Origin of the sequence: Pseudomonas sp. AL03 (assembly GCF_029960815.1) — a bacterium.
Classification (GTDB): Bacteria; Pseudomonadota; Gammaproteobacteria; order Pseudomonadales; family Pseudomonadaceae; genus Aquipseudomonas.
Map to the genome: position 1 here is coordinate 1 of NZ_JASBRE010000039.1, position 44,373 is coordinate 44,373.

At 58.8% G+C, this 44,373-nt stretch carries 35 protein-coding genes; 25 read left to right on the top strand and 10 right to left on the bottom strand.

The annotated features are described in order from the left end of the window. The 5 genes from QK293_RS25000 to rlmJ form a co-directional block, all read left to right on the top strand. The coding region (locus QK293_RS25000) for an RHS repeat-associated core domain-containing protein (RefSeq protein ID WP_282382374.1) at positions 1–1,089 on the top strand (1,089 nt) is incomplete at its 5' end. Continuing rightward, a complete protein-coding gene (locus QK293_RS25005; RefSeq protein WP_282382376.1) occupies positions 1,082–1,456 on the top strand; it encodes a hypothetical protein in 375 nt (124 codons plus the stop codon). The genes QK293_RS25000 and QK293_RS25005, both read left to right, overlap by 8 nt. Before the next feature lie 209 nt (positions 1,457–1,665). After that, positions 1,666–2,082 carry a hypothetical protein gene (locus QK293_RS25010; RefSeq protein WP_282382378.1) on the top strand — a complete coding sequence of 139 codons (417 nt, stop codon included), beginning with the start codon at positions 1,666–1,668 and terminating at the stop codon, positions 2,080–2,082. 1,335 nt (positions 2,083–3,417) lie between these two features. Further along, complete coding sequence (locus QK293_RS25015) at positions 3,418–3,741, top strand: hypothetical protein (protein WP_282382380.1); 324 nt, start codon at positions 3,418–3,420, stop codon at positions 3,739–3,741. A 294-nt stretch (positions 3,742–4,035) separates the two neighbouring features. Beyond that, positions 4,036–4,875, top strand: a complete 840-nt coding sequence (gene rlmJ, locus QK293_RS25020; protein ID WP_282382382.1) for a 23S rRNA (adenine(2030)-N(6))-methyltransferase RlmJ — start codon at positions 4,036–4,038, stop codon at positions 4,873–4,875. 44 nt (positions 4,876–4,919) lie between these two features. On the opposite strand, the gene msrA is transcribed toward rlmJ, so the two are convergent. From msrA to aceE, 5 genes are all read right to left on the bottom strand, one after another. Continuing rightward, the gene (gene msrA / locus QK293_RS25025; protein WP_282382383.1) at positions 4,920–5,567 is read right to left on the bottom strand and encodes a peptide-methionine (S)-S-oxide reductase MsrA; all 648 of its coding nucleotides are present in this window, start codon (positions 5,565–5,567) and stop codon (positions 4,920–4,922) included. A 70-nt stretch (positions 5,568–5,637) separates the two neighbouring features. Continuing rightward, a complete protein-coding gene (locus QK293_RS25030) occupies positions 5,638–8,331 on the bottom strand; it encodes a GGDEF and EAL domain-containing protein (RefSeq protein ID WP_282382385.1) in 2,694 nt (897 codons plus the stop codon). Between the two features lie 193 nt (positions 8,332–8,524). Beyond that, positions 8,525–9,919 carry an alkaline phosphatase D family protein gene (locus tag QK293_RS25035; RefSeq protein WP_282382388.1) on the bottom strand — a complete coding sequence of 465 codons (1,395 nt, stop codon included), beginning with the start codon at positions 9,917–9,919 and terminating at the stop codon, positions 8,525–8,527. Between the two features lie 270 nt (positions 9,920–10,189). Beyond that, positions 10,190–12,163 carry a dihydrolipoyllysine-residue acetyltransferase gene (gene aceF, locus QK293_RS25040; protein WP_282382390.1) on the bottom strand — a complete coding sequence of 658 codons (1,974 nt, stop codon included), beginning with the start codon at positions 12,161–12,163 and terminating at the stop codon, positions 10,190–10,192. Between the two features lie 11 nt (positions 12,164–12,174). Beyond that, entirely contained in the window at positions 12,175–14,820 is a 2,646-nt protein-coding gene (aceE, locus tag QK293_RS25045) for a pyruvate dehydrogenase (acetyl-transferring), homodimeric type (RefSeq protein WP_282382392.1), read from the bottom strand. Positions 14,821–15,203: 383 nt separating this feature from the next. On the opposite strand from aceE, the gene glnE reads away from it, so the two are divergent. The 16 genes from glnE (at position 15,204) to QK293_RS25125 (ending at position 33,980) form a co-directional block, all read left to right on the top strand. Then, a complete protein-coding gene (gene glnE, locus QK293_RS25050) occupies positions 15,204–18,143 on the top strand; it encodes a bifunctional [glutamate--ammonia ligase]-adenylyl-L-tyrosine phosphorylase/[glutamate--ammonia-ligase] adenylyltransferase (protein ID WP_282382394.1) in 2,940 nt (979 codons plus the stop codon). Positions 18,144–18,194: 51 nt separating this feature from the next. Then, on the top strand, positions 18,195–19,229 hold the full coding sequence (waaF, locus tag QK293_RS25055; RefSeq protein ID WP_282382396.1) for a lipopolysaccharide heptosyltransferase II: 1,035 nt from the start codon (positions 18,195–18,197) through the stop codon (positions 19,227–19,229). Between the two features lies 1 nt (position 19,230). Then, complete coding sequence (gene waaC, locus QK293_RS25060; RefSeq protein ID WP_282382398.1) at positions 19,231–20,292, top strand: lipopolysaccharide heptosyltransferase I; 1,062 nt, start codon at positions 19,231–19,233, stop codon at positions 20,290–20,292. Then, on the top strand, positions 20,292–21,413 hold the full coding sequence (locus QK293_RS25065; protein WP_282382401.1) for a glycosyltransferase family 4 protein: 1,122 nt from the start codon (positions 20,292–20,294) through the stop codon (positions 21,411–21,413). The genes waaC and QK293_RS25065 overlap by 1 nt, the downstream gene beginning before the upstream one ends. Next, a complete protein-coding gene (gene rfaP, locus QK293_RS25070) occupies positions 21,413–22,219 on the top strand; it encodes a lipopolysaccharide core heptose(I) kinase RfaP (protein ID WP_282382404.1) in 807 nt (268 codons plus the stop codon). The genes QK293_RS25065 and rfaP overlap by 1 nt, the downstream gene beginning before the upstream one ends. Then, entirely contained in the window at positions 22,219–22,953 is a 735-nt protein-coding gene (locus QK293_RS25075) for a lipopolysaccharide kinase InaA family protein (RefSeq protein ID WP_282382406.1), read from the top strand. The genes rfaP and QK293_RS25075 overlap by 1 nt, the downstream gene beginning before the upstream one ends. Next, the gene (locus QK293_RS25080; protein WP_282382408.1) at positions 22,950–23,702 is read left to right on the top strand and encodes a lipopolysaccharide kinase InaA family protein; all 753 of its coding nucleotides are present in this window, start codon (positions 22,950–22,952) and stop codon (positions 23,700–23,702) included. The genes QK293_RS25075 and QK293_RS25080 overlap by 4 nt, the downstream gene beginning before the upstream one ends. Next, a complete protein-coding gene (locus QK293_RS25085; protein ID WP_282382410.1) occupies positions 23,702–25,153 on the top strand; it encodes a lipopolysaccharide kinase InaA family protein in 1,452 nt (483 codons plus the stop codon). Before QK293_RS25080 ends, QK293_RS25085 begins: the two co-directional genes overlap by 1 nt. Before the next feature lie 195 nt (positions 25,154–25,348). Next, positions 25,349–25,684, top strand: a complete 336-nt coding sequence (locus tag QK293_RS25090) for a YceK/YidQ family lipoprotein (protein WP_282382428.1) — start codon at positions 25,349–25,351, stop codon at positions 25,682–25,684. Positions 25,685–25,857: 173 nt separating this feature from the next. After that, a complete protein-coding gene (locus QK293_RS25095) occupies positions 25,858–27,615 on the top strand; it encodes a carbamoyltransferase (RefSeq protein ID WP_008146248.1) in 1,758 nt (585 codons plus the stop codon). Beyond that, a complete protein-coding gene (locus QK293_RS25100) occupies positions 27,599–28,729 on the top strand; it encodes a glycosyltransferase (protein ID WP_282382415.1) in 1,131 nt (376 codons plus the stop codon). Before QK293_RS25095 ends, QK293_RS25100 begins: the two co-directional genes overlap by 17 nt. Further along, the gene (locus QK293_RS25105; protein WP_282382416.1) at positions 28,729–29,625 is read left to right on the top strand and encodes an antimicrobial resistance protein Mig-14; all 897 of its coding nucleotides are present in this window, start codon (positions 28,729–28,731) and stop codon (positions 29,623–29,625) included. The genes QK293_RS25100 and QK293_RS25105 overlap by 1 nt, the downstream gene beginning before the upstream one ends. 8 nt (positions 29,626–29,633) lie before the next feature. Then, positions 29,634–31,064 carry a PIG-L family deacetylase gene (locus tag QK293_RS25110; protein ID WP_282382429.1) on the top strand — a complete coding sequence of 477 codons (1,431 nt, stop codon included), beginning with the start codon at positions 29,634–29,636 and terminating at the stop codon, positions 31,062–31,064. Next, a complete protein-coding gene (locus tag QK293_RS25115) occupies positions 31,061–32,017 on the top strand; it encodes a glycosyltransferase (protein ID WP_282382417.1) in 957 nt (318 codons plus the stop codon). Before QK293_RS25110 ends, QK293_RS25115 begins: the two co-directional genes overlap by 4 nt. A 39-nt stretch (positions 32,018–32,056) precedes the next feature. After that, a complete protein-coding gene (locus QK293_RS25120) occupies positions 32,057–32,824 on the top strand; it encodes a glycosyltransferase family 2 protein (RefSeq protein ID WP_282382418.1) in 768 nt (255 codons plus the stop codon). A gap of 4 nt (positions 32,825–32,828) precedes the next feature. Continuing rightward, positions 32,829–33,980: an O-antigen ligase domain-containing protein gene (locus tag QK293_RS25125; protein ID WP_282382419.1), complete on the top strand. Its 1,152-nt coding sequence runs from the start codon at positions 32,829–32,831 to the stop codon at positions 33,978–33,980. 41 nt (positions 33,981–34,021) lie between these two features. Here QK293_RS25125 and QK293_RS25130 read toward each other — a convergent pair whose 3' ends face one another. Continuing rightward, the gene (locus QK293_RS25130; protein ID WP_282382420.1) at positions 34,022–34,663 is read right to left on the bottom strand and encodes a toluene tolerance protein; all 642 of its coding nucleotides are present in this window, start codon (positions 34,661–34,663) and stop codon (positions 34,022–34,024) included. A 115-nt stretch (positions 34,664–34,778) separates the two neighbouring features. On the opposite strand from QK293_RS25130, the gene msbA reads away from it, so the two are divergent. Together msbA and hldE are read left to right on the top strand one after the other, a co-directional pair. Next, entirely contained in the window at positions 34,779–36,581 is a 1,803-nt protein-coding gene (gene msbA, locus QK293_RS25135; protein WP_282382421.1) for a lipid A export permease/ATP-binding protein MsbA, read from the top strand. A 232-nt stretch (positions 36,582–36,813) separates the two neighbouring features. Continuing rightward, the gene (hldE, locus tag QK293_RS25140; RefSeq protein WP_282382422.1) at positions 36,814–38,238 is read left to right on the top strand and encodes a bifunctional D-glycero-beta-D-manno-heptose-7-phosphate kinase/D-glycero-beta-D-manno-heptose 1-phosphate adenylyltransferase HldE; all 1,425 of its coding nucleotides are present in this window, start codon (positions 36,814–36,816) and stop codon (positions 38,236–38,238) included. Positions 38,239–38,282: 44 nt separating this feature from the next. On the opposite strand, the gene QK293_RS25145 is transcribed toward hldE, so the two are convergent. The 4 genes from QK293_RS25145 to QK293_RS25160 form a co-directional block, all read right to left on the bottom strand. Further along, on the bottom strand, positions 38,283–39,251 hold the full coding sequence (locus tag QK293_RS25145; RefSeq protein WP_282382423.1) for a metal ABC transporter ATPase: 969 nt from the start codon (positions 39,249–39,251) through the stop codon (positions 38,283–38,285). 32 nt (positions 39,252–39,283) lie between these two features. Then, complete coding sequence (locus QK293_RS25150) at positions 39,284–40,096, bottom strand: aldo/keto reductase (RefSeq protein WP_282382424.1); 813 nt, start codon at positions 40,094–40,096, stop codon at positions 39,284–39,286. Continuing rightward, entirely contained in the window at positions 40,093–41,268 is a 1,176-nt protein-coding gene (locus tag QK293_RS25155) for an FAD-dependent oxidoreductase (protein ID WP_282382425.1), read from the bottom strand. Before QK293_RS25155 ends, QK293_RS25150 begins: the two co-directional genes overlap by 4 nt. A 190-nt stretch (positions 41,269–41,458) precedes the next feature. Next, positions 41,459–41,791 (bottom strand): multidrug efflux SMR transporter, encoded by a 333-nt coding sequence (locus QK293_RS25160; RefSeq protein WP_008004867.1) that lies wholly within the window; start codon positions 41,789–41,791, stop codon positions 41,459–41,461. A gap of 103 nt (positions 41,792–41,894) precedes the next feature. Here QK293_RS25160 and QK293_RS25165 point away from each other — a divergent pair, with 103 nt between their 5' ends. Both QK293_RS25165 and waaA read left to right on the top strand, forming a co-directional pair. Continuing rightward, the gene (locus QK293_RS25165) at positions 41,895–42,815 is read left to right on the top strand and encodes a LysR family transcriptional regulator (RefSeq protein WP_282382426.1); all 921 of its coding nucleotides are present in this window, start codon (positions 41,895–41,897) and stop codon (positions 42,813–42,815) included. Then, the gene (waaA, locus tag QK293_RS25170; protein ID WP_282382427.1) at positions 42,808–44,085 is read left to right on the top strand and encodes a lipid IV(A) 3-deoxy-D-manno-octulosonic acid transferase; all 1,278 of its coding nucleotides are present in this window, start codon (positions 42,808–42,810) and stop codon (positions 44,083–44,085) included. The genes QK293_RS25165 and waaA overlap by 8 nt, the downstream gene beginning before the upstream one ends. Positions 44,086–44,373: the final 288 nt, after the last annotated feature.

A 44,373-nucleotide genomic window follows, 5' to 3' on the forward strand; every position in this document is an offset into this window, starting at 1 on the left:
CGCCACTACGACTACGACGCCTTCGGCAACCTGATCCGCGAACGCCGCGGCACCGGGCAAAAACTCGTCACCGAATACCGCTACGACTGCCAGCACCGCTTGGTCGGCGTCACGACCCCGGACGGCCGTTGCTCAAATTATCGCTACGACGCCTTCGGCCGCCGCATCAGCAAAACCGTCGACGGCCACACCACCGAGTTCTTCTGGCAAGGCGACAACCTCATCGCCGAAAGCAGCCGCGAACACTACCGCAGCTACCTCTACGAACCGGGAAGCTTCCGCCCACTGGCCATGCTCGACGGCAAAGGCCCGCGCAAGGCCTGCCCGTTTTACTACCAACTCGATCACCTGGGTACGCCGCAGGAACTGACCGATTTTGGCGGCGAGATTGTTTGGTCGGTGAAGTACAACGCCTACGGCAAGATCACTCGCCTTGCGTTCGGCGGGGGCGAGCAGCTCGAGCAGCCCTTGCGTTTCCAGGGGCAGTACTTTGATGCCGAGAGCGGTCTGCATTACAACCGGCATCGGTACTATGATCCAGAGGTGGGTCGTTACCTGACGCCGGATCCGATCAAGTTGGCGGGCGGGCTGAACCCGTATCAGTACACGCCGAATCCGACGGGGTGGGTTGATCCGTTGGGGTTGAGCGGGAATTGTCCGCCACCGAATAAGCCTGGGTGTGGGGCGCCGGATGATGTTAGTGAGACGGTTGTTGATGGCGGTGCGGTAAAAACTCCAATCGCGAAGTCGCGTCCTAAAAATTTTAGGAATGACGAAAAGCTTGACCTTCATTATAAAAAACACGGGAGAAAAGAGTTCGACGCTCAGAGCAAAGAGGAATACCTACAAATTTCTCGTGATGTAGTGAACCAAGGCATAAAGGTGGAATATCCGTATGAAGGAGAAGTTAGAATTGCCTATTTACAACTTCTGGGTAATTCCCAGAGGAATGGTGATACAAAATTTGCATTTGTCGGTACAAATAATAGCGGCGATATCACGACCCTGCATGTAAAAAGTGGAAAGGATTTCTGGAAAATGTTAAACGGTGATGCAAAGGATAACGAGCTGAGGCCAGTAAATGACTAAGAAGTATAGTGCGCTTGTCATGGAGATTGATGAGGTCGTCGAAGAGGCGGTTGTTTTACTTGTCAATGGAGTAATAATTCAATGCTTTATTAACTACTGCCCATTTAAGATTGAAATCGGTAAAACGTACGAGGTTGAGTTTGAAATGGTTTTACCTGATAGCGTCGGCATGGAAGTAAGTCAGGATGAATATGTCGGAGTTGAAATGGAGGATGACAGTTTTTCATGTGTGTTAGCGGGCTATTTAGATGGTGCCGTATTAAGATCTTTTATTGATTTCGATGCTCAAGATATTCATTATGACTACCCGTTTTTTAACCAAAAATTTATTAAAATAAATGTGATTCGTATTGATGTGGCTTTCTGATTTTAGTGCAGGTTTTTTGAGCGGTGGGGGGCGGATGTATTCTCAATTCGCGGGCAAACCAACAAAGGGGGTGGATTTGTTTTTGCTGCCAGCTTCGAAAGTATTGGCAGTATTGATAAGAGCAAAAAATAAGCTCGCCCAAATTTTGTCCGCATTTTGCTGTATCTTTTTAGTGTTTTATTGTGTTTGTTATGGTCGGTTTTTGAAAAATGACGTTATTAATACCTTTTAAAAAGTTGATTTTTATATTGCGAGCTATGTATATGAATTTGGCGGGTAGTTCGGTTTCTGCTGTTCAGCAACAAACCACTAGCTGCGAACTTAATGGTGAAAGCAAGAGGTGGAGAGCCGTTCCAAGCTCTAGGTTTATAAGCCATAGAGCGCAGTTGAATGCTTATAATGAAGCGATGACAAGGGAGACTAGAAAAATGTCTCGTTTTACTGGGGAGGACAGTAAAGGAAATTTGTTAGTAAGAGTGGAGGCGGAAAATGTAGGTGAGGGATATGAGCCTAATCCTTTAGATCCAGCCAATCCGCGTTTCATTCCTCAGATGAATGCCTTTGAAATGAAATTCGACTTTGAGACATTGCAGCCTATAGCGTTTTATCCGATAGAGAAAATTTAATGCTGATGCATCCGTATCTGAACGTTCCATATAATCCAAGTGTAGAGCACTTTCTCGGTGGGTTCGATATATATGATCGCGAGGAGAGTCTTGGGGTTGAGTTGTCGGCGTACGATCCTGAGTGTCCTTCAGATAGAGAATGTTTAATATCCCGGTTTATTGTCAAACGCTTCGCAGCGTTGAGTTATCGGCATAAGTTTGTTTTGTTCTTTGTGTTGAGAGAGGCTTGATGGTGACTCGAGTGTGTTTGCTGAAATTTTGGAACATGATTCGAGGTCTCATTCCTCGCTTCCTCTTGGGTGGAATGAAATGAAAAATCCAAAGGCGTTTTTTGAGGATGTGTACGTCAAATTGTCCGAAGCGTGGGTTGATGATCTGTATAAAGCGAGTCAGGAGAACTTTTCAACTTGGTGAGGGCTAGTACTTCAGCTAAGGCTCAGGGTGCAGAATAATGAGCACTAGATTTTCCGCGTTATTCCAACTCCTTGCTCAACAAATAAATCCGTACCATTTATGTTGATGAGTGATATTTGACGGACTGCTGCTTTGAAGATAGTGAGATCTAGTCGCTTTGATGATGTCGACCACGATATTGGATATGAGTACCGTGGTTGCAACTACGAAATACAGAACGAAGAGGATGTGTTTCTGATCAGAATTTACGATGATGAGCCCGGACAGGCAACGGTAGTGCGTCCGACTGCGATGTCTAAAAACGGTAACCTTAGAAAGCTTATTGAGTTCTTACAATCCGAGCTAGGAGTATCCAAGATCTGTCTCTACAAGGGCGATTTGGGGAGCTACGCCGAGATCGATCTTGATAGCTTGGCATTCTGCTCCGTCTGAAGTCGGCGGCAAGAGTCGGGCAGGCGTTTTTACACACTCTGGGCCGAATTCTGTCGTTTGTTGAGCGGCAGCTATAGGTTGTGGATTCAACAGGTGGCTAAATCAAGCCAAGCTTCAGTGAAGCCTTTCGTCACGTTTGCTTTTTTGAGCGAAATTTCTGGGCAAAGTCGTCGGAAGTTTCCTTCAACTCGTATCGGTTTCCATGAACTGGTTCGAAATGCATTCCCTCGATAGTCTCTGGTGGTCACTGAAAATTCAGTGGCGGGGTGTAGGAACCCTTCAAAGTCGTTGGAAATGTATTAGCGTCGAAGCTTGGTTTGCGGCCGTTAACGTGCGTCCGTAATATCAGTTGCGGCGGCTGTGTGCGGGCACGCTTCGGCGTGGTCGAGTTTTCCAAAGGCCTCGATATTCCTACCCCGCGCATAGCTGCCACCCCAGCCTGTAGGAAGGCTGATGGCAGTTCCTGTTTACTGCCTCTGGAATTTGAAAATGAAAAGTCTTCACCCCGATCCACCCTACGAAAAACCAACCCCCCATCCCCAAAGCCGCTTCATGGCGCTCACCAGCAATTGCGACGACATGCCAACCCTGTTCGTCGACACCCAAGCGCCGCTTGATGTTTTGTATGACGCTGCCAGCTACCGAATTCGCGCCGTCACTCAAGTGATGGAGAACCTGTCCATGCGTGGTTCGATTGAGTGTCAGTCCTTCATTCTCAGTGACTTTGCCTTGCTCTGCGCCATTCCGTTGCGGGATGGGTGTGATGTGCTGGATGTTCTTGGGCGGCGGTTACGGGCGCGGTCTTTGGAGTAGGTGTAAGGCTTTAGATCCATCCCCCTCACCCTAGCCCTCTCCCCGAGGGGCGAGGGGATTGACCGAGGTGTTTGGGGAGTTTGCTGCGACCTGCGACTGCAGGGTGAACTTGGCTTGGCCAAGCTTGAGTTCACTTTGATCGTTCAGGTCGATGGAGGCCGAGAGATTGCCAAAATCAGTCCCCTCGCCCCCTAGGGAGAGGGTTAGGGTGAGGGGGGCTTTGCCCGCTCGGCTGCGAGGTCCTGACGTTCGCCTCGGTACAAGGTAAACTCCCCGCCCTTCGCAGGAGCAATCATGAATTATCGTCACGCCTTCCATGCCGGCAATCACGCCGATGTGTTCAAACACCTGACTTTGACCCGCCTCATCGCTTTGATGTCGCGCAAGGAGCAGCCGTTTGCCTATCTCGACACTCACGCCGGCATTGGTCTGTATGACCTGCAGGGTGATCAGGCGAGCCGTACCGGTGAGTACCTGGAAGGCATTGCGCGTTTGTGGGATCAGCCGGATCTGCCGGCGTTGACCGCGGATTACATGAAGGTGCTGCACGACATGAACCCGGATGGCCAGTTGCGCTATTACCCGGGTTCGCCGGAGTTGGCGCGCCGTCTGACGCGGCCGCAGGATCGGGTGATGCTCAACGAGAAGCACCCGGAAGACGGTGTGTTGCTCAGAGATAATATGGCGGGCGACCGTCGGGTGAAGGTGCATTTGGGCGAAGGCTGGCATGTGCCGCGTGCGATGTTGCCGGTGCAGGAGAAGCGGGCGGTGATGTTGATTGATCCGCCGTTCGAGCAGCTTGATGAGATGCAGCGCTGTGCGGCGTCGTTGAAAGAGGCGATTGGCCGGATGCGGCAAACCGTGGTGGCGATCTGGTACCCGGTGAAGGACCCGCGCATGTTGCGTCGGTTTTATCAGGATTTGGCGGGTAGTGGCGCGCCGAAGTTGTTGCGGGTGGAGTTGCTGGTGCATCCGCTGGATACGCCGAACAGTTTGAACGGGTCCGGGTTGGCAATTGCGAATCCACCGTGGGGGCTGGAAGAGGAATTACGTGAACTGCTGCCGTGGTTGTCCAAGAAGTTGGGACAGACACAGGGTGGGTGGCAGATGGATTGGTTGATTGCCGAGAGTTGACCGGTGATCGTTCCCACGCGCGTGGGAACGATCAGATCAAAAGATTAGATCGGGCAGGTAACGCCAGTACCACCAATTCCGCAATACCCTTCAGGGTTTTTGGCCAGGTATTGCTGGTGATACGCCTCGGCGAAGTAGACCGTCGGCGCTTCTTCGATTTCGGTGGTGATGGTGCCTTTGCCTGCCTTGGTCAGTTCGGCCTGGAACACCTGCTCGCTGTGCTTGGCGGCTTCCAGCTGCGTCGGGTTGGTGGCGTAGATCACCGAGCGGTACTGCGTGCCGATGTCGTTGCCCTGACGCATGCCCTGAGTTGGGTTGTGCAATTCCCAGAACATCTTCAGCAGCTCTTCGTAGCTGACTTTTGCCGGCTCGTAGACCACCAGTACCACTTCGCTGTGGCCGGTCAGGCCCGAGCAGACTTCTTCATACGTCGGGTTCGGCGTAAAACCCCCGGCGTAACCCACCACCGTACTGACCACACCTTCGCGCTGCCAGAACTTGCGTTCCGCGCCCCAGAAGCAGCCGAGGCCGAAGATGGCGAAATCCACATCAGTGACGAACGGGCCCAGCAGCGGCGCGTCGTGGACGAAGTGTTTTTCTGGCAGGGTCATTGGGGTTTCGCGGCCAGGCAGAGCTTGTTCTTGAGTCGGGAGCACGTTTTTGTTCACCAGAATTTCCGAGCGCAGAACCATGATCAGTCCTCTCAGTCAGGTTGGGATGTAAAAAGTCAGACACGCAGTTTGCCCGAGTGTTACGCCGCTGTCAGGCGATCGGGCCACGCGGATAGCGCTTGAGCTTTTCGATCAGCTCGGAGCCCGGTATCGGTCGGTCGAACAGGTAGCCCTGGCCAACGTCGCAGCGGTGACGGCGCAGGAAGGCCAACTGCTCGGCAGTCTCGATGCCTTCAGCCACGACCTTGAGTTTCAGGTTGTGGGCCATGGCGATCACCGCGGAGGTGATTTCCATGTCGTCCTGGTTGTCCGGGATTTCGTGGATAAAGCTTCGATCAATCTTAATGATGTCGATCGGGAATTTTTTCAAGTAACTGAGCGACGAGTAACCGGTGCCGAAGTCATCCATGGCCAGGGTCAGGCCCAGACGCTTGAGTTGCTCGAGCTGCAAGTGGGTGTCTTCGGTGGCTTCCAGCAGCAGGCCTTCGGTGAGTTCGAGTTCCAGCAGGTTTGCCGGCAGCGCTTCTTCTTTGAGGATATTGGCGATGGACGACACCAGGTCCGGGTCGGAGAACTGCTTGGGCGAGAGGTTGATTGCCACCTGAAGATTGCCCAGGCCAGCGGCCGTCAGGTCTTTGCTCATGCGGCAGGCCTGGCGGGCGATCCATTTACCGATGGGAATGATCAGCCCGGTTTCTTCGGCGACGCTGATGAACTGGTCCGGGCGGATCATGCCTTTTTCCGGATGGTTCCAGCGCAGCAAGGCTTCCATCCCGAGCAGGCGACCGCTGCGCAGGCAGAGCTTGGGCTGATAGAAAACGTCCAGCTCGTTCTGGGTCAGGGCGCGGCGCAGGTTGTTCTCGACGAACAGCTTGTAACTGGCCTCGGCGTTCAGCGCTTCGGTGAACACTTGAACCTGGTGTTTGCCGTTGGCCTTGGCCTTGTGCAGCGCCAGGCCGGCGTTGCGCATCAGGGTTTGCGGGTCGCGGCCATGCAACGGCGCGCAGGCCAGGCCCACTGAACCGGTGACGCTGATCAGCTGATTGTCGACGAACATCGGTTTGTCGAGGGTCATCAGCAATTCGCTGGCGATCTGTTGGCCCGCACGCAGGTCGGTGTTGTCCAGCAGCACGGCGAATTCGTTACTGGCAAACCGCGCCAGGCTGCCACTCGGGCTCAGGCTATTGCGCAGGCGTCTGGCCAGGCTGATCAACAGTTTGTCGCCGGTCTGGTGGCCGAGGCTGTCGTTGATCCGCTTGAAGTTGTCGATGTCGACCAGCAGCAGGCTGATAGGGGTATCGCTGTCTCGGGCGAAGCGTTCATCGAGGTTGCGGATAAACGACGGACGGTTGCCGAGGTTGGTCAGGTTATCGGTGTAAGCCAGACGTTCGATGCGCTGCTGAGCGAGTTTGGTCTGGGTGATGTCTTCGTAGATGCCGATGTAATGGGTCAGTTCACGGTTGTCGCCGTAGACCTTGGAAATCGACAACTGGCCCCAGTAGGGTTCGAGGTTTTTGCGGCGACTTTTGAACTCGCCTTGCCAGCTGTTGCTCTTGGCCAGCGCCGAGGGCGCGTCGAACAACAGTTCGCTGAGATTTTCCAGTGCCGGCAGTTCCGACAGCCGCTGGCCGTGGACTTCTTCGGTGCTGTACTGGGTGATCGCCGTGAAGCTCGGGTTGACGTATTCCACCACGCCATCGCAATTGACCAGCAAAAAGGCGTTGGCGCTTTGCTCTACCGCACGCTGGAACAGGTGCAGGGCGCTGGTGGCGGTGCGGCGGTTATGGTTGTTGATGACCTGAGCGAATTGATCCGCCAGTTCGCCGGCGAAAGCGATTTCGTCCGATTGCCAGGCGCGGGTCGTACCGATCTGCTCCAGGCAGAGTACGCCGACCACTTGGCCGTCGACGCGGATGCTGGCGTCGAGCATCGCATTCACATCGCGCGGGCGCAGGCTTTCGGCCATTTCCCGGGTGCGTGGGTCGCGCATGGCGTTATGAGCATCGATGGCGCGGCCGGTGTGCAAGGCTTCCAGGTAATCAGGGAAGTGACTGACATCGATCGGCTCCGGCAGTTGGTATTTCTGGCTGGCGCGGTGATAGGCCGAGATCGGCACGAGCAGCGAACCTTCGAGGTTCCACAGGCTGGCGCAGTCGATTTCGTAAATGTCACAGGCACTGCGAGTGATCAGCTCGGCGGCTTCTTGCAGGGAGTTGTTGCTGCGGTAGCGCTGGCGGGTGAGCAGCAGGATCAAGTCTTGCTGGGCGCGCACCCGGTCCAGGTGCAGGAGCTGTTCCTGCTGAGCGAGTTGATTGAGCGCCAGGGCGATTTGCAGGCGAGAGTTCTGGGTTTCCAGGTCCAGGGCCGGCAGCAGTTGCTTGCCCTCGAAAAGGCTGTCGACCACCAGCAGGTAGCCGCGCAGTAGGTGTCGGTTGTGTTGCTTGTAGGCTTCGCCCAATTCCAGCAGGTTCAAGGCTCCTGCGGCGGTGTGCAAGGTGTAGCGGATCTGGTAATTCGTACTTTCGGTGAGCTGCTGCTGGACCTCGTCATGCAGCTGATAGCGCGCTTCAGGTTCCATCAGGCTGGCGTACGGTGAGTCGACTAGAGCACAGAGGTCCACCGCCGGCAGGCCGAACTGTCGTTCGCAATTGGGATCGAGAAACAGCAGTGCCCAGCTTGGTTCATTCAGCCGTTCGAAACGCAGCATGCCGAGCCGCGAGGGCACAGGCAACTGCGTCACTACCTCGGCCACCATACGGCTGGCGGCATCGGGTTGGCTTTTCATTGAGGGAAACTCGCTTCGAATATGCTGATCGCGCCGGGCTCTCGCCCTCTTTACTGTTGTCTGCGGCAAGGTTGCATCATTGCGGCACTGACTGACAAGAGACATGAAGGCCAAGTGCTATAAGAATACATCGGCAGGGACGAAGATTTCTTCAGCAAGAGGTCGAAAACTAATGAATCTGGCCTTCATGGGCTTAGCGCAACGTGATACTGGCCGATTCTAAAAGCTTGCCGTCCCGGTCGTGATAGTTGACCTGAACCTTCTCCTGATCAACGACCAGATGGGCAAAGTTGTCCTCGCTGACCACCTTGCTAGTCAGTTCATGCCGATAGTCGCCCGCGACCGTTTGCACCAGTGGCTGATCGAGAATGAATGTGGATGCCTTGGCATACGGCAGCAGTTTGCTGTTGCACAGCGGTGACGACACGATGGTGTGCATTTCGAAGTCCGGGTCCTCGCTGTGGGTCAGGCGACTGGTCAGGGAGCCGTGGACATCGCCCGAAATGAAGAAGACGTTCTTGATGCGGTGTGTACGAATCGTCTCCAGCAGCCGTAGTCGTTGTTCCGGGAAGGCTTTCCAGGCGTCATCGCCATGGGCTTTGCGGTCGGGATAGAACATCACGCTGGTGACCACGAATTTGACCCTGGCCGGGCTGTGGATCAGCCATTTGCACAAAGCCTGTTCCTGCTCTTTGTCGAGAATGCGTCGATCATCGGCCGACAGGTTGCGGCGGGTTCGGCTGTCGGTGACAAACCATTCGATATCGCCTTCGGCGAACTGATACCCATACTGTTCCAGTTTTTTACTTGGTTGTCCGTTGGCTAGAAGTTCATGGGCCGGACTATGGCTGGTTTGATATAACTCGTACGCCGCCATAGCGTTCTTATATAAGTAGTCATCGGCTTTACTCTTGTTGGCAGGCCAGTTGTCTTCTATTTCATGGTCGTCGAGGATCATGTAAGTCGGCACACTGGACATTAATTTTGCAATATTGGGTTGGGAAAAAGCCGCACGGTACTTACTGAGTATGGCCTTGTATTCCCGGTCGGGCGCAATGACGTTCAGGTCATCGACATAAATTTGATCACCGGTCATCAGCAGGGCGCTGATGGGCGGTTCGGCCTGCTGCGCCAGATTCGTGACAGAGGCGAAGATTCGATCCCCCAGATGCGCTGCAGACGGGATGCCAGCAGTCATGCGCAGGTAACGACATGAGCCGACGATATAGGCCCGTGGAATCGTGCCTTTGCTGGACTGCGTGCGAAACCGGTAGATCTCCCGCGGCCATTGCAGCGGCAACTCCTGAACCGTTTCCACGGTATGCACCGGGCTCATGGGACTGAACCAGCCCGCCTGGTATTCGTAGTCGGTATCGGCGGCCAGATCGTTGAGTGCAATGACATCGGACATGTCGCGCACGATCGTCAATTTTGCAAATGCACCTTGGGACCAGCGTTCTTCGCCAGGTTGGCGATAACGAATGCCTGCAAATACCGGTGCGTTGTTTTGAAATTCGCCGCGCAAGAAGATGCGTGTGTGATTAGTTGTAGTGTGGCCAATAATAGGGCCGACAGTCGGTTTGAACATGTTCGAATCCGTTCGAAGTAATGCTAACTAAGCAAGAGAGACTGATGATGTTTAAATCAATAATCAGTTGGGCTAAGCCTAGTTAATGGTGCGCAAAAAATATCGGGTGAAAGTGGACTTGAGTTGTGGGCGACGTCAGCCACGAATGTAGGAAGAAACTTTCTTCCAGGCAAAAAAAGCCCCGCCAAACTGGCGGGGTTGAGGTACGAGCGTGGCGCTCGGAAAACGTGGAACGCAACAGGCCCTCCGGTGAAGGAGGACCGATCGGTGTTACAGCAGGATGGTGCGGATGTCCGCCAGCAGATCGCTCAGACGCTTGGTGAAGCGTGCAGCAGCGGCGCCGTTGATCACACGGTGATCGTAGGACAACGACAGTGGCAGCATCAGTTTCGGCTGGAAGGCTTTGCCGTCCCAGACTGGCTGGATGGTTGCCTTGGAAACACCGAGGATCGCCACTTCCGGCGCGTTGACGATCGGCGTGAAGCCGGTGCCGCCAATGTGGCCGAGGCTGGAAATGGTGAAGCAGGCGCCTTGCATGTCGTCTGCGGTGAGCTTTTTGTCGCGGGCTTTGGCGGCCAGTACGGCGGCTTCGGCTGCCAGTTGCAACAGGCTCTTCTGGTCGACGTTCTTGATGACCGGTACCAGCAGACCTTCAGGTGTGTCGACCGCGAAGCCGATGTTCACGTACTTCTTGCGGATGATCGCTTTACCGCTGGGTGCCAGCGAACTGTTGAAGTCCGGCAGTTCCTTGAGCAGGTGCGCGCACGACTTGAGTAGCAGTGGCAGGATGGTCAGCTTGACGCCAGCCTTCTCTGCAACGGCTTTCTGAGCGATACGGAACGCTTCCAGGTCGGTGATATCAGCCGAATCGAACTGAGTCACGTGCGGAATGTTCAGCCAGCTGCGGTGCAGGCTCGACGCGCCGATTTGCATCAGGCGGGTCATCGGCACTTCTTCGGTTTCACCGAAGCGGCTGAAGTCCACGACCGGAATCGGCGGGATGCCCGCGCCGCCGGTTGCGCCGCCAGCAGCGGCCGGTGCTTCCTTGGCCTTCTGCATCATGGCTTTGACGTAAACCTGCACGTCTTCTTTCAGCACACGACCGTGCGGGCCGCTTGAGCTGACCGCGCTCAGCTCGACGCCGAACTCACGAGCCAGTTGGCGCACCGCAGGACCTGCGTGAACCTTGGCGCCTGGTTTGGCCGGTGCAGCAGCCGGTGCGGCCGGTGCCGGAGCGGCGGCTGCAGGAGCAGCTTCAGCCTTGGCAGCCGCAGGTGCTGGTGCAGCAGCGGCCGGAGCCGGGGCAGCAGGCGCAACGCCTTTGACTTTCAACTTCAGGATCAGGTCGCCAGTACCGACTTCGTCATCCAGCTTGATGGAAACGCTTTCCACTACGCCAGCGGCAGGCGATGGAATTTCCATGCTCGCCTTGTCGGATTCCAGGGTAATCAGCGACTGGTCGGCTTCAACGGTGTCGCCGGCCTTGACCAGCACTTCGATGATCTTGGCCTTGCCGGCCGAGCCGATGTCCGGGACGTGAATGTCCTGAACGCTGTCAGCGACCGGTGCAGCCTGTGCCGCAGCGGCTGGCGCTGGAGCAGCGGCAGCAGGTGCCGCCGCCTGAGCGGGTGCGGCCGCAGCCGGTGCCGCAGCACCTGCCACTTTCAGCGCCAGAATCAGGTCGCCGGTACCGACTTCGTCGTTGAGCTTGACGCTGATGCTTTCGACCACGCCAGCGGCGGGCGAAGGGATTTCCATGCTGGCTTTGTCGGATTCCAGGGTGATCAGCGATTGATCAGCCTCGACGGTGTCGCCGACCTTGACCTGGATCTCGATGATCTGGGCCTTGCCCGACGAACCGATGTCCGGCACGTGCACTTGTTGAGTGGTTGCAGCAGCCGGCGCGGCAGCAGGAGCAGCCGGCGCCGGGGCCGCAGCCGGTTTTGCTTCAGCTTTGGCAGCCGGCGCAGCGGCAGCGGCAGCGGCAGCCGCAGGGGCCGCAGCAGCGGCACCTTCGACTTCCAGCTCGAGCAATTCGTCGCCTTCTTTCAGGCGATCACCCAGCTTCACTTTCAGGCTTTTAACGATGCCGGCCTTGGGAGCAGGGATTTCCATGCTCGCCTTGTCCGACTCAAGCGTCAGAATGCTCTGGTCGGCTTCGATACGGTCGCCGACCTTCACAAATAGTTCGATTACTTCACCTTCACCGCTGCCGATGTCAGGTACGCGAATGAGTTCGATCACAGAGTGTCTCCTCAGCAGTCCAGTGGGTTGCGTTTTTCCGGGTTGATCCCGAACTTGGCGATGGCTTCAGACACCACCTTAGGTTCGATATCACCACGGTCAGCCAAGGCTTCCAGGGCTGCCAACACCACGAAATGACGGTCGACTTCGAAGAAGTGACGCAGCTTCTTGCGGCTGTCACTGCGGCCGAAACCGTCGGTGCCCAGGACTTTGAATTCCTTGGACGGGACCCACTGACGAATTTGCTCAGCGAACAGCTTCATGTAGTCGGTAGAGGCGATGACCGGACCCTGACGGCCGTTCAGGCACTCTTCGACATAACTCAATTTAGGCTTCTGGCCCGGGTGCAGACGGTTGCTGCGCTCTACGGCCAGGCCGTCGCGACGCAGTTCGTTGAAGCTGGTAACGCTCCAGACATCAGCGCCGACGTTGAACTGTTCACGCAGGATCTTCGCCGCTTCGCGCACTTCACGCAGGATGGTGCCGGAGCCCATCAGCTGAACGTGGTGCGCCGCTTCGCGGGTGTCTTCCTCGAGCAGGTACATGCCCTTGATGATGCCTTCCTCGACACCGGCCGGCATGGCTGGCTGCTGGTAGGACTCGTTCATCACGGTGATGTAGTAGAAAACGTCCTGCTGCTCTTCGGTCATCTTCTTCATGCCGTCCTGAATGATCACCGCCAGCTCATAGCCGTAGGTAGGATCAAAGGTGCGGCAGTTCGGGATGGTGCCAGCCAGGATGTGGCTGTGACCGTCTTCGTGTTGCAGGCCTTCGCCGTTCAGCGTGGTCCGGCCGGCGGTGCCGCCGATCAGGAAGCCACGGGTGCGGCTGTCGCCAGCGGCCCAGGCGAGGTCGCCGATACGCTGGAAGCCGAACATCGAGTAGAAGATGTAGAACGGCAGCATTGGCTGGTTGTGGCTGGAGTACGAAGTACCGGCAGCGATGAAGGAGCTCATGGCGCCCGCTTCGTTGATGCCTTCTTCGAGAATCTGGCCCTTCTTGTCTTCGCGGTAGAACATCACCTGGTCTTTATCGACTGGCTCGTAGAGCTGGCCGACGGACGAGTAGATGCCCAGCTGACGGAACATGCCTTCCATACCGAAGGTACGGGCTTCGTCCGGGATGATCGGGACGATGCGTTGGCCGACTTCCTTGTCCTTGACCAACTGCGCCAGGATGCGCACGAATGCCATGGTGGTGGAGATTTCACGGTCGCCCGAACCATCCAGGATCGCCTTGAGGGTATCCAGTGGCGGGGTTGGAATGTCGAAGCTTTTGGCGCGACGCTGTGGCACGAAACCGCCCAGTGCAGTGCGACGTTCGCTCAGATAACGGGCTTCGGCGCTGCCTACTTCGGGTTTGAAGAACGGCAGGTTTTCCAGCTCGGAGTCTTTAACCGGAATGTCGAAACGATCGCGGAACAGCTTCAGGCTTTCAACATCAACTTTCTTGGTGTTGTGCGCCGTGTTCTTCGCTTCGCCGGCACCGGTGCCATAACCTTTGATGGTCTTGGCCAGGATGACGGTGGGTTGTTCTTTGTGGTTGACCGCTTCGTGGTACGCCGCGTAGACCTTGTACGGGTCGTGGCCGCCACGGTTGAGTTTCCAGATCTCGTCGTCGGACAGATCAGCAACCATCGCCTTGAGTTCTGGCGTGTTGAAGAAGTGTTCACGCACGAACGCGCCGTCTTTGGCTTTGTAGTTCTGGTACTCGCCGTCGATGACTTCGTCCATGCGGCGTTGCAGGATACCGTCGACGTCTTTGGCCAACAGTGGGTCCCAGAAACGGCCCCAGATGACTTTGGTCACGTTCCACTGAGCACCGCGGAACACGCCTTCGAGTTCCTGGATAATCTTGCCGTTGCCGCGAACCGGGCCATCAAGGCGCTGCAGGTTGCAGTTAATGACGAAGATCAGGTTGTCGAGCTTCTCGCGGCCAGCCAGCGAGATCGCGCCCAGGGATTCCGGCTCGTCACACTCGCCGTCGCCCAGGAAACACCAGACTTTTTGCTTGCCTTCGGGGATAAAACCACGGGCTTCCAGGTACTTCATGAAGCGTGCCTGGTAGATCGCCTGGATCGGACCCAGACCCATGGATACGGTCGGGAACTGCCAGAAATCAGGCATCAGCCAAGGGTGCGGATAGGACGACAAGCCCTGGCCGTCGACTTCCTGGCGGAAGTTGTTCATCTGGTCTTCGGTGATGCGGCCTTCCATGAACGCACGGGCGTAAACGCCTGGCGAGGTGTGACCCTGGAAGTAGATCAGGTCGCCGCCGTGTTCGTCGGTCGGGGCCTGGAAGAAATAGTTGAAGCCGATGTCGTACAGCGTGGCGCTGGAGGCGAAGCTGGAGATGTGACCGCCCAGGTCAGAATCTTTCAGGTTCGTACGCATTACCATGGCCATCGCGTTCCAGCGAACCAACGAGCGAATGCGGCGTTCCATGAACAGGTCGCCAGGCATGCGTGCTTCGTGGGTAACGGGGATCGTGTTGCGGTATGGCGTGGTGATGGCGTAAGGCAATTGCGAACCGCTACGGGTTGCGAGTTCACCCATACGGGTCATCAGATAGTGAGCGCGGTCTTCGCCTTCTTTGTCGAGAACCGATTCCAGGGCGTCCAGCCATTCCTGGGTTTCGACGGGATCGAGGTCTTGCATGGCTTGCTCCAGGGCGGAAAGGCTTCCAGAATCGGTTGCCTGAGTTTGCGACTGGCCTTGTGGGCAGACGATATAAATTCTTGGATTGCCGAGAGGTTGTTCCGGCGGCGTGTAGTTTTACTACAAATCATCGGGCATTTCAGCCTTTCGAATGTATATACGAGTAGTAAAACTACAGATGAGCGGCTTGTGGCCTCCAGCTGCGTTGTGAGAATAATCGTTAAGGTTGGTCTTTAGCCAACCAGAAAAGGTGAAAGCTTGATGCTGTCTGCCAAAAATAAAGAAATTTCAGCTATTTCTAACCTTTGTTCGACAGTCGATCACGTAGTGCATTCTGGCGAATCACTACATGCAGCCCTCTACACGCCGATCAAGGATAGACCATGAGCCTCCCTTCGCTTGCCGTACTGCCCGGCATTCTCCTGCCGTTTGTCACCCGCGCCGAGCAGTCGTTCCGTACGGCCGTCGCCGGGCTGGACGACGACCATGGTCTGTCTGGCTGGACGCCTGATCGCTGGGCGCAATGGGCCCGTGTCACCGCTGCCAGCGATTTCGTGATCGAGCAGAGCGTGCGTGATCCGTTGATGTTGCTGGAACTGGTGCAGTCCGGTGAGCTGGATCGAAGTTTTGTTCCCGGCGAGCTCTGCGCACAGATTGCGACGGCGGTAAATGAAGCGGAAACCGAAGATGGACTGGGTCGCGCCCTGCGTCGTCAACGTACCCGCCATCAAGTGCGGATCATTTGGCGCGACCTGACTCGTCAGTGCGATTTGATCCAGACCTGTCGCGACCTCTCGGACATGGCCGATGCCAGCATCGATCAGGCCTATCAGTGGTTGTACTCGCGGCATTGTCAGCAGTTCGGCGTGCCGACCGGTCGGCGCAGCGGCGAGCCACAGCAAATGGTCATCCTCGGCATGGGCAAGCTTGGCGCGGTGGAGCTCAACCTGTCGTCGGACATTGACCTGATCTTCGCCTATCCCGAGGGCGGCGAAACCGTCGGCGTGAAGCGCTCGCTGGATAATCAGGAATTTTTTATTCGTCTCGGTCAGCGGCTGATCAAGGCGTTGGACCCGATGACCGTCGACGGTTTTGTATTTCGCGTCGACATGCGCCTGCGGCCTTACGGTTCGGCCGGCGCATTGGTGTTGAGCTTCAACGCGCTGGAGCAGTATTACCAGGATCAGGGTCGCGACTGGGAACGCTACGCGATGATCAAGTCGCGGGTGGTGGCCGGCGATCAAGTGGCCGGCGCGCAATTGCAAGACATGCTGCGGCCGTTCGTCTACCGGCGCTACCTCGACTTCTCGGCGATCGAAGCGCTGCGCACCATGAAGCAGCTGATTCAGCAGGAAGTCCGGCGCAAGGGCATGGCCGACAACATCAAACTCGGCTCCGGTGGCATTCGTGAAGTCGAATTTATCGCCCAGGCGTTCCAGCTGATCCACGGCGGCCGCGACCTGAGCCTGCAGCAACGTCCTCTATTAAAAGTACTGAGCACGCTGGAAGGTCAGGGTTATCTGCCGCCGGCGGTGGTCAGCGAATTGCGCGAAGGCTACGAATTCCTGCGTTACACCGAACATGCGATCCAGGCGATTGCCGACCGCCAGACCCAGATGCTGCCGGACGGTGCGCAGGATCAGGCGCGCATCGCCTTTATGATGGGTTTCGCCGATTGGACCGCTTTCCACGAACAGCTCATGTATTGGCGCGGCCGTGTGGCGTGGCACTTCGGCCAAGTGATCGCCGATCCCGATGAAGAGCAAGGCACCGAAAGCGAAGTGGTGGTCGGCGGTGAATGGCTGCCGCTTTGGGAAGAGGCTCAGGATGAAGAGGCCGCTTGCCGCCAGTTGGAACAGGGCGGTTTTGCCGATGCCGGCAAGGCGCTGAGAGCCTTGGCGGGCTTGCGCGGCAGTCCACAATTGCGGGCCATGCAGCGTCTGGGGCGTGAACGCCTCGATGCCTTTATTCCACGATTACTGGCTCAGGCCGTGGAGCACGCCAATCCGGATCTGGTGTTGGAGCGGGTACTGCCACTGGTGGAAGCCGTGGCCCGTCGTTCCGCGTATCTGGTGTTGCTGACCGAGAACCCCGGCGCGCTGCGACGCTTGTTGACTCTGTGCGCCGCGAGCCCGTGGATCGCCGAACAGATCACCCGCTTCCCGTTGCTGCTCGACGAATTACTCAATGAAGGTCGGCTGTTCAAGCCGCCGCTGGCGCCGGAACTGGCCGCCGAGTTGCGCGAGCGTTTGACGCGGATTCCCGAAGACGACCTCGAACAACAGATGGAAGCCCTGCGGCATTTCAAGCTGGCGCACCGTTTGCGGGTTGCCGCTTCGGAAATCGCCGGCAGCCTGCCGTTGATGAAGGTCAGTGATTACCTGACCTGGCTCGCCGAAGCGATTCTCGAACAAGTGCTGGCCCTGGCCTGGCGCCAGACCGTGGCCAAATACGGCACGCCGCTGCGTACCGACGGCACTTTGTGCGATCCCGGCTTCATCATTGTCGGTTACGGGAAAGTGGGCGGTCTGGAACTGGGGCATGGTTCGGACCTGGACCTGGTGTTCATCCACGATGGTGATCCGCAGGCAGAAACCGACGGGCCGAAGCCTATCGACGGCGCGCAATTCTTCACTCGGCTGGGGCAGCGGATCATTCACTTACTGACGGCCCAGACCAACTCCGGTCAGCTGTATGAGGTGGACATGCGCCTGCGGCCGTCCGGCGCGTCGGGGTTGCTGGTGAGTTCGCTCGGGGCGTTTGCCCGGTATCAGGAAAACGAAGCCTGGACCTGGGAGCATCAGGCGCTGGTGCGGGCGCGGGTGCTGGTGGGCAGTCCGGACGTCGGCCAGGCGTTCGAGAAAGTCCGTGCGGCGGTATTGGGCAAGCTGCGGGACCTTGCGACCTTGCGCCAGGAGGTCAGTGAGATGCGCGCCAAAATGCGCGATAACCTTGGCAGCAAGAGCACCGCGGCCGGCACCGCGGCAAATGCCTTCGAGGCCACGGCGCCGTTCGATCTCAAGCAGGACGCCGGAGGTATCGTCGATATTGAATTTATGGTGCAATACGCGGCCTTGGCGTGGTCTGAGACACACCCGCCGTTGCTGCGCTGGACCGACAACATCCGCATCCTGGAAGAGCTGGAACACGAAGGGCTGATGCCCGCCGAAGACGCCAGCCTGTTGCGTGAGGCCTACAAAGCCTACCGCTCCGCCGCCCACCGGCAGGCCTTGCAGAAGGACGCCGGGGTGATACCGGGCGACCAGTTCGTGGACGAACGGCGGCAGGTAGTGCGGATCTGGCGCGAGCTGGGGCTAAGCTGATTCTCGAGACGGGGAGGCATAAAGCCTCCCCGGCTCGTTTTTGGAAACCACATGAAAATTCTGATCGTTGGGCCCAGTTGGGTCGGTGACATGGTGATGGCGCAGACACTGTTTCAGTGTCTCAAGCAGCGCCACCCGCAATGCGAAATCGACGTGCTGGCCCCCGAGTGGAGCCGGCCGATTCTTGAGCGCATGCCCGAAGTCCGCCAGGCCTTGAGCTTTCCGCTCGGTCACGGTGTTTTGGAGCTGGCGACGCGTCGGCGTATCGGCAAATCCCTGGCCGGCCAGTACGACCAGGCGATCCTGCTGCCCAATTCCCTGAAGTCGGCCTTGGTGCCGTTCTTCGCCGGCATCCCGAAACGCACCGGCTGGCGTGGCGAATTTCGCTACGGCCTGCTCAATGACGTGCGCACGCTGGATAAAGAACGTTATCCGCTAATGATCGAGCGCTTCATGGCCCTGGCCTATGAGTCCGGTGCGGAGCTGCCGAAACCTTATCCACGCCCGAGCCTGCAGATCGACCCGGTCACTCGCGAAGCGGCAATGGCCACGTTCGGCCTGGCCCTCGACCGCCCGGTGTTGGCGCTGTGCCCCGGCGCCGAGTTCGGCGAGTCCAAGCGCTGGCCGTCCGAGCACTACGCCAAAGTGGCCGAAGCGAAGATCCGCGAAGGCTGGCAAGTCTGGCTGTTCGGTTCGAAAAACGATCACGCGGTCGGCGAAGACATCCGTTCGCGGCTGATTCCCGGTCTGCGTGAAGAGTCGGTGAACCTCAGCGGCGGCACCTCCCTGGCCGAAGCCATCGACCTGATGTCCTGCGCCGACGCGGTGGTGTCCAACGACTCCGGCCTGATGCACGTCGCCGCCGCGCTGAATCGCCCGCTGGTGGCAGTCTACGGCTCGACGTCGCCGGGTTTCACACCGCCACTGGCCGAGCACGTCGAGATCGTGCGCCTGGGCATCGAATGCAGTCCGTGCTTCGATCGCACGTGCCGCTTCGGTCATTACAACTGCCTGCGCCAGCTCATGCCGCAAGCGGTGAACGAAGCCTTGCAGCGTTTGCAGGGCACTGTGGTCGAGGTCAAATAGTTTGCGGGTACTGCTGATCAAGACTTCTTCGCTGGGCGACGTGATTCACGCGTTGCCGGCGCTGACCGACGCGGCGCGGGCGATCCCCGGCATCACGTTCGACTGGGTGGTGGAAGAAGGCTTCGCCGAAATCCCGACCTGGCACCCGGCCGTGGGCAAGGTGATTCCCGTGGCGATCCGTCGCTGGCGCAAAAACATCTGGCAGACCCTCAAGAGTGGTGAGTGGAAGCGCTTCAAGCAAAGCGTTCGCGCCAACCAATACGATCTGGTGATCGATGCCCAGGGCCTGCTGAAAAGTGCGTTGCTGACCCGATATGCCAAAGCCCCGGTGGCCGGGCTGGATAAAAACTCGGCCCGTGAGCCGATTGCCGCACGTTTTTATTCCCGGCGTCTGGCCGTGGCCCGTGGGCAACACGCGGTGGAGCGGGTGCGTCAGCTGTTCGCCGTGGCGTTGGGGTACGACCTGCCCAAAGGCTTGGGCGATTACGGCCTGAACGTCGAACGACTGGTGGAATTGCCGCGCAAGAATGCTTACGTGGTGTTCCTGCACGGCACCACGTGGGACACCAAACACTGGCCTGAAGCCTATTGGCGCGAGTTGGCCGAGCGCGTCGGCTATCTCGGCGTCGGGGTGAAGCTTGCGTGGGGCAACCCGATCGAAAAAGCCCGAGCCGAACGCATCGCCAAAGACATGAAACACGTCGAAGTGCTGCCCAGGCTGAACCTGGCCGGTGTCGGCAAGGTGCTGGCCGGCGCGCAAGCCTGCGTGGCGGTGGACACCGGTCTCGGTCATCTCGCCGCCGCACTGGACGTGCCGACGCTGTCGCTGTTTGGCCCGACCAACCCGGGCCTGACTGGCGCCTACGGCAAGTCGCAGATTCACATGGCCAGCGACTTCCCTTGCGCGCCATGCCTGCAAAAGAAATGCACCTATCAACCGACGGCCCAAGATGCCCGTCAGTTTGACCTTAAACGCGAGTGGCCCCTGTGCTTCACGCGTCTGAATCCCGAGCGTGTCGCGACCCGACTGAGCACGTTGTTACTGGCTGAGGAGCTGCGCTGATGCAACTGGCATTCGTCTTGTACAAGTACTTTCCCTTTGGCGGCTTGCAGCGCGATTTCATGCGCATCGCCCTGGAATGTCAGCAGCGCGGCCATCAGATTCGGGTCTACACGCTGATCTGGGAAGGCGACATTCCACCCGGCTTCGAAGTGTTGGTGGCGCCGGTCAAAGCGTTCTTCAATCATCGACGCAACGAGAAGCTCAGCGAATGGATGGAGGCTGATCTGGCCAAGCGTCCGGTGGACCGTTTGATCGGCTTCAACAAGATGCCGGGTCTGGACGTCTACTACGCCGCCGACGGTTGCTTCGAAGACAAGGCGCAAAACCTGCGCAACTCGCTGTACCGTCGCTGGGGTCGCTACCGGCACTTCGCGGAATACGAGCGCGCCGTGTTCGCCAAGGATGCCAAGACCGAAGTGCTGATGATTTCCGAAGTCCAGCAGCCGCTGTTCATCAAGCATTACGACACGCCGCTTGCGCGCTTCCATTTGCTACCGCCCGGTATTTCTCAAGATCGGCGCGCGCCGGCCAATGCCGCCGAGATCCGCGCCGAGTTTCGTCGCGAATTCAACCTGAAAGACGATGAACTGCTGCTGGTGCAAATTGGCTCCGGGTTCAAGACCAAAGGCGTGGATCGCAGCCTCAAGGCGCTGGCCGCATTGCCCGCCGATCTGAAGAAACGCACCCGGCTGTTTGTAATTGGCCAGGACGACCCCAAATTATTCCAGATGCAGAGCGCTACATTGGGGCTCGGCGATAACGTGACGTTCCTCAAGGGGCGCAGTGACATCCCGCGTTTTCTGCTCGGCGCCGATCTGTTGATCCACCCGGCGTACAACGAAAACACCGGGACCGTGTTGCTCGAAGCCCTGGTGGCCGGCCTGCCGGTGCTGGTGAGCGCGGTCTGTGGTTACGCCCATTACATCGCCGAGGCCGACGTTGGTCTGGTGCTGGACGAACCTTTCGATCAGGCGCAGCTGACTCAGTACCTGACCGGCATGTTGAACGACGCTCAAGCACGGGCGGCCTGGAGCCGCAACGGTCTGGCCTTCGCCGAGACGGCCGACCTCTATAGCATGCCGCAGCACGCGGCCGATGTGATTCTGGCGGAGCACGCTTAATGAAGTTGATGCTGGCTGAACCGTTCAAGAGCCTCTGGGCCGGACGCGACCCGTTCGCCGAAGTCGAGGGTCTCCAGGGCGAGGTGTACCGCGAACTTGAAGCGCGCCGGACCCTGCGTACCGAAGTCAATGGCAACGGCTTTTTCGTGAAGATCCACCGTGGCATTGGCTGGGGTGAAATCTTCAAGAACCTGCTCACTGCCAAGCTGCCGGTGCTCGGTGCCGGCCAGGAATGGAAGGCCATTGCGCGCCTGCAAGAAGTCGGTGTGCCGACCATGACCGCCGTGGCTTACGGCGAGAAGGGCAGTAACCCGGCAGACCAGCATTCGTTCATCGTCACCGAAGAGCTGGCGCCCACGGTCAGCCTCGAAGACTTCAGCATCGACTGGGTCAAGCAGCCGCCCGAGCCGAAACTCAAGCGTGCGCTGATTGCCGAGGTCGCGCGCATGACCGGCATGATGCACCGCGCCGGAGTCAACCATCGCGACTGCTACATCTGCCACTTTCTGCTGCACACCGACAAACCGGTGACGGCCGACGATTTCAAGCTTTCGGTGATCGACCTGCACCGCGCCCAGACCCGCCCTTCGGTCACTCAGCGCTGGCGCAACAAGGACCTGGCGGCGCTGTACTTTTCGGCCCTGGACATTGGCTTGACCCGGCGTGACAAATTGCGTTTCCTCAAAGGTTATTTCCAGCAGCCCCTGCGCCAGATACTGGGCGAAGAAGCCGGGTTGCTCGCCTGGCTGGAAGGCAAGGCCAACAAGCTCTACGACCGTAAACAGCGATATGGGGATGCGCTCTGATGGCGGGTTGGAAACTGGAACCTGCGTACAGCGATCTGGCAGAAGATTTCGGCAGTCTTGAGGCTGTGTTCGCGCTTCAGGGCGAGCGCCTGACCCGCGACCTGTTATCCGAGGTCATTCGCGTCCAGCGCAATGGCGTCAACTATTACGTCAAACGCTACGTGGGTGCCGGCAAAGGTCTGCGCCGTTACTTGGGCAAACCCCGGGTGAAAGCCGAGTGGCAGAATCTCAAGCGCTTCGCCAAGTGGGGGATTCCCACTGCCGAAGTGGTGGCCTGGGGCCTGGAACGTCGTGGTGCGGCGTACGATCGTGGGGCGATGATTACCCGTGAGCTGCCGCATACCGAAGACTTGTCGGCCCTGGCCGAGCGGCATGATCCAAAGCTGGCGGACCGCGCCTGGGTCGACAACGTCAGCCGGCAGCTGGCGGGTTATACCCGGACCATGCACGACCATCGTTTCACCCATAACGATTTGAAGTGGCGCAACCTGCTGATCGACGATGAGCCCCGGCTGTTTTTGATCGATTGCCCCAATGGTGATTTCTGGCGTGGCTTTTGGCTCAAGTACCGGATCACCAAGGACTTGGCGTGTCTGGACAAGGTCGCCAAGTATCACTTGTCGGCCACCCAGCGCCTGCGCTTTTACCTGCAATACCGCCAGCGTGATCGGCTGAATGCCGCCGACAAAAAAAGGATCCGGCACGTGGTGAGATTTTTCGAGGGGCGCGAATGACTGATTTTCTGGCCGCTGAAGACCGTGCGCTGCTTGAGCGTCACGGCCTCGGCACCTTCGACGCACTCTGGGCCAAGCAGCTCGACGCTGTGGACGAGCCCAACACCGCACGCGGTGGCTGGAGCAGCGTGTTTCGGCTGGATCTGGAGGGTCATGGCTACTACCTCAAACGGCAGAGCAACTACCAGATGCGCACCTTGCATGCGCCCTTTGGCGAGCCGAGCTTTGCCCGTGAGTTTCGCAATATCAGTCGATATGAAAAGTTCGGTATTCCAGCGCTGAAGGCGGCATTCTTCGGTGAGCGCAAGGTCAACGGCGAAGTCCGGGCGATTCTGCTGACCCGTGCCCTGGACGGTTGGGATGACCTGGATTCGCTGTTGCAGCGCTGGTCGGACCTGAGTTCGGCGCAGCATTCGGCGATTATGAAGGCCTGTGGTCAACTGGCTCGGCGCCTGCACGGCGCGCGTCAGGTTCACGGTTGCTTCTACCCCAAACACATTTTTCTCCAGGCCACCGGCGACGGTTACCTGGCCCAGCTGATCGACCTGGAAAAGACCCGGCCGTTGCTGTTTGGTCTGCGTGACCGGGCGAAAGATCTGGAGCCGTTGCTGCGCCGGGCACCTCAGTGGAACGAAACGCAGTTGCGCGAGCTGCTGGCTGCCTATCTGGATCAATCCCAGGACAGCTCGTTGATCGACAGCTGGCTGGCGCGACTGACCGCGCGGCGCACTCACAAGGAGGCGTGCTGATGCGTTTGTCCGAGCTGAAAAACGCTGGCCGCAGCCCCGGCCTGCCGCTGAACATTTCACTGGCCGATGCCGCCGGCCCTGCCGAGTTGCAATTGCTGAGTCTGTTGCGGGTGTTGCCGGGGCAGCGTTATGTCGGTGCCGGCGTCTGGCGTGGCCGGCCGGTGCTGGCCAAGTTGTTGGTCGGCAGCAAAGCGGCGCGGCATTTCCAGCGTGAACTGGACGGCGTGCGGTTGCTGGCGGCTCAGGGGTTGACCACGCCGTTGCTGCTGGCTGATGGCCTGAAGGACGGCGAGGGCGGTTGGCTGCTGTTCGATTTCCTTGAAGGCGCCGAAAGCCTTGGGGATGCCTGGAAGCAGGTCGAACACTTGCCGATGCTGGCGGATGAGCAATCGGCGGTATTGGCCGATGCGCTGGGTGCGATTGGTCAATTGCACCGCAAGGGCCTGTGGCAGGAAGACTTGCACCTGGACAACCTGCTGCGCCAGGGCGGCCGGCTGTATTTGATCGATGGTGCCGGGATTTGTGCGGAAACGCCTGGCCAGCCGCTGTCTCGACAGAAAGTCCTGGAGAATCTCGGGGTGTTTTTCGCCCAGTTGCCCAAGACGCTGGAACCCTACACCGAAGAGCTGCTGGTGTATTACCTGCTGAGCAACGGCGAGCATGCACTGCCCATGGAAGCGCTGCAGAAGCAGATCAGCAAGGTCCGCAGCTGGCGCCTCAAAGACTTCCTGATCAAGGTCGGCCGCGAATGCACGCTGTTCAGTGTCCAGCGCGGAGCGTTCGGGTTACGGGCGATTCGCCGCGAAGAAGAAGCGGCGATGCTGCCGGTGCTGGAGCAGGCCGATGCGTTGCTCGATCAGGGCCATCTGTACAAGACCGGCGGCGCGGCGAGCGTCGGCAAGGTCGAGGTGGCCGGTCGTACGCTGGTGATCAAACGCTACAACATCAAAGGTTTTGCCCATTGGCTCAAACGCTTCTGGCGCCCGAGTCGTGCCTGGCATTCCTGGCGCGAAGGCAATCGCCTGGCGTTTCTCGGCATCGCCACGCCCAAGCCGTTGGCGTTGCTGGAGAAGCGTTTCCTCTGGTTGCGCAGTCGAGCTTATCTGGTGACCGAGTATTTACCGGGGCCGGATATCATCGAGCGCTTTGCACCTTATGTTGAAGGCGGTGAGGCGCCGGAAGCCGAGTTGCTGGCGCTGGATCATTTGTTTGCCGAGCTGATTCTTGAGCGGATCAGTCATGGGGATTTCAAAGGGCATAACCTGTTCTGGCAGCAAGATCGCTGGGCGCTGATTGATTTGGATTCGATGTGTCAACACGGCTCGCTCAGTAGCTTTGCCCCGGCGTATGCGCGGGATCGGGCGCGGTTCATGCGTAACTGGCCGGAGAGTAGCGCGCTTTATCAGGTCATTGATCAGCGTCTTCCCAAGGATATCTCCAGCGTTGCTTGAATCCCTTCGCGAGCAGGCACGCTCCCACAGAACCACCGTGTTGACGGAAAGGCTCAGGGCGTGAAGGGGCCAGACCAGCCACTCGAGATTAAGGGACAGGTTTTTATGAATCGTCCTACATGATCTACAGAGCCCATGAACTGTGCCCTGAATAGCCGCGATGCTAGTTTGCCTGACGTTCACGGAGGGCAGATTTTGACGATAAAAATGGCGGTGTTGCTGGGCACTTTCTCATTGGCGTTATCGGGCTGTGGGACCGCTGTTACGGTGCTGCAGGATGATGCCGAGGCTACCCGCGGCCTCAGGAAGCAAAAGACTTATTGTCAATCCATTCCCCGTATTTACAGCGGTCTGGCTTACGATTTTTGTGTGCTGAATGCGCCGCCGGACCCCACGGGTTTTCTTGTGCCGTTCGTTCTGCTGGATCTGACGTTGTCTGGTGTTCTGGACACCGTTGCATTGCCCTACACGATTTACCGGCAGACAACCGACGGCAATATCAGTATTTACTGGAGGTCAGGCCGCGGATGAGCAATCCCGCCTGCTTTCGTCCGGATCATCTTTACAGGGGCAATATGCGCTGGGTCATTCCCGCCATGTTTACGCTATAATCCCGCCCTTTAGCTGCCACTCGCCCTTTGCGAGGGCACATTAATCTTTGAGGCGCCTTGCGCCTGCATGCAGACTGAAGAGGCTAGACCCCTGTGGCATTGACGATTCTTGGCCTGTCCGGCGCCCTTAGCCATGATCCTTCCGCAGCGTTGTACATCGACGGCAAGCTGGTCGCGGCGGCTGAGGAAGAGCGCTTTGTGCGCGATAAACATGCAAAGAACCGCATGCCTTACGAGTCGGCGAAGTTCTGCCTCGAGCAGGCTGGCATCAAGCCGTCCGACGTTGATGTGGTAGCGATTCCATTCGCACCAATCAGCCTGTTCGGCAAGGCTCGCTGGCATTACGCCAAGCGTTACTGGTACGCCCCGGACCGCGCGCTTGACGCGATCCTGATGGGTAACCGTCGCTACAAGCGCTATCGCAACAAGATTGTCTGGTGCCTCGAGCAATTGGGTTTCGATCCGAAGAAAATCAAGATCGAACCGGTCGAGCATCACCTGGCTCACGCCTCCAGCGCTTATCACTGCTCCGGTTTCAAAGAGAAAACCGCGATCCTCGGGATCGACGGCAAGGGTGAGTACGCCACGACCTTTTTCGGTTACGGCGAAAACGGCAAGATCCACAAGATCAAGGAGTTTTTCGATCCGGATTCCCTCGGCGGCCTGTACGGCGCGATCACCGAGTTCCTCGGTTTTGAGATGCTCGACGGTGAGTTCAAGGTCATGGGCATGGCGCCGTATGGTGATGCCAGCAAATACGATTTCTCGCGTCTGGCTTCGTTCGAGAACGGCGAGCTGGTGATCAACACCGACTACGCCAACGTCATCGGCTTGCGTCGTTATAAAGAGAAAGGCAAAGGCTTCTATTTCTCGCCGAAGCTGATCGAGTGGCTGGGTCCGAAGCGCGAAGGCGACATCGCCGACGAGCCGTACATCCACTACGCCGCGAGCATGCAAGCGTTGTTCGAAAAGATCTCGCTGCAGATGATCGACCACTATCTGGGCGACGTACTCAAGGAAACCGGCAAACTGGCCTTCGCCGGTGGCTGTGCGTTGAACGTCAAACTGAACCAGAAAATCATCGCCCGCGACGACGTCAAAGAGTTGTTCGTGCAGCCGGCGTCCGGCGATGCCGGTACTGCGGTCGGTGCTGCGGCTTACGTGTCCCACGCCCGTGGTGTACCCGTCGAGAAGATGGAACACGTCTACCTCGGCCCGTCCTACACCAACGAAGACGTGCTCGCTGCGTGTGCCCGTCACCCGAGCAAGCCTGTATGGCGCAAGCTCGAGAACATGCCGGAAAACATTGCCAAAATCATGGTCGACGGCAACCCGGTGGCCTGGTTCCAGGGTCGCATGGAGTTCGGTCCGCGCGCCTTGGGTGGTCGTTCGATCATCGGTTGCCCGAGCGCCACCGGCGTGGCTGACCGGATCAACCATCAGATCAAGTTCCGCGAGCGCTGGAGGCCTTTCTGCCCGTCGATGCTCGACACCGTTGCACCGCAGATGATCAAGATTGATCATCCGGCGCCGTTCATGACCTTCACCTTTGAAGTGGCTGAAGAGTGGAAGACCCGCGTGCCGGAAGTCGTCCACGAAGACGGCACGTCGCGGGCCCAGGTGCTCAAGCGCGAATACAACCCGCGCTACTACGACATGATGAAGGCGCTGGAAGTGCTGACCGGTAACGGCGTGTCGCTGAACACCTCGCTCAACCGTCGTGGCGAACCGATGATCTGCTCGCCGACGGATGCCCTGAACATGTTCTTCGGTTCCGATCTACAGTATCTGATCATGGAAGACATCCTGGTGGTCAAAGAGGGCGCGGACGCATATGACACGCTCGGCTGAACGCCATGTGCTGCAGTTCTGTCACGGCTATGACGGGCCGTTTCTGGACTGCGCCCGGCAGTACGCCAGCCTGTTCGCGGGGACCGGTTATCGTGTGACCACGGTGTTTCTGACCGGGGCCGCAGACAGTGAGGTCGCCGCGGGCTGTGCTTCCGATGAAGTGTTGTTCATGGAATACAGCTCCAAGGCCATTCGTGGCCTGAAGCTGGGCGCCATCGGCGATCTGCGCAAGATCGCCGCCTCGCGCAATTTCAGTCTTTGCATCGCTCACCGATTCAAACCTATCTATATCGCCTTGCTCGGTACCTCGTTGCCGGTGATTGGCGTGCATCACGCGTTTGGCGATTACCAGCGCGGCACCCGCAAACTGTTCGCGAATATTTTCCGCAAACGCCTGAGCCTGCTCGGGGTTTCCGATGCGGTGCGCGACGACATGCGTCATTGCCTGCCGAAGTGGCCGGCGGCGCGGATTCAAACACTCTATAACCGGATTGATGTGCAAACCTTGCAGGACAGCCAGGTGTCAGTTCGCGAAGCTCGGGAAACCCTGGGCCTGGCGATGGATGCCTGGGTTGTTGGCAACGTCGGAAGGCTGCATCCGGACAAGGATCAGGCCACGCTGCTGCACGGTTTTGCTGCGGCGTTGCCGGGTTTGCCTGCCAACAGTCAACTGGTGATTCTCGGTGCCGGTCGACTGGAGCAGGACCTCAAGGCCCTGGCCCGTGAGCTGGGTATCGGCGACCGCGTGCTGTTCCTCGGTCAGGTACCTGAGGCTCGGCGTTATTTCCGTGCCTTCGATGTGTTTGCGTTGAGCTCCGATCATGAACCGTTCGGCATGGTGCTGCTGGAAGCCATGGCTGCCGGCGTGCCGTTGCTCGCCACGGCGTGCGGTGGGGCGAAGGAAGTGGTTGAGGGCGTCGGTATTCTGTTCCCGCTGGGCGATGCCGAGCACTTGGCTCAAGGGCTGCAACATCTGGCCGCGATGGACGAGCAGCAACGTCACCAGTGTGTCGAGCTGATGCTTGATCGCTTGCGTGAGCGCTTCTCCGACCGCACGGTGCGCGATGCTTTCTGGCGTTTGCCGCACGTTACCGAACTGGCACCGAGGGGCTGATGCTCAACCGATTTCAAGGCTGGCGCGAACGTGGCTGGGCGGTAGTCGACGCCTCGGCATATGCCGAGGCCTGGCAACGTTATGGCGGCAGCGTCGCCACTCATCCCATGGTGGTCGACCGGCTGGCGCAGTTGGCCGACATCCCTGTGCGCTACCTGGCCTGGGAGCAAAACGGTGAAGTCAAAGCTGCAATCCCGACCTGGGGGCGCGACCTTGCCTTGTCCAAGGATGTACTCAAGCGCTGTGGTAAAAAAGGCCTGTTCGACCTCGGTAATGCCGAGTTCATCCTGCCGGCCGCTGCCGATGCACAAGCGCCGCTGCGTCATCGCGCACGCTACTTGTCGGTGCTGAATGAAGGCCGCTTCACCGGCATCAAATTGCAGGCCGAGCAACTGGCGATGGCCCGCACTCCCGAAGAACTGTCGAAGAAGTTTCGCTACAACCAGCGCCGTGAATTGCGATTGCTGGAAGAGGCGGGCGGAGTGGTTCGGCCGGTCGCCGAATTTTCCAGCAGTGAACTGGCAGCGATCTATTGCGACCTGTTCCAGCGCCGCTGGGGCTTCTCGGCGACGGGGGCCGAGCGCATGGCTGAGGTCATCGAATTGCTGCGTGACTTGCTGATCGGCTCGGTGATTTTTCTCAACGATGCGCCGATAGCGATTCAACTGGTCTACCGTGTCGAGACGCCACAGTGGATCAGCGTCGAGTACATCAATGGCGGCGTCGATCCCGAAACCCGCGAATTCAGTCCTGGCAGCGTGCTGAGTTTTCTCAATACGCAAAGCGCTTGGGAGCATGCCCGGGCGTTGGGCAAACCCTTGCGCTTTTCTTTCGGTCGCGCTGACCGTGAATACAAGGATCGTTGGTGCAATCCTGTGCCGGTGTTCACCGTATGAGCCAGCCCATGAACCGCAAACAGCAATTGCTCAAGCGTCATCGGCGCATCAAGCGCATCGGTCTGCTCATCGCGTTGGCGCTATTGATTGCCATCGGCGTACTGGTGACCTGGTGGCTGCCGTTGGTGCTCGCGGTTCTGGGCTGGATTGCCCACGAGGCATGGTTCGCCGACCATTTGTTTTATTCGCCCAAAGACGATTACCAGTACAGCTTTCCACCGTACACCCAACAACCCAAGGTCCACCTTGATGGTGAGCGTTTGCGCCTGGACGACGGCGTCATGCTGGTCGACGACGCCACTCTGGTTTTGGCGCTGCGGATAAAAAGCACCTGGCTGGGACGCTTTATCGATCCAGTGGTCGAGTTGTCGGGGGGGGATAACCCGGACCGACAAACCTTTGAGCGTGGTGTGAACGGCTTGCGTTACCTCAACCTCAGTGGTCAGGCGCACGTTCTGTCGCAAGGTGAGTTACGTCTGCGCGGGCGTTTCTGCCGATTGCTCGGTGAACCGGTGCTCTGGGCGTTCGAGCATGCGGATTACAGCCGTCAGCGGGTGATGGTGATCGCGCCCCATGCCGACGATGCCGAGCTGGCCGCATTCGGGTTGTACAGCAGCGCCAATCAAAGCTGGATCGTGACCATGACCGCCGGTGAAATCGAGGCCGAGCACTATCAGCAGATGGGGCTCAACGGCGTCGAAGCGTCACGGCTGAAAGGCTCGCTTCGAGCCTGGGACAGTCTCAGCGTGCCGTTGTGGGGCGGCGTACCTCAGGAACGCTGCATTCAGTTGGGGTATTTCTGCCTGCAATTGCCCGCCATGCAAAGCGCGCCGACCGAGGCCGTGGTGTCCCGTGAGGCACAACTTGGCGATACTCGGTATTTTCGACGGTTCAATCCGTTTGCCCTGGGCAGTGACGTCGATGGCATACCGTCCTGGAACAATCTTCTGGCCGACCTGAGCGAGTTGATCGAGCGTGTCCAGCCCCAGGTCATTGTCTTGCCACATCCGCGTTTCGACCCGCACCCAGACCATCTATGCTCACAGCAGGCGGTGATGCAGGCACTGAGCGGGACAGCCTGGCAGCCCGAAACCTTGTTGCATTACGCCAATCATTTGCATGACAACGATCGCTGGCCAATGGGTGATGCCAGTACTGGCGTGACACTGCCGCCACAGATCAATAGTCATGAACCGTTGCGGCCTTGGGCACTCTGCCTGTCGTCCGAAAAACAGTGGCACAAGGCTATGTCGTTGGGCATGATGCACGACCTTCAGCCCCGACTTCCCCTCAAGCGTCTACTTCGCCGGGCGATACAACGTTGTCTGGCGGCCCGACACTGGCCGGCTTTCGGCGAAAACGAGTTCTTCCGTAAAGCGGTGCGACGCCACGAATTATTCTGGGTCCAAGAGCTGTCTGGAAAGAGAGAGACCAATTGAAAGTTCTGTTTCTGGTGCAGAAAGAGCAGCGAGCGATCCTCGATCGACTGTATGACGGTATCGCCGAGCACTGCGACTGCGACAAGCGCGAGCTGACCAGCGCGGAGCAGGACGACTTGCAGGGCTACTTTCGCAAGCATGTCGATGTGAGCCGCTATGACAGGATTGTTTTCTTCCTGCGCTTCAAAAAAGAAATCAGACAGGTGAGGTTCATACAAACCCTGCCCAATCTGGTTATTCTGGAGCACGATGCGTACCAGAATTACATCCCGTGCAAGTACACGGGCAAGTTCAGCGACCATTACCGCAAGCTGCCTTGGGTGCGGGTAATCAGCTCGGGTTTCATGGTCAGCCAGCGCTTGCGTGATGAAGGGTTTGACGCGCATTTCGTGCCCAAGGGCTACGATCAGGCGCTGTTGCAAAACTGCCAGCGTGAACGTGATATCGAGCTGGGTTTCGTCGGCAGTCTCAACAGCGTGGCGTATGCCGGACGCAAGGCCATGCTCGAGTCCGTGGCCGAAGTGGAGAACCTGCTGATCACGCGCACCAAGTCGGGTGAAGAATACTGCGAGACGTTGAGCCGGATCCGTTACTTCGTGAGTGCCGACGTTGGCATGGGCGAATACATGATCAAGAATTTCGAAGCCATGGCCTGTGGTTGTGTGCTGTTTGCTTACGATCAAGGGGAAGCAGAGAATCGCGCGCTGGGGTTTGTCGATCTGCACAACATCGTGCTCTATCGAACCCGCGACGAACTCAGGGAAAAACTGGCGGTGTTACGCGAGTCCCCACAGCTGACCGAGGCCATTTCATTGGCCGGACAGGCTCTGGTAGAGCAGCGTTACACGTTCCGGGCTGTAGGGCATTCGATTGTCGACGCCCTGCGTGCGCCGCTGCGCGAGCATGTCCCGCTGGGCTGGAAAGAAAAATTACGCTTGTCGCTGGGGCTGTAAAGCCGGGCGATTAAACAACCAATGGTGCGGTGTAAACAAATGCTGTTCAGCGAGACTAGCGACATTTCGGTAGTAATTACTAGTTGCGGTCGCTTCGATCTGTTGAAGCGAACCCTCGAGACGTTTGACCGGTTCAACACGGCTCCCATCCGTAAAGTGTTCATCACCGAGGACTCCGGCGACAGCGCCGTAGAGGCCTGTATTCCGGAGCACTGGAGGGCACATACCCAGTTCTTCATCAACAACCCACGCCTGGGTCAGTTGCGGTCCATCGATGCCGCCTATGCCCAGGTGCAGACGTCGTGGATTTTCCACTGCGAAGACGACTGGGACTTCTACCGTGAAGGGTTTATCGAAGAATCCCAATGCCTGCTGGAGGAAGATCCACAGGCGCTGCAAGTGTGGTTGCGCAGCTTCAATCATGACCTGATGGTTCACAGCCCTTACGTGTTCCTGAACGAGCGCAAAGTCAGCCGTGGCATTCCTTTCTACGTACTGGGCTCGCAAAAGGCCGAGTGGCAAGGTTTTTCCTTTAATCCAGGGCTGCGCCGTCGTGCGGATTACCTGACGCATGCGCCGTATTCCGCATTTTCCGGGGAGAAAGACCTGTCGCGTCTGTATGCTGGCGAAAACCGCTATGCGTTGATTCTGGAAAACGACGCGGTATTGCACACCGGCTTCGGAGAGCATGTGGTGGTTCCGAAGGAGCGAGTGAGCAAATTACGGCGTAAACGTATCGATCGGCTGAAGCTGATCGCAGCTCTTATTTTGGGTCTTGCAATAGGTTGGGTGCTGCATGGAATTTAGCGGCATGAAGCCAGGAAAGATCACCATGGCCTCTTATTTCGGAGCGGCGCTCTGCCTGTTTCTTTTGAGCTTTGTGGTGGGCTGGTCGTCGAAGTGGACCAACAACCTGTTCTACGTCCTTATGGTATTGCCGGGCCTGGTGTTCCTGATCAAGGAGCGCGGTGCTGGCTTGCTCAAGGAGCCGCTGGCGTGGGGTTGGCTGGCGTTCATTCTGTGGTTTCTGGTGCCTGCGACGATTGCAGGGCAGATGCAGTTCTACAAACACGTCTTCTATGTACTGATGTTCGTCATGGTGGTCGGCGCCCTCACCGATCCGAAATTTTTCCGCAGCTCAGCGTTTATTCGCGCTCAGTTCTGGATCCTGACGTTGTACATATTCAGCAGCGCGCTCTACGGTTGGGCAACCGGTGAATTCGCCGTTGGCGGCCGGGTGGCGCTGCTTCCGGCACGCTTGGAGAACGTCATCTACGCCAGCATTTGGCTGTTCTGTGCGTTGGCGCTGGCGCTGCCTATCTGGTTCAAGGAACGAAAGTATATCGAAGGTGGCCTGGCCATCGTCTTGTCGGTGTTTGCGGTAGCCTTCGTCATGCAGACGCGCACTGCGTTTGTGGGGGCTGTGTTCCTGTTCGGCGTCTGGTTGCTTTACGGCATTTACCACAAGCCGCGGCTGGTTGGCAGTGCGGTGGCAATCGGCGCGGTTGTTTTAGGCCTGCTGTTCTTGGTGGTGCACAACGAAGCCTGGTACCAGTCCCTCTGGAATCGAGGCGATTCGTACCGCATCGAAATCTTTCAGATCATGGTCGGCGAGTGGCGCAACTGCGGCTGGGTACTGGGCTGCGGCATCGGCTTCCACACCCCCCAGGTACTCGATGGCTGGATGCCGATTCAGCATCCGCACAACATTTTCGTAGCGCTGGGGCTGTACAGCGGCGGGGTTTCGCTGATGTTGTTCGTTGCGCTGATGGCAGTATCCCTTTGGCAGGCTTGGCGTCTGCGCGACGTGTGGGGTATGTACCTGGCGTGTGCACTGGTGATGCTGAACTTCGATGGCAGTTTGCTGATCGGTAACCCTGACGAGTTGTGGCCTCTGGTGCTGCTGCCCGCTGCGATGATCCTCTCTCGTGTGCTGAAGGCGCGGCAACCCGCGCTGGCGTAATGCCTGGCCTTCGTCTCCTCCTGGAGGCTAAGGCGCTCAGATCATTTTTGCAGGGCGACGCTCAGCTCCTCCGGGGAGCAGATGCTCTGGGTCTGGCCATAATGGTGCATGAAGACTTCGCCGCGACCGTCAAGCAACCATTGCCGGTCTTGCGGGTAACGCACCATATGCTTGAAATTGCGCAGCCGCAGGGTCTTGCGCAACGGACGGCGATACACCCGCATGTCGGCAATGTCGATCAGGCCCAACTGATGCTCGGGTGTGAGCACGATGTTGCCCAGGTGCGCCGAGCGGAAGTAAATCCCCCGCTCATGCAAAGTGGCCATGAAGACCCCCAATTGACCGCGCAACGGATCGGCATCGCCCTGGGTATCCAGTAGCTGGCGCAGGGTCTGGCCCGGTAGTGGATCGTAGTGCACGGCATCACGCTCGATACTCGGGATGCGGTAAACCTGACGAATCGACGGGCAGGGGATGTGCCGTTCACGCAACGCATCGCAGTTGTCGGCAAAGCGTTTGGCGTACGGATACCATGCGGCCGATGTCAGCAGGCGCTTGCGGCGAAACAGTTTGAGTATTGAACCGTCCGTCAACCGCAGAACCTTGTCCCCCGAACCATCCGCTTCAAGGACTTGTGCTCCCTCGCGCAGGGCGAGATATCGGGTGTGATCAAGCGCTTGCATCAATACTCCGGGTTGGGCGCCGTGAGGCATGGATAGCCGGCCATGTTACCGCAGGTCAGCGACTAAAATGGCCTGTGTTACACTCGCGGGCTCTTTTCTCATACAACGGGTTCTCATGACCAGCCCTGATTCGCCTGCGCCGTCGAGCTTGAAGATTTACCTGCGCCTGCTGTCGTATGTGCGTCCGTACTGGGGCATGTTTGCCATCAGTATTGTCGGCTTTGTGATTTTTGCCTCGACGCAGCCCATGCTCGCCGGGATTCTCAAATATTTCGTTGATGGCCTGAGCAACCCTGAAGCGGTGCTCTTCCCTACAGTTCCGTATCTGCAAGACCTGCAGTTGCTGATGGCTGTGCCGCTGCTGATCATCCTGATCGCCGCCTGGCAAGGCCTGGGGTCTTTCCTGGGTAACTACTACCTGGCGAAGGTTTCGTTGGGGCTGGTCCACGACTTGCGTGTCGAACTGTTCAACAAGTTGCTGGTATTGCCCAACCGTTATTTTGACACCCATAACTCCGGGCACCTGATTTCGCGCATCACCTTCAACGTGACCATGGTCACCGGTGCGGCCACGGACGCCATCAAAGTGGTCATTCGTGAAGGCCTGACCGTGGTGTTCCTGTTCGCTTATCTGTTGTGGATGAACTGGAAGCTGACCCTGGTGATGCTGGCGATCCTGCCAATCATCGCGATCATGGTGAGCAGCACCAGCAAAAAATTCCGCAAGCAGAGCAAGAAAATCCAGGTGGCGATGGGCGATGTGACTCACGTGGCCTCCGAGACCATCCAGGGTTATCGCGTGGTGCGCAGCTTCGGCGGCGAGAGCTATGAAGAGCGTCGTTTCACCGAAGCCAGTCAGGGCAACACCGACAAGCAATTGCGCATGACCAAGACCGGTGCGGTCTACACGCCCATGTTGCAATTGGTGATCTACACCGCCATGGCGGTGTTGATGTTCCTGGTGCTGCTCCTGCGCGGTGATGCCACCGCCGGTGACCTGGTGGCCTACATCACCGCGGCGGGCCTGTTGCCCAAGCCGATTCGACAGTTGTCGGAAGTCAGCTCCACGATCCAGAAGGGCGTCGCCGGTGCCGAGAGCATTTTCGAGCAACTGGACGTCGAGCCAGAGATTGACAAGGGTACCGTCGAGCGCGATCGCGTCACCGGCCACCTGGACGTGCGCAACCTGAGCTTCACCTATCCGGGGACCGAGCGTGAGGTGCTGAAGAACATCAGCTTCACGGCGGCACCGGGGCAAATGATCGCCCTGGTCGGTCGTTCGGGTAGCGGCAAGTCGACCCTGGCCAGTCTGATTCCGCGTTTCTATCACCACGAAACCGGCGAAATCATGCTCGATGACGTGGAAATCGAAGATTATCGTCTGCGCAATCTGCGTCGGCACGTGGCGCAGGTGACACAGCATGTGACGCTGTTCAACGACACCATCGCCAACAACATCGCTTACGGTGACCTCGCCGGCGCACCACGTGCCGACATCGAAAAGGCCGCCACGGATGCTTACGCGATGGACTTCATCTCGGAGATGCCGCAGGGCCTGGACACCCAGGTCGGGGAAAATGGCGTGTTGCTGTCCGGCGGCCAGCGTCAGCGCCTGGCGATTGCCCGGGCCTTGTTGAAGAACGCACCGTTGCTGATTCTCGACGAGGCAACGTCGGCGCTCGATACCGAGTCCGAGCGGCATATTCAGGCTGCACTGGATCAAGTCATGAAAGGTCGCACCACGCTGGTGATTGCTCACCGGTTGTCGACCATCGAGAAGGCCGACCTGATCCTGGTCATGGACCATGGTGAAATCGTCGAGCGCGGCACCCATGCTCAATTGCTCGCGCAAAATGGCTACTACTCGCGTCTGCATGCGATGGGCCTGGACGAACCGGTCACCGCCGGAATCGCCTGACCCGACGAGAGGGTGAGCTTAACTCATCCTCTCTCGCTGACTGCTTACTGCTGAATGTGAAATTGACACCTAGGCGCTGGAATTGACGGACGCTTGTCGTCGATTGTCGGATTTTCTGATCAATAAATGAGCAGAAAACCCTGCTGAATCATCCCATTGCAGCCGTCGCACGAGCCCGCGCCAACCCTGTGTTAATATCGCGCCCCTGTTCATTCTGTATGTGGGTTGCTCCATGAAGTTGTCCATGCCGCGATTCGATCAAGCCCCTGTCTTGGTGGTCGGCGATGTCATGCTCGACCGTTACTGGCATGGTGGTACCTCACGGATTTCCCCTGAGGCGCCGGTACCGGTAGTCAAGGTCGAGCAAATCGAGGACCGCCCCGGCGGTGCCGCCAACGTTGCGTTGAACATTGCCGCCCTCGGCGCACCGGCCTCGCTGGTCGGCGTGACCGGCGACGATGAAGCTGCCGACAGCTTGGCCAATAGCCTCAAAGGCGCTGGCGTACGGGCGTTGTTCCAGCGCATCGCGCACCAGCCGACCATCGTCAAGCTGCGGGTCATGAGCCGTCACCAGCAACTGCTGCGTATTGACTTCGAAGAACCCTTCGCCACCGACGCCCTGGCGCTGGGTGAGCAAGTCGACGAATTGCTCGAAGGCATCAAGGTGCTGGTGCTGTCCGACTACGGCAAAGGCGCGCTGAAAAACCATCAGGCGCTGATCCAGGCGGCCCGTGCCCGTGGCATTCCGGTGCTGGCCGACCCTAAGGGCAAGGATTTCTCGATCTACCGTGGGGCGAGCGTGATCACGCCGAATCTCAGTGAGTTCGAAACCATCGTCGGCGGCTGCGCCGATGAGCATGAGCTGGTGAGCAAGGGCGCGCAGCTGATGCACGACCTCGACCTCGGCGCATTGCTGGTGACCCGCGGCGAACACGGCATGACTCTGCTGCGTCCGGACCATCCGGCACTGCACCTGCCGGCCCGTGCCCGTGAAGTGTTCGATGTGACCGGTGCCGGCGACACGGTCATTTCCACCCTGGCGGCCGCTATTGCCGCTGGCGAAGAACTGCCCCACGCGGTGGCCCTGGCCAACCTGGCGGCGGGCATTGTGGTCGGCAAGCTCGGTACCGCGGCCATCAGCGCGCCGGAACTGCGTCGCGCTATCCAGCGTGAGGAAGGTTCGGAGCGCGGTGTGCTTGGCCTTGAGCAGCTGTTGCTGGCGGTCGATGATGCGCGTGCGCATAAAGAGAAGATCGTCTTCACCAACGGCTGCTTCGACATTTTGCACGCCGGCCACGTGACCTACCTCGAGCAGGCACGAGCTCAGGGCGATCGCTTGATCGTTGCGGTCAACGACGATGCGTCGGTCAGCCGACTGAAAGGCCCGGGTCGTCCGATCAACAGCGTCGACCGTCGCATGGCCGTACTGGCCGGTCTGGGTGCCGTGGATTGGGTGATCAGTTTCGCTGAAGCCACCCCGGAAAACCTGCTGCGCGAGGTCAAGCCGGATGTGCTGGTCAAGGGGGGGGACTACGGGATCGAGCAAGTGGTCGGCGCGGACATTGTGACCGCTTACGGCGGAACGGTGAAAGTGCTGGGGCTGGTGGAAAACAGCTCGACCACAGCGATTGTCGAGAAGATCCGCAAATCCGAGTGACGTTTAAAAAATCGCAGCCTGCCGAAGGCTGCGATTTTTTGCTTTCAAGAGCTGACTTTTTTACGCGGCACGATCTTCTTCAGCAGTTGCTTCGCCTTCCCACGCAACCGGGCTAATCCGGAATCCTTTCCCGGTGGGCTCAAGCCCTGTTGCCGCACCCAATCCTTCCAGCGAATCCGCTCGTCCCGCACCAGCCAGCCTTCCTGCTGGGCAAAACTCTCTGCCAGGTACAACCCGCGAGTACTCGCCGGGTACAGCTGATCCTTTTTCAAGGTATAGAGTTCAGCCATCGGTTGGCCGTCCTGCAGTGGCATTAAATACAGATCGGGGCGTTTGCGATCGAGGCGGGCCACCAGTTGATCGCCTTCCAATCGCTCGTCGACATGAAACAAACTCAAGGATTTGGCTTCCTTGGGCACGTCCAGGCGCAAGTCATAGATCAATTGCAGCGAGGCCGTCGGCAAATGCACGTAAGCCCGCGGGCGTTCGATCAACTGCATCTTGGCGCAACGCACTGGCCGCGCCGAACCAGACAGCGGCGTCAGGCGAAACGGCAAAGCCTCGCGATAATGCAGCGCGGACGAGTAGGGCGCCGGCAGCCAAGTGTCGTTGAAGCGCCCGCCGAGCCAGCCTTCCGGCGTTTCCAACAAGCACTCTTCGGCAATCTCCTGGATCGCCGTGTGCAGCGGCAGGTTCAGCTCATGGGCTGGCACGTAACCGGAGATCAGCTTGAGCACCACATCGCCACGATCCTGCCGACGCTGACGGACCAGCACCCAGTAGTCGCGATTTTGCCAATGCAGGGTCAGGCGCACCGAGACCCCAAGATTGGCCAGCTCAAGGGAAAACCGCTCGGTGTCTGTCACCGTCACCGGGCGGCGACGTTGCAGGGTCTGGGAGAAGTTCAGCGGCATCCCGACGCTTTGATAACTCAGGCCTTCGGGAGTCGCTTCGACGAATAACGGCAGGGTCTTGAAGTTGCTCGGGTTCTTTCTTATGAGCGTACGCGGCATGTCGGCTCCTGCTTAAGGCCGCGTGGGCGGCATCAGTTTCTACGTAGGACCTGGGCAACGGTCGCGACGTTATGGGCGAGGTGCAGCGGATTGATGGTCCCGACAATAGCACTGGCAACACCCGGATGTTCAAACAACAACTCGAAGCTGGCGCGAACAGGGTCCACGCCCGGACTCAGGCAGACGTGGCCGCTGGCGAGGGCTTTTTTGACCAGAATGGCTTTGCCGTGAGCAGCAGCATAGTCAATGACCGGCTTCTCGTTCTGTTCGTTGAGATTGTAGGTGACCATGGCGCAATCACCTTGTTCCAGAGCCTTCAAACCGCCTTCGACGGTTTTGCCGGAAAAACCGAAGCCACGAATCTTGCCCTCGCTCTTCAGCGCCGCGAGGGTCGCATAGACTTCGCTGTCGTTGAGGATCGCCAGGTCGTTGCCGTCGGAGTGCACCAGCACCAGGTCGATACAATCCGTTTCCAAGCGTTGCAGGCTGCGTTCCACCGACAATCGCGTGTGGGCGGCGCTGAAATCGTGACTCGACTGGCCGTCGGCAAACTCTTCGCCGACCTTGCTGACGATCACCCAATCCTGACGCTGCCCACGCAGCAACGGGCCGAGGCGCTCTTCGCTGCGGCCATAAGCCGGGGCGGTGTCGATCAGGTTAATACCCAGGTCGCGCGCGAGTTTGAGCAGCATGCGCGCTTCGTCGTCATCGGGAATCTGGAAACCGTTGGGGTATTTCACGCCTTGGTCACGGCCGAGCTTCACGGTGCCCAGGCCCAGTGGCGAAACCAGCAGGCCGGTGCTGCCCAGCGGGCGATGCAGATCGTGCAGGGTCGGTTGGCTCATGGCAGCAGTTGCTCCCAGGCAGGGACGCCCATCGGCGGTTTTGGCAGGTCGGGCAGCGGTGCCGAGTGGCTTGGCTGTATGCCGTCGCGCTGCAAGGAGGCGATGACCCGGTCGGCGAAGTCCGGCGCGAGGGCCAGTTTGGTCGGCCAACCGACCAGCAACCGGCCCTCTTCGGCAAGAAACGCGTTGTCGGGGCGAGTCAGGCCCGATTGTAGCGGCTCGGCGCGATCCACTCGCAAGGTCGCCCATTGCGCGGTGCTCAGGTCGATCCATGGCAGTAACTGGCCGAGTTCTTTCTGCGCCGTGGCGATTTGTGCCGCGGGTTCACGATCGACACCTTCTGCTTCGGCGATATCGCCGCCCAGGTACCAGACCCACTGGCCATCGGCGGCCGGATGGGTGGTGACGGTAATGCGCGGTTTAGTGCCGCCGCCCAGGCAGTGGGCGTACAGCGGTTTGAGGCCCGGGCCTTTGGCGATGATCATGTGCAGCGGCCGGCGTTGCATGGCGGGCTGTCTCAGCCCCAGCGTTTCGAGCAACGCCGCCGTACCGGCACCGGCACTCAAGACGATGCGCTGGGCGCGAATCTCGCGCTCGTCGACTTTGAGGCCGACCAGCACGCCACCTTCCCGCAACGGTTCGATTTTCTGGCCAGCGAGCAAACCATCACCCGCCAGATCGGCGAGGCGTTGAATCAGGCTCGGCACGTCGATTACCAGTTCCGCCAGACGATAGACCTTGCCCTTGAAGCGCTTGTCTTGCAGAGCCGGTGGCAGTTGCTCACCCTTGACCTGATCAACGCGGCCGCGCACCGCTTTGCTGGCGAAGAAACTGGTGAGGTTGCCGGCGATCGTACCGGGGGACCAGAGGTAATGGGCTTCGGACAACAGGCGCACACCGGTCAGGTCCAGCTCGCCGTCACCGGCCAGGGCTTCACGCCAGCGGCGAGGCATGTCGGCGATGGCTTCCGATGCACCGGTCAGGGCGCCATGCAACGCGTACTTGGCGCCGCCGTGGATGATGCCCTGGGACTTCACGCTTTGCCCGCCGCCGAGGCTGGCGCTTTCCACCAACACGGTCGAAAAACCCTGGCGACGCAGGCGCGCATTCAGCCAGAGGCCGGCAACACCAGCGCCGACAATCAGAACGTCGGTGGAAATAACGGATGGCATGCAGCGACCTCAGTGTTCAAGACGAGGGCGCAGTATACAGATTCATGCCGAACGCTATGTAGCAGCTGCCGAAGGCTGCGTCCGGCTGCGTAGCAGTCGTAAACCTGACGACGCGATTCTTCAGATGGATTGAAGGCGAGGACTTCGTCCTCGAACGCAGCCTTCGGCAGCTGCTACATAAAAGCGTGCATCAGTGGCCGGCGGTTTTGGAGAAGAGCTGAATCACTACGACGCCCAATACGATGAGCGCCATCCCCAGCATTGCCGGCACATCCAGCTTCTGCCCGTAGATAAACAGCGCCGCCACACTGACCATCACGATTCCCATGCCGGCCCACACTGCGTAAGCGACGCCCACCGGAACGCTGCGCACCACCAGCGTAAGCATCCAGAAGGCGATGCCGTAGCCGACGATGACCAACAACAGTGGCAGTGGGGTGCTGAAGCCTTTGACCGCTTTCATCGAAACGGTGGCGATCACTTCGGCGCAGATGGCGATGGCCAGGTAGTAGTAAGCGGTCATAGGTGCATCCTCGTGTGAAGTGTTGCTTTCTGAGGTCGGCATTCTATAGATTCTCCAGATGCGGTAAAGTCATTACCTATCTGTTCTGAAGATGGGTTGAGCCATGAATATGCAATGGAATCTGGAGCAGCTGCGGCTATTTGTCAGCGTAGCGGAGCAGCGTTCGTTTTCTGCGGTGGCGCGGGATCAGCGCAAGGCGCAGTCGGCGGTCAGCAGTTCGATTGCGCTGCTCGAAGAGGACCTGGGCGTCAGCCTGTTCGATCGTAGCAGCGGCCGCCAGCCGAAACTCACCGAGGCTGGTAACGCGTTGCTGGACGAGGCGCGGGAAGTGCTGCGCCAATGCGAACGCCTTAACGGTCGGGCGCTGGCAATGATGCGCGGCCAGGAGGCGCGTTTGCGTGTGGCTCAGGATGAGGCGATGCCCTATCAACCGATTATCGAAAGCTTCGAAGCCCTGGCTCAGCAATTTCCCAGCCTTGAAGTGCAACTGACCAGCGCCGCCCAGGGCGATGTTGCGCGCAAACTGGTGGAACGTCGGGCCGATCTGGGGCTGCTGTTTTATCACGACCAGATTCCTGAAGCGCTCGAGCGGCGGGTATTGGGCAGCGTCGAAATGGTCACAGTGTGCGGCGTCGGCCATCCACTGGCGGAACAGGCTCACGTCGATTGCCAGCAGCTGGCGCAGCATCGTCAGTTGCTGATGTCCACACAGTCCAGTGTCTATCCCGGAAGCGAGCCCGCCAGCCCGCAAGTCTGGCGGGCCGACAGTTTTTACGTGATGGCTGAATGGCTGGTGCGCGGCCTCGGCTGGGCCTGGCTGCCGCGCCACGTGGTGCAGTATCCGGCGTATCAGGATTTGATGGTCGAACTGGTCAGCGAATGGACCCCGCCAGCGCTGGTGGTGGAGCTGGTCTGGCGTCGCGATGAGCCTCTGGGTCCGGCGGCTCGTTGGTTGGCGGAACGTTTTGCCGTGCACCTGCAGGCGATCGGCGAAAAAACCGATAAACTCCGCCGCCATGAATAGAACTCTCTACACCGCGCTGTTTTACCTGGGGCTGCCATTGGTAGCGATTCGGCTTTGGCTGCGGTCGCGCAAGGCGCCGGCGTACGCCAAACGCATTGGCGAACGTTTCTCCCTTGGACTGCCGGTGATGAAGCCCGGCGGTATCTGGGTGCACGCAGTGTCGGTGGGTGAAAGCATTGCCGCGGCGCCGATGATTCGCGCCTTGCTGCAACGTTATCCACAGTTGCCCATTACCGTGACCTGCATGACCCCGACCGGGTCCGAGCGAATCCAGGCGTTGTTCGCCAACGAGCCGCGCATCCAGCACTGCTATTTGCCTTACGACTTGCCGTGCGCTGCGGCGCGATTCCTTGATCGGATCCAGCCGAAACTGGCAGTGATCATGGAGACCGAGCTCTGGCCGAACCATATCCATCAATGCGCCAAGCGCGGGATTCCCGTGGCACTGGCCAATGCGCGGCTGTCCGAACGTTCGGCCAAGGGCTATGGCCGCTTCGGCAAACTGACTCAACCGATGCTCGCCGAGATGAGCCTGTTCGCGGTGCAGACCGAGACCGAGGCCCAGCGCTTCCGCGATTTGGGTGCGCGGTCGCAAACCGTGGAAGTGACCGGCTCGATCAAATTCGACCTGACCATCGACCCGGCACTGCTCCAGCGTGCCGCCGAGTTGCGGGCGCAATGGCAGGCCCAGGAGCGTCCGGTGTGGATCGCTGCGAGTACCCACGAAGGCGAAGACGAGGTGGTGCTGGCGGCTCATCGCCAGTTGCTGGCCAATCATCCCGATGCGTTGCTGATTCTGGTACCGCGTCATCCGGAGCGATTCAATTCGGTGTTCGAGTTGTGTCAGCAGCAGCGTTTCGCCTCGGTGCGTCGGTCCACTGGCGACCCTGTCACCGCGCAGACTTCGGTGCTGGTGGGCGACACCATGGGTGAGTTGCTGTTTCTGTATGCCTTGGCTGACAGCGCTTTTGTGGGCGGCAGTCTGGTGCCGAACGGCGGGCATAACCTGCTGGAACCGGCTGCTCTGGCCAAACCGGTGTTGAGCGGGCCGCACCTGTTTAACTTCCTCGAAATCGCCGCGCAGTTGCGCAGTGCCGGGGCGTTGCAGGAAGTAGAGGATGCCGAAGGTCTGGCGCTGGCGGTGCAGCGGCTGTTCGAGTTGCCACGGGATGCGCAGCGGATGGCGGAGGCGGGGCTGAACGTGATGCGCAGCAATCAGGGGGCTTTGCAGCGGTTGCTGGATGGGTTGGACAGGTTGATTCAGCGCTAACCTGTAGGCGCACGCGGTGCGGCGATGCGACTTGCCGGCGATGGCGATCTTGAAGGCGCCATCGCGGGTATCGTTTTCGCCACCCCTCTATTCATTGACGTAACGGCTTGCAAAGCGGAAAGGTCTGACCCTATTCAAAGACCCTTCCTACATTAATCTTTTTCCCCCGTTGATAACGTGCCCGCCAATTTCGCGTGCACAGACCATGGACGGTTTGGACCTCGCGCTTCATTTCCTCTCTGCTTAAGGATAAGCGTATGTTCGGGTCGGCCAATACGGCGCACTTCG

Excerpts from the sequence above, each read along its gene's own strand:
- QK293_RS25150 (WP_282382424.1), bottom strand. The coding sequence starts at position 40,096 with ATGAGCCAACCGACCCTGCACGATCTGCATCGCCCGCTGGGCAGCACC.
- hldE (WP_282382422.1), top strand. The coding sequence starts at position 36,814 with ATGAAGTTGTCCATGCCGCGATTCGATCAAGCCCCTGTCTTGGTGGTC.
- QK293_RS25110 (WP_282382429.1), top strand. The coding sequence starts at position 29,634 with ATGAACCGCAAACAGCAATTGCTCAAGCGTCATCGGCGCATCAAGCGC.
- msbA (WP_282382421.1), top strand. The coding sequence starts at position 34,779 with ATGACCAGCCCTGATTCGCCTGCGCCGTCGAGCTTGAAGATTTACCTG.
- msrA (WP_282382383.1), bottom strand. The coding sequence starts at position 5,567 with ATGGTTCTGCGCTCGGAAATTCTGGTGAACAAAAACGTGCTCCCGACT.
- QK293_RS25010 (WP_282382378.1), top strand. The coding sequence starts at position 1,666 with ATGACGTTATTAATACCTTTTAAAAAGTTGATTTTTATATTGCGAGCT.
- QK293_RS25030 (WP_282382385.1), bottom strand. The coding sequence starts at position 8,331 with ATGAAAAGCCAACCCGATGCCGCCAGCCGTATGGTGGCCGAGGTAGTG.
- QK293_RS25005 (WP_282382376.1), top strand. The coding sequence starts at position 1,082 with ATGACTAAGAAGTATAGTGCGCTTGTCATGGAGATTGATGAGGTCGTC.
- QK293_RS25165 (WP_282382426.1), top strand. The coding sequence starts at position 41,895 with ATGAATATGCAATGGAATCTGGAGCAGCTGCGGCTATTTGTCAGCGTA.
- rfaP (WP_282382404.1), top strand. The coding sequence starts at position 21,413 with ATGAAGTTGATGCTGGCTGAACCGTTCAAGAGCCTCTGGGCCGGACGC.
- QK293_RS25080 (WP_282382408.1), top strand. The coding sequence starts at position 22,950 with ATGACTGATTTTCTGGCCGCTGAAGACCGTGCGCTGCTTGAGCGTCAC.
- QK293_RS25120 (WP_282382418.1), top strand. The coding sequence starts at position 32,057 with ATGCTGTTCAGCGAGACTAGCGACATTTCGGTAGTAATTACTAGTTGC.
- QK293_RS25130 (WP_282382420.1), bottom strand. The coding sequence starts at position 34,663 with ATGCAAGCGCTTGATCACACCCGATATCTCGCCCTGCGCGAGGGAGCA.
- QK293_RS25085 (WP_282382410.1), top strand. The coding sequence starts at position 23,702 with ATGCGTTTGTCCGAGCTGAAAAACGCTGGCCGCAGCCCCGGCCTGCCG.
- glnE (WP_282382394.1), top strand. The coding sequence starts at position 15,204 with ATGAGCCTCCCTTCGCTTGCCGTACTGCCCGGCATTCTCCTGCCGTTT.
- QK293_RS25160 (WP_008004867.1), bottom strand. The coding sequence starts at position 41,791 with ATGACCGCTTACTACTACCTGGCCATCGCCATCTGCGCCGAAGTGATC.
- aceE (WP_282382392.1), bottom strand. The coding sequence starts at position 14,820 with ATGCAAGACCTCGATCCCGTCGAAACCCAGGAATGGCTGGACGCCCTG.
- QK293_RS25035 (WP_282382388.1), bottom strand. The coding sequence starts at position 9,919 with ATGTTCAAACCGACTGTCGGCCCTATTATTGGCCACACTACAACTAAT.
- QK293_RS25015 (WP_282382380.1), top strand. The coding sequence starts at position 3,418 with ATGAAAAGTCTTCACCCCGATCCACCCTACGAAAAACCAACCCCCCAT.
- waaA (WP_282382427.1), top strand. The coding sequence starts at position 42,808 with ATGAATAGAACTCTCTACACCGCGCTGTTTTACCTGGGGCTGCCATTG.
- waaF (WP_282382396.1), top strand. The coding sequence starts at position 18,195 with ATGAAAATTCTGATCGTTGGGCCCAGTTGGGTCGGTGACATGGTGATG.
- QK293_RS25105 (WP_282382416.1), top strand. The coding sequence starts at position 28,729 with ATGCTCAACCGATTTCAAGGCTGGCGCGAACGTGGCTGGGCGGTAGTC.
- QK293_RS25155 (WP_282382425.1), bottom strand. The coding sequence starts at position 41,268 with ATGCCATCCGTTATTTCCACCGACGTTCTGATTGTCGGCGCTGGTGTT.
- rlmJ (WP_282382382.1), top strand. The coding sequence starts at position 4,036 with ATGAATTATCGTCACGCCTTCCATGCCGGCAATCACGCCGATGTGTTC.
- QK293_RS25065 (WP_282382401.1), top strand. The coding sequence starts at position 20,292 with ATGCAACTGGCATTCGTCTTGTACAAGTACTTTCCCTTTGGCGGCTTG.
- QK293_RS25145 (WP_282382423.1), bottom strand. The coding sequence starts at position 39,251 with ATGCCGCGTACGCTCATAAGAAAGAACCCGAGCAACTTCAAGACCCTG.
- QK293_RS25100 (WP_282382415.1), top strand. The coding sequence starts at position 27,599 with ATGACACGCTCGGCTGAACGCCATGTGCTGCAGTTCTGTCACGGCTAT.
- QK293_RS25075 (WP_282382406.1), top strand. The coding sequence starts at position 22,219 with ATGGCGGGTTGGAAACTGGAACCTGCGTACAGCGATCTGGCAGAAGAT.
- QK293_RS25125 (WP_282382419.1), top strand. The coding sequence starts at position 32,829 with ATGAAGCCAGGAAAGATCACCATGGCCTCTTATTTCGGAGCGGCGCTC.